This window comes from Sphingobacterium sp. KH_072, assembly GCF_057837975.1.
The window spans coordinates 2,938,847-2,996,517 of sequence record NZ_CM174457.1 but is presented as its reverse complement, the minus strand read 5'-3'; the positions used below and the strand labels follow the sequence as shown (position 1 = coordinate 2,996,517).

Below are 57,671 nucleotides of genomic sequence, written 5' to 3'. Positions count from 1 at the left end.
GTCGGTCGGAAAATCCGTATGGAAATGCATCATTGCAACGCACGTTAGGATCTACTACCTTGATGGAAGCAAGTACTGTTTGGATAGCTCCAACAAACCCTCTACAGTTTTGTCGTGTGGCATTTATCGTAGATACGGCATAAGGCCCTGGTCTATTGTACTGGTCATTTGCCAGTCCAAAAACCGGTTGTGTTTTTATTAAAGGTGAAATAAGGTTTAGGATTTGTGTGGTGAAATCGATCCTAAATAGATCAGCTATCCCTTTGGCTTGGGCTTCGTTGTCTAAGAAATCAGCATCATCCGAAATCGCCGCTTCAAATACTTCATCATTTTTCCTACATGAGGAAAAAGTAAAAAAGAATAATAGTAGCACTACGCTTAAATTTTTCATAATAATTATGTTTAAGTAATAATTAATTACAATTAGGTTTTATTAATTATAACAATTTTACGAAAGATTTTATTTATTTTTAAGAAAAATTTTATAATATTTAAAATTATTTTTAAATATTGCCCAACGGCGCTATCAATTTATTTTTTATTTGTAACAAGACTTAGACCTACACTCAAAAAAGATAAACGCGGCCTATATAATATACACCCATCCCAACTATTTAATGTATTTGTTCATAGTGTTTTATCTCTATTTACATTTGCTTGGTTGTGTATTTTTTTTGTACTTTGAAGTGATATTTATAATAATGCTTCGTACTATTTATAATAATTTAGCACTCTGTAACAAGGCATTCAAAGCCGCGCTATTTTTTATTTAAAAATTACAATCTATTTATAGGTTTAAACATTCATTTTGTGAGTTTATTTGAAGATACTTATCATACGATAGGTCGACCATACGAAGGCATATTTAGAGACAAGGGGAGTAAGTTTGTCGCTTACGTTTATCCCTTTGAAGATGAAGTTCAGTTGAAAGATATTATTGCCGAGCTGAAGCTTCTGCATCCAAAAGCGCGGCATCATTGCTACGCGTACCGGCTCACGCCAGATCGCTCGATCTTTCGTGTTAATGATGACGGTGAGCCATCAGGTACTGCGGGTAGGCCGATTCTTAATGTGTTGCTATCGCTGGATTTGACCAATGTATTAGTTGTGGTAGTTCGGTATTTTGGAGGTACTTTGTTGGGCGTGCCTGGTCTTATCAATGCCTATAAAAGAGCGACAAACATCGCTTTGGAGGAAGCGATAATCTTAGAAAGGACCACAGATGATATCTACGAAGTGCAGTTTCCATATTTGCAAATGAATGATATTATGCGTATTATTAAGGAAGAGAATGCTACGGTCTTGGAACAAGAATTTGACAACGATTGCCTGATGCGTATTGCGATTCGAAAGATGCAAGTCAATGCAGTTGTCGGGCGACTGGAGAAAGTGGGCCAAACTAACCTTCGATATCTGAAAACTATATGATCAATGATTCTGAGCTAATACTGAACCAAGATGGTAGCGTTTACCATCTCAATTTACTTCCGGAAGATATTGCCGATACCATCATCTTTGTAGGAGATCAAGAGCGCGTGCCGTTGGTATCGCAACATTTTGATCGTATTGAAATCAAAAAAGGAAAGCGCGAGTTTATCACGCATACTGGGCATTTGCGTGGCAAGCGAATATCGGTGGTCTCCACAGGTATTGGTACAGATAATATTGATATTGTTATCAACGAAATTGATGCGCTGTTCAATGTGGATTTGCAGACCAAGATGCTCAATCCAGAAATCAAATCGGTGGATATCATCCGTATCGGCACCAGTGGTTCTATGCATCCCGATGTGGCTATGGATCAGATTATCGTGAGTGAGTTTGCTGTGGGTTTCGATTCGCTCATGCAGTTCTATAAAAAACAGTATACCCAAGGGGAGGTAGAGATACGGGATATTATCACGGAGGCTTTTTCGGAATTAGGCGTCAGACCATATGTGGGCAAGGCCAATGAAAGCTTGTTGGAAAAATATGCGCATAATTTGTATAAAGGAATAACGGTTACAGCGCCTGGATTCTATGGTCCGCAAGGACGCAAAGTACGTACCCAAGCAGCAGCTCCACAGTTTGTGGAATTGGCGGGAAGTTTGGATCTGGCGGGGCGGCATATTACCAATTTAGAAATGGAAACTGCAGGAATTTATGCGTTGTCCAACATGTTTGGTCATCGAGCCATCTCCATTAATGCTATTGTCGCTAGTCGTGTAGATGCGCGATTTAGTGAGCAGCCGCAGGCCGTCATCGAGCGGGCAATACGTTTGGTGTTGGATCGTTTTTAAAAATAATAAATCGGCCGCTGGCCAAGCAATTCATTTTATGCTTGGTCAATGCGGTCAAAGAAAGTAGGTTTCCTCAATTCCAGCGCAATTGCTTTCGATACAGAAGCTTTAAACAATCTTTCGAAGAATGATTTGCGCGTTTTGGTCACCAAGATAATATCTGGATTGTTTTTCTCAATCAAGCTGTTGACCACCTCTGGTACCGTATCTAGATTCTCATCACTTTTAGAAATAGGGGCACACTCTATGTTGACCTGCTTAATGATGTCCATCTCCCGGATGTTGAATGCCCAAGATTGCAAATGCTCTTGCATCGCGTCAAGATCGCTTTCTTCCCGGTATACATGCGTCAAAGAAAGCTTTTCTGGTTCGCCTATGATTCCGATAAAAGTACGCAATGTCTCCAGCTCTTCCGTCTTGAATTTCGTAAGTAAGCTAATGTGCTGAAAGGCGAAAGAAGGATATCCATCAGGTACTGCTACAACCGGAATAGGCGATTGCGCGGTGATAGCGACGGTTGTACTGCCGTAATAGATTGATTTTTTAGCAGAAGCGCCCGTGGCGCCCATGACAATCAGAACATAGTGATCTTTAGCTGCTTCCTTCGGTAATTTTTCATCAATCAAACCTCTTTCGCACACTGCCTTAATAACTAGTTCAGGGTGCGAAGTAGTCAATTCGGTCTTTAATTCTTGCATCAATACATCCGCTTTCAATAACGAATTATCTTCAGAATCTGTTTGTTGATCCGATTGGCCGGCGAAATTCACCGTATTGCTGGTGTAGTAATGCAGTAAATGCAAATTGTACCCCTTATGTTTTGCAAGCTGACAGGCATATTGCACGGCAGTAAGAGAGTTGGGTGAAAAATCTGTAGGAACCAGAATAGTATTTCGCATAGTGTTGCAGATAGTCGTGTCTTTGTTTCGTTAAATATAGCGAATATATTTGATTTGTTGTCCAAAACCTATGGCATTGCCGCCGTTTCCTCAGCAAATTTAAGTAAATTTGCGATTCAAATTTTAGGCACATTTTTAATGACTAGTAGAGAAATTCGCGAAGCATTCTTAACCTTTTTTCAAGAAAAAGGACACCAAATTGTACCATCGGCACCCGTTGTCGTCAAAAATGATCCCACGTTGATGTTTACCAATGCAGGTATGAATCAGTTTAAGGACCTGTTTTTGGGAGAACGTGTGGCCAGCTATTCCCGCGCAACCGATACGCAGCGCTGTTTGCGCGTGTCGGGTAAGCACAATGACTTAGAAGAAGTAGGTATTGATACCTATCACCATACCTTATTTGAAATGCTGGGCAACTGGTCTTTTGGCGATTATTTTAAGAAAGATGCCATTGCTTGGGCTTGGGAATTATTGACCGAAGTATATAAGCTAGATAAAGATCGCCTGTATGTGACGATCTTTGAAGGCGACGAAAACGACGGCTTAGCTAAAGATGTGGAGGCATACGATTTATGGAAAGCGTTTATTGCCGAAGACCGTATTCTATTAGGTAATAAAAAGGATAATTTCTGGGAAATGGGCGATACCGGGCCCTGCGGTCCGTGTTCCGAAATCCATTACGATATGCGCCCCAATGCGGAGCGCGCAGCGGTAGCTGGTGCCGATTTAGTTAATCACGATGATCCGCAAGTTATCGAGATTTGGAATCTCGTATTCATGCAGTACAATCGCTTGAAATCTGGCGTGCTCGAGTCGCTTCCAGCACAACATGTGGATACCGGTATGGGATTCGAACGTTTGGTTCGTGCCATTCAAGGAAAGGTGTCTAATTATGATACCGATGTCTTTCAACCCTTGATTTCATTTACTTCTCAGCGTTCGGGCATTCCGTATGGCCAAAGCGAGCAAACGGATATTGCGATGCGTGTATTGGCCGATCATGTTCGCGCCGTGAGTTTCACCATTGCGGATGGGCAATTGCCATCAAACAATAAAGCCGGCTACGTAATCCGCCGGATTTTACGTCGTGCCGTGCGTTATGCGTATACCTTTTTAGGTTTCAAAGAGCCTTTCCTCAATGAATTGGTGCCAATATTGGCACAGCAATTCAAAGGCGTGTTTAATGTCTTGTCCGATCAAGAAGGCTTTGTGCAAAAAGTAGTTTTGGAAGAGGAATTATCTTTCTTGCGTACATTGACCACCGGTATACAGCGTTTTGAAAGTTATGACAGTGCTGCTAAGCAGATCGATGGCGATTTTGCCTTTGAGTTGTTTGATACTTTTGGTTTTCCAATTGACTTAACCGAGCTATTGGCACGCGAAAAAGGTCTTACCGTAGATATGGACGGTTTTCAAACCGCCTTGAACCGGCAAAAAGAACGCTCCAGAGCGGCAACGACCTTGGATTTGTCGGATTGGACGATATTGCAGGATGAAGTGCAAACCGAATTTGTAGGTTATGATACGTTGAGTGCACAATCGCAAATCGTAAAATATCGTAAAGTAACGGCAAAAGGAAAAGATCAATATCAATTGATTCTGGACGTGACGCCTTTCTATCCAGAAGGAGGTGGTCAATTAGGCGATGTGGGTACGCTGATTAATAAGGCTACCCAAGAAAAGATACAAATCGTCGCGACGAAAAAAGAAAATGCGTTGATTGTGCATTTTGTTGATCAATTACCAGCTTCTTTGGAGGGAGAATTTGCAGCAACGGTAGATGCTGAAAAACGTGCCGATTCAGAAGCCAATCACTCCGCTACGCACCTATTGCATGCCGCGCTGCGGGATGTGTTGGGTACCCATGTTCAACAGAAGGGATCTTTAGTATCTCCAGATGTTTTGCGTTTTGATATTACACATTTCTCGAAAGTGACGGATGAAGAGCTCAAACAGGTAGAAGATATTGTCAATACTAAAATCCGCGCAAACATTGCCCTAAAAGAAGAGCGTAAGACGCCGTATCAAGAGGCTCTAGCGTCTGGCGTAACGGCCTTGTTTGGCGAGAAGTATGGTGAGTACGTGCGCGTCATTACTTTCGATGATCATTTCTCCAAAGAGCTCTGTGGCGGTACGCATGTATCTGCCACGGGTAAAATTGGTTTCTTTAAGATTGTGAGCGAATCTGCTGTAGCGGCTGGTGTACGTCGTATTGAAGCGGTGACTGGTAGTCGTTCCGCTACGTTGATTCGCGAGCAATTTGAGATCGTGAATAACATCAAAGAATTACTACATAATCCGAAAGACTTCGTCGGTGCTTTGTCAAAGATGCTCGAGGAAAATGGCGCCTTGAAGAAAGAAGTACAACAAGCGATCACCGCACGTTCCTTAGCGTTGAAGACCGAGCTGTTGGATAAAGTAGAGACCGTTGGCGGTGCAAAATACTTGGCAGCCCGGGTCGATATTCCAAACGCCGATGCGGTGAAAGGCTTAGCTTACGCGCTGCGCGATTCGGTTCCGAATTTATTTTTGGTATTAGCAACAGTGATGGACGATAAACCGTTCTTATTGGTGATGATTACCGAAGATCTGGCGAAGGCCAAAGGTTGGAATGCAGGAGCTATTATCCGCGAATTGGCCAAAGAGGTGCAAGGCGGTGGCGGAGGTCAGCCATTTTTTGCGACAGCTGGCGGTAAAGATGTTAATGGAATTGAACGCGCCTTGGAGCGTGCTCGTGAATTTGTGGTGTAATATGAAAATAATTAAAATCTGCTATTGGATAGGTATCGTGGCTTTGTCGTTTATGGCATTGCAGGCCTGCGATTCGAAAGAGAATATTGCGATCACTGGAACCATTGAAAATCCGGGCAACGTCAAAGTGGTTTCCTTCTTCGAAGGGGAGCGCAAGTTGGACTCAGTGTTTATTGCGGATGGCAATCGCTTTCGATTTGAGCGTGGTAGTACGCAACCGCGCTTGCTAACCTTAGTGGTTGGCAATAATCGGTATCCCATTATATTGGAACCAGGGCAGCCCGTGAAGTTTGAGACCGATCTACAGCAGCCTGAGCAATACCAATTAGCCGGATCTGAGCTTTCGGAAATCCTCAAAGCATTTGCGCCAGCAAAAAATCGCATTGAATTCGTACAAGACTCACTTCAAAAGATATTTACCAAAGCAACCATCGATAAATCTTCTGAGCAGATTCAAAATCTGCGCAGTGAGATGTTGCAAAGTTTTGAGCCGCACATGCAGCGCTATATACAACAGGCGGTTGCTTTTGCGAACGAACAACCCAATCTGGCTGGTTTCTATGCCATGAGTACGCTAGAACCAGAGATGGCAGAGGTTGAATTAATTGCCTATGGCGATCAAATTAAAGATCAATTTACCGATAATCGGTACGTTACCGAATTCAAAGCTGAGGTCGATAAGCTGCGCGCGTTGGCCATCGGACAAGAAGCGCCTTTCTTCGAGGCGTATACGCCACAGAATAAGCTCGTGAAGCTCACAGATTTTAAAGGTAAATATACTTTAGTTGACTTTTGGGCTTCTTGGTGCATGCCTTGTCGCGAAGAGAACCCGAATATCGTAAAGCAATACGCTGCCTTTAAAGACAAAGGCTTTGAAGTACTGGGTGTGTCGTTGGATGACAATCCCGGCTCGTGGATTAGGGCGATGGAAGATGATGGCTTGACGTGGACTAATATCTCAGATTTGAAAGCCTGGAGCTCGCATCTGATCATAGATTACCGTATCCGCGCGATTCCCACTTCGTACCTGCTAGATCCTTCTGGAAAGATCATTGCGAAAAACCTACGCGGTAAAGCGCTTGAAGATTTCCTTAAGAAAACTTTAAATTAATATTGATGGGATGTTATTACATCTTGCACGGGTTAACAATATCATAACATTTGTGTAACTTTAGCTTACCATTAAGTACATACTTTAGTAGAAAAAATGAGTATGAGCAATCCCAAACCAAAAATATTGGTTGTAGATGATGAGCAAGATATTGTAGACATCATATCGTACAACCTCAGCAAAGAAGGCTTTCAAGTGTCTACAGCTAACAACGGCAAAGAAGCTATTCGGGTGGCCAAAGAAGTCAATCCAGATTTAATCATTTTGGATGTGATGATGCCCGAGATGGATGGGATCGAAGCTTGTAGACTCATGCGGTCGATGCCAGAATTCAAAAATACCTTTGTCATATTCCTTACTGCACGTAGCGAAGAATATTCAGAGATTGCTGGCTTCCACGTGGGTGCAGACGATTATATTGCCAAACCGATCAAACCTCGGGCGTTGATTAGTCGTATTAATGCCATTCTGCGGCGCAATGCGAATGATTCTAGCGATGACCATGTCGATAAACTAGAGATCATGGATTTGGTGATTGATCGGGATTCCTTTTTAGTGTTTAGAGGTGATGAGAAATTTGTACTAGCGAAGAAGGAGTTCGAGCTCCTATATTTACTGGCTTCTAAGCCTAACAAGGTGTTTACACGCGAGCAAATCTTGAAAGCGATATGGGAAGATTCGGTCGTTGTGACAAACCGTACCATCGATGTACATATTCGTAAATTGCGTGAAAAGATTGGTGAACTCTATGTCACTACGGTAAAAGGTGTAGGTTACAAATTCGAATTGAACTAATACGTTTTAGTATTCATAGTTATTGTGTACAGCGCCTGCTTCTTTTGAGAAGCAGGCGCTGTTCTTTTTCGCATTAGGAAAAAACGGTGCAGATGCAGAGTGATTGTCTATGATAATTGATATATTCGAACGGATTTTAACCCTTTTAGGAATATAAATTAAATTATACGAGTTTTATATATGTGCGGAATAGTTGGTTACACAGGAGGCAAACAGGCTTATCCCATTCTAATTGATGGTCTGAAAAAATTAGAATACCGAGGTTACGATAGTTCCGGTGTTGCTTTGTTGCAAGATCGTGGTGTTACGGTATTTAAGAAAGAGGGAAAGGTTGCAAAACTAGAGGCGCATGTAGGCGTGAGCGATGTGGCTTCGCATACCGGTATTGGGCATACCCGTTGGGCTACGCACGGCGAGCCTTGTGATCGCAATGCACATCCGCATTTGTCGCGATCTGGCCGTATTGCTATGATTCATAATGGTATTATAGAGAATTATGCGCAACTCAAGACGGAGTTACTAAAAGAGGGGTATGTTTTTCATAGCGATACCGATTCGGAAGTATTATTAAACTTCATCGAAGATATCCAAATCAAAAACGAGTGTTCACTCGAAGAAGCCATTCGTATCGCTTTGAAGCGTGTGACGGGTGCCTATGTTATTTTATTGATCGATCAGGCATATCCTGATACGATTATCGCGGCGCGGAAGGGAAGTCCACTGGTGATTGGTATCGGTCAGAATGAGCATTTCCTAGGTTCCGATGCTTCGCCTATGTTGGCTTACACTAAAGAGGTCGTATACATCAATGACTATGAGTTAGCCATTGTAAAGCCAGATGAACTGATTTTGAAAAACTTGGGCAACGAGATCATCACACCATACGTGCAGAAGTTGGATATGGAATTGGCCGCTATCGAAAAGAATGGCTACGACCACTTCATGCTGAAAGAGATCTTTGAACAACCGCAAACGATTTTTGATTCGCTTCGCGGACGCATGGATGCACAAAAAAATCAAATCACGCTGAGCGGTATCGATGCGATTGCGGATAAGATTATGGCGGCACGCCGGATCATCATCGTTGCTTGTGGTACCAGTTGGCACTCGGCTTTGGTCGCCGAATATGTGATCGAAGAATTGTGTCGCATCAATGTAGAAGTAGAATACGCGTCTGAATTCCGATACCGGAATCCAATTATATCGAGCGAAGATGTGATCATTGCGATCTCGCAAAGTGGCGAAACTGCAGATACCTTGGTGGCTTTGGAAAATGCCAAAGAGCAAGGTGCCACTATCTACGGATTGGTGAACGTAGTGGGCTCGTCTATCGCTCGCTTATCTAATGCCGGATCGTACACGCATGCTGGCCCAGAGATTGGCGTAGCCAGCACCAAAGCGTATACCGCACAATTAGCCGTATTGCAGTTGATTGCTTTGAAAATTGCCAAATTAAAAGGTACAATCGACGATCAGAAATTTACTTATTTCATTCAGCAATTGGATGCGGTGCCAGAGAAAGTGCAGTGGATTCTGGACAATCAGGTCGAAGAGATTCAACGCATCGCGAAGAAATATAGCGACGCCAACGACGTGCTATACTTAGGTCGTGGATACAACTTTCCAACCGCACTAGAAGGCGCTTTGAAGTTGAAGGAAATCTCCTATATCCATGCCGAAGGGTATCCAGCCGCCGAGATGAAGCATGGACCTATTGCTTTGGTCGATGAAACATTGCCTGTGATTTTTGTCGCTACAAAAGATAGTTACCACGAGAAAATCGTGAGCAACATACAAGAGATTAAAGCCCGAAAAGGAAAAATTATTGCGATAGTCAGTGAGGGAGATAATAGAGTGGAAGAATTGGCAGATGATATTATGGTAGTGCCTAATTGTGATGAAATTATTGCGCCATTATTGGCGGCCATTCCACTGCAGTTATTGGCGTACTATATTGGAGTAGAACGTGGATTGGATGTAGATCAGCCGCGTAACCTAGCCAAATCAGTGACCGTCGAATAAGCGCTTATGGCCTATATAAACAAGAGACCACTTCGTTCTTTGGGTTACGATTTCGTGCCCAAAGAATACCTGCCCGCAGGGCAAGATGAATATTACCTGCGATTTCAGCAAAATCCGATCGCGTCGGATCAGTTTCGTTCCCTAACATCCGAGGAAATCGATCAACTGACGGCGCAGGGCAATGAGTCGTCCAACTGGAGCGATGTATTCGTCAGCAAAGCAGGATTTATTCCCGATCAGATTCGTCATTCCAAATTTTATGGTTTGGTGCGCATCGGTAAGATGGACGAAATCTATGTAGAATACCGCGATCTTCGCTTGGCGTCTGGTATTTATCATTCGCAGATCATCAGTTCGGATATTGGCGATTATTGTGCCATACATCACGTGCGCTATATGGCGCATTATATTGTGGGCAAGGAAGTCATCCTCACGAATATCGACGAGATGGAAACCAGTTCCAATGCAAAATTTGGAAATGGTGTACTCAAAGATGGAGACGATCCAGAAAGTCGTATTTACCTCGAGTTGTGCAATGAAAATGGCGGCCGTTCGGTATTGCCTTTCAATGGCATGCAGGCTGGCGATGTTTATCTCTGGACGCGCCACCGCGATGATGCTGATTTTCAGCGACGCTTACACGAAATTACCGATCTGCAGTTTTCGTCCAAACGTGGTTACTATAGCATGATTGGTGAGCGCACAGTCATCAAAAATTGCCATACCATCAAAAACGTGCAGATTGGCTCCGACGCCTATATCAAAGGCGTTAATAAAATCAAAAACGTCACCGTCAACTCCATTTCCTCTGCGTATACACAGATTGGCGAAGGTTGTGAGTTGGTGAATGGCATTGTGGGCTACGGTTGTCGCATATTTTATGGCGTGAAAGCAGTGCGGTTTATTTTGTCTTCTTTCTCGCAATTGAAATACGGCGCACGACTGATTAACTCGTTTCTCGGCGACAATTCTACCATATCGTGTTGTGAAGTATTGAATTCCTTGCTATTTCCAGCGCATGAACAGCATCATAATAACTCCTTCCTTTGTGCTTCCTTGATCATGGGGCAAAGCAATATGGCGGCTGGGGCGACTGTGGGATCTAACCATAATTCCCGCGCAGCGGATGGTGAGTTAATGGCGGGTCGTGGCTTCTGGCCAGGCTTGTGTGTGAGCTTGAAGCACAATTCGCGCTTTGCTTCGTATTCGCTCATCGTCAAAGGCGATTTTCTTCACGAATTGGATATCCGAATTCCGTTTTCGCTGATTAGCAATGATGTGCAAAATGATCGTTTGGTCATCGTGCCGGGGTATTGGTTTATGTACAATATGTACGCGCTGATGCGCAACACCAGTAAATTTACTGCACGGGATAACCGCAAGCTGAAAAACCAATATTTCGAATACGATGTGATCGCACCCGATACGGTCAATGAGATGTTCAATACCTTTTCGGAGATCGAGACGGCGGTGGCCTTGTTAGGTAGTGAGGCACTACGCACTTTGAAAGATCCGGTTGGCGTGTTCCAGCACGAAGTATTGCTTTCAAACGTCGAAAACTCGCGTCGTAAAGTGGTGTTGAAAAAGCCGAAAGAGGTTTACCATCTGTTCCAGCGTATGATTCGCTATTATGCGGCCACGCAAATGTTGGCTTATACAGAAACGAACTCGGTGGATGATCTTTGGCAATTAGTGCAAAATCAGCCTTTTGAACGAAAAGCATTTACTAATGTGGGCAGTCAGCTCATACCAAATTCCGATCTGCAACAGCTCATTGCCGATGTGAAATCAGTTGAGCTCAACTCTTGGTTGGAAATTCATCGACGCTATCATCAATTGAGTAGCGATTACCTGCGCGAAAAACTAGCGCATAGCATCGCTTCATTGCAAGAGCTAACTGGTGTGTCGGCCGCCACATGGGATGTGGCATTTCTGCAAGGTTTGATGCAAGAAGCGCTGGAAACAAAACGCTGGATTCGTGATGAGATCGAACGGACAAGAGCCAAAGATTACGAAAGTGAATTCCGCAAAATGTTGTACAATTCAGACGAAGAAATGGAATTAGTGGTCGGAAAATTGTCTGACAATAGTTTTATCCTTTCGCAGAATAAGGAATTAGCCGAGTTTGAATCTCGTATCGAAAATATAATGCAGTTACTACCTTCTAGAAGTTAAGAGCGGAGAAAATCAAACTTAGCATAGCTAACGATGACCATCATAATTAAAGACAGGTATATAGGTGATCGTACGAAATAAAATAGGAGTTGATTTTGGAAAGGTAATTGCATAAATCCGCAAACCAGATCGGTTACACCAACAACGATGGGTATTTAGTTAATTATTAACACCAGTGATTACGAAAATCTTAGCGAAGTGACTGCAGAAGTTTGTGCTGATATTAACTTTCAGGAAATTGAAGAGTACTGTATTTACTCCGCTAAACCCCTTTCTCAAGTAAATAGCTTGGCATCTTGGGTTTACATAAGAAAAGAAGAAAAGTAGCTCTTGTCGGGAATAGATTGATTAAGCTCGACGATTCAACACGTCGGGCTTCTTAGTTTAAAATGCGGCGATGCTCCTGAATTTGGTAGCGTTACAATTTTGAACCTTTAACATTTTTACAAAAATAAATAAAACTCAACTTTTAAAAGTGCTTGATGCTGCGGGTATCAAGTTAAACACCTTAAAAAGTGTTTATCGTATAAATTAGCAAAAAGCCTCTGTTTCAAGAACGAAACAGAGGCTTTTTGCAAAATACCAAGCTTACAGCGCTGTCGCGGTAAAGCCTGCTTTTTGTACTGCAGTAAGTACTTCATCTGCCGTAGCGCTGGCGCTTTGCACCGTCAGGATTTTGTCGGGGTTGTTGGTGTCTACTTCCCATTGGCTGATGCCAGATATGTTTTCTAAAAATGGCGTCACCGCTTTGATGCAGCTGCCGCAATTGATGCTGGTTTTAAATGTCAATACGTTATTTTCCATGATCTAATTTTATAAGAAATACTAAACTAATTTAATGTCATTATTATGCTGTCGTGCCTATATCTCTCCATTTCAGACGCAAGCTGTTGGATACGACCGATACGCTACTCAAGGCCATTGCGGCACTCGCAATCATCGGACTCAACAAGAATCCAAAACTAGGATACAAAATACCTGCCGCAATTGGAATGCCTACCAAGTTGTAAATAAATGCCCAGAAAAGATTCTGACGAATCGTTTTCACCGTTAATTGCGACAGCTTAATAGCCACCTGCACTTTCTGTAAGTCCGATGAAATGATGGTCATCTTGGCTACATCCATCGCAATATCACTTCCTTTGCCCATCGCAATACTAACATCTGCTTGTGCTAATGCCGCGCTATCGTTGATGCCATCACCGACCATACCCACCACGTTGCCTTTCGCTTGCAATTTTTGGATGTATTTTGCTTTATCTTCTGGTGACATTTCTGATTCAAAATATTGGATGCCGGCTTGGCGCGCAATCGCTGCGGCGGTCGCTTCATTATCACCTGTTAGCATGTAGGTTTTGATGCCAGCTTGGTGCAAAGCAGCAATCGCGGATGGAGTAGTTTCCTTGATCGGATCGGAAATGGCGAGCAGGGCCAGCACGCGTTGCGTATCCGCAAACCAAACTACGGTTCGGCCAGATTGCGCGTATTCTGCGGCTTTTTCTAAAAGCACATCCGAAATCGGCACTTCCTTACTCATCATCAATTTCTGATTTCCGGAGAGGTAAGATGTGCCTTTGTAAGTTGCCACAATGCCTTTGCCAGTTATACTTTCGAAATCCTCTAGATCTAGCGAGGGCGATTCGTCCCAAGCGCTTGCGATGGCATCTGCTAGTGGATGCTCTGAAAGGCGTTCCATTGCCACCAACACGGGTCGATGCGATTCATTTTCCTCCAACCAGTATTGATCGGTAATCTGTGGGCGACCCATCGTCAGTGTGCCGGTTTTGTCAAATACCAGCACATCCAAATCTTTCGCTCGCTCTATACTTTCGGCATCTTTAATCAAGATGCCTGCCGATGCTGCGCGACCTACGCCCACCATAATGGCAGTCGGCGTAGCCAAACCCAGCGCGCAAGGACAAGCGATCACCAGCACCGTCACAAATGCCATAATGCCTTGCGTCAGCCAATGATCGCCGCTAAATACAAACCAGATCAGCATGCTCAATAGCGCAATGGCGATAACGATAGGAACAAAAATACTCGCAATTTTGTCTACTAGTTTTTGCACGGGTGCTTTGCTTCCCTGCGCATTGCGAACAAGTGCAATGATTTGTGCCAACACCGTATCTTCGCCCACTTTTTGAGCGCGAAATCGAAAACTGCCGCGCTGGTTGACCGTACCGGCATACACTGATTCACCTTTATTTTTCAATACTGGGACGGATTCGCCGCTCAGCATGCTTTCGTCTACGTATGATTCACCCAGTTCCACGCGTCCGTCTACTGGAATCTTTTCACCCGGGCGCACCAATAGCAGGTCTTCCAATAGCACATTCGCGATCTCTATTTCTTCCTGTATGCCTTGTGTATCGAGTCGAATGACCGTTTTAGGCTGCATGCCCATCATTTTTTTTATCGCATCCGACGTATGACTTTTTGCGCGTGCTTCTAGTAATTTGCCGAGTAGGACAAAAGCGATAATGACAGCAGCAGCTTCAAAGTAAACGTGTGCTTCCAGACCACTTTTTAACCAGAATTCTGGAAAATATAAGGTAAAGACACTAAATACATAAGCCGTTCCTGTGCTTAACGCGACCAGTGTATCCATGTTGACCGCACGATGCTTAGCTTGTTTCCAAGCGTGTACAAAAAAGTCGCTTCCTACCCAAAATACCAATGGCGTCGTACACACAAACATGATCCAATTCGCGTACGGTGCATGCATGAAAAACATGCCATATACAAATACCGGCAAGGCCAATACAAGCGCAAAGAAGGTTTTGCGTTTCAATTTCTCGTAGTTTTCCTGCTGTATGGTCGCCTTTTTTTCGTCGCGAGAAGCTGCTGGTTCTAGTAATAGATCAAAACCTATGGCGCGTACTACTTTTTGGAGATCTTGTTCTTGAATCAGATTAGGCAGGTATTCTACCTGCGCACTGGTATTGGCAAAATTGACGCTGGCTTGCAATACGCCCGATTGTGCCAATAGCATACTTTGAATGCTGCTGGCGCAGGAAGCACAGCTCATATCTAATACTGGGATTTCCTGTTTTTGCGTAAGTGGAGCATAGCCTTGCTGTTGTAGTAAGGAAACAATGCGAACCACTAGATCACGATCAACACTACTTACGATCAGATTTTGTTTATCCAAGTTGATAGGCACGGTGATTTCGACGCGCGCCAGCGCTTGTTGTATATTTTTCTCAGCCGCTTGGGTAAGATGTTTTTTATCCAAGGGAATAATGGTGCTCGATGTGTTGCTTTCTTCTATCATGTTAGCTAACGCTGGTTGCTTACACAAAGATCGGAAACAGCTGGGCAGGAAAGTTTGCGTTTTGTTGCTTTTTACTTGTAAGATTTCACTGCGTCCAGCGGCAGCCTGGTGTTCTCGGCCGATTGCTTGTACTGGGAAGGAGATAGGCCAGTCACTTTTTTGAATTGATTACTTAAGTAAGCTACGCTGGAATAATGTAATTGATCGGCAATTTGCGATAAGGTGAGTTCCTCATAGTGCAGTAATTCTTTGACACGCTCAATCTTTTGGGCAATGAAGAACTTCTCTATGGTGGTCGATTCACTTTCTGAAAACCAAGCCGACAAATGCGCGTAATCCTGATTCAAATCTTGCTCTAGCCAAGTCGAAAGGTTAAGCTTTTGCCCAAGGTGTTTATGATAAATCAAGGCAATGATCGCCGTCTTAATGCGCTCTACAGTTTGTTGTCGCTTATCATCGATCAGTTCGAAGCCCAATACGTCCAATTCTTTTCGAATGGTGTCCAATAAGCTTGGCGAGATGGTAGCTGGCGTGGTGACTTCGCCAAGCGCTATGTGCGAAACAGGCAGTTTCCACTTATTCATGTGCTCTTCTACGACCATGATGCAGCGGTTGCATACCATATTTTTAATGTACAGGGTCGTATCCATAGCTTTGTTCAGATCTTGATCTGTACGAAATTAGGAAAAGCCCATGGTATAATACATGGGCTTTTCTCAATTTGTTGTCAAAATTAAAACTGCGGTGACTCAGGTTCATCTGTGTGATGCGTTGGTTCTGCAGGATTGGTGGGCTCAGAAGGAGCAGATGCCGCAGGCTCTTCTTTAGTCGTGTCGGTACGTTCTACCACGATCTTGCATTCCGTCAGGATCGCCGCCAAAGCGCCAACTGCGGCAAATATCGGTGCTAAAACAATTCCTACTACACCGATGGTTACCGGAAAGCTGATGATCTCTTTGTTGTTTTTATCAGCAATAGAGATCTTGCGTACATTACCTTCTGCAATTAGATCTTTGATCTTTTTTAATAGATTCTCACCGTTGATGCTAAATGTTTCTTTAATAGACATGATCGTATTTTTTTAAATGGTTGACTTATTTGTTATAATCAAAAGTACTAGTACCGCCTTATGTTTGATAGTTCTTTTAGGTGAATGGCTGCCGATTGTCGGTAAAAACTCGCTGAAAGTCGGTTTATGTCCAGTTTATAGCGATAAGTAATTTAATTTTTTTTTAGCATTTTGGCACGATCTAAGTATCTACATTCGTATCATGTCATTTAATACCATACTAATATGAAAAAACAAAGGATATGGCCTTACGCATTGGTAATTATCGGAACGATGCTTTTCAGTGCTTGTGGAGTCAGTAAAAAAGTGCATCAGGCATTAGAAGCCGAGCATCGTACGTTAGGGGAACGTTATCAGCAGAGTCAGGTTGAATTAGCCGAATCACGTGCGCGTGTCAAAAGTTTGGAAGATCAATTGGAATCTGAGCGACGTAATAATACTTCGCTGAAAGAAGCACTAGCTAGATTGCAAGGAACGTTGGATAATAGTATTAGCCAAAACACGCAAGGTAATGTGAATATTTCGAAATTGGTCGATGAGATCAATGCTTCTAATCGATACATTCAACATTTAGTGAATACCAAAAATAAGAGCGACTCGCTTAACATGGTGTTGACTAATAATTTGACGCGTTCATTGAGCAGAGAAGAGTTGAAGGATGTGGATGTGCAGGTGCTAAAAGGGGTGGTATACATTTCCCTAGCAGACAATATGCTGTATCGTTCGGGTAGTTACGAGATCTCGGATCAAGCAGGTGCTACACTAAGCAAGATTGCCAAAATTATTCAGGACTATAGAGATTATGATGTATTGATAGAAGGTAATACGGATCCGGATCCGATCACGCAGAAAAATATCCGAAATAATTGGGATCTGAGTACATTGCGTGCATCATCGGTGGTGCAAGCTTTGCAAAATACATACGGTGTAGATCCTAAACGTATGACGGCTGGTGGTCGTGGTGAATACAACCCAATCGCCGACAATGCTACTGCACAAGGTAAGGCACGTAATCGCCGTACGCAGATTATCATCACGCCAAAGCTGGATCAGTTTATGGAGCTAATTGATAAGGCACCAGCAACGGATGGTATGGAAGAGGAATAAGAGAGATTTCAAGATCATATTGGAAAAACCCATCTTCGAGCCAAAGTCGGCAAGAAGATGGGTTTTTTGTTATCCAGACTGGGATTCCTATTTTTGCAGGATGAAGGACAGGATTGAACAATTTTTGGCTGACGAACAGGTCAATACACAAATCTACAATACGACGTACCAGCAGCTAGCGCAATTGCAGCTCAATAGCCAACTCACGCATATTATTACGACGGCCGCGCTATTGATCGCGATGACGATGGTGTTATTTGTAGTAGACTATTTAGTACGTAATGTATTCATAGGAGTTTTCTCGAAGATGATGCGACGTACACAACAAATGGCGTATGAACGATTTGTTGAAAATAAGTTTTTCTCCAGTCTGAGTTTATTGATTTTATTAATCATTACACAGGCTTTTCTTCCTTTGGTATTTCGCGGATTTCCAGCGACACTTTCCTTTTTAGAAGCTTCTTTAAACCTGATTATTGCATTTGTGGCGCTGCGACTAATCAACTCGGTATTCAAAACAGGAAGAGATATTTTTAAAGACAAACCCGGCTTTGTAGACAAGCCTTTAGATAGTTATTTACAGGTTTTGCAGATTGTCCTATACTTTATTGGGGGTACGATCTTGTTCACCGTAATAACGGGAAATTCCCCAGGACAGTTCTTGATTTCGATGGGTGCTGCTTCGGCCATTCTGATGTTGGTATTTAAGGATACGATACTTGGATTCGTAGCGAGTATTCAGGTTTCTGCCAATGATTCGGTACGGGTAGGAGATTGGATCGAGATGAAGAAATACAATGCAGATGGCGATGTCTTGCAGATCAATCTTAACAATATCCGCATCCGCAATTTTGACCGCACGATTGTGACTATTCCTACCCATACGTTGCTTACCGAATCATTCACCAATTATCGTGGGATGCAGCAATCGGGTGGTCGTCGGATTAAGCGTGCGGTGAATGTCAAGATTTCGTCGATCCGCTATATGAGTGATGAAGAAATTGCAAAATTGCGACAAATTCGCTTGTTGCAAGATTTTATCGACCAACGATTGGGAGAAATCCAAGCGTACAATGATGAGTTTCTACCGGACGAAACTATGCCTGTTAATGGTCGTCGAATGACGAACATCGGTTTGTTTCGTGCTTACCTTTCTGCTTATGCGAAAGCGCATCCTCGTATTCAGCAAAGTTCGATGGTCATGGTGCGTCAGTTGGCACCTACCGAGCATGGCTTGCCATTGGAACTGTATATGTTTACCGATGGCACGAGCTGGGCTTTTTACGAAGAAGCACTAGCGGATATCTTCGATCACTTGTTTGCAGCGATCAAGTTTTTCGATTTGGAAGTGTTTGAAGCACCTGCATCTGATGACTTGCGTCAATTAAAACGATCTTTTTCTAAAGACACGCTTTCCAATTAAACGTTGGGTGATATTCTGTGTTAAGTAGCCGTTTAGATACCAAGCTCTACTTGAAATGTACCGCCCCAAGTTCCTTTGCGATTGCTGTTGTTGAACACACCATCGCGAAACAGGTAGGAGGCATTTGCCTGAAATTTTAATCGGTGCGCCTTGAAGTATTTGGTTAGACCTAGTTCAATCACTTCGGTCTGTAATTCTACAGCTTGGATATCACGATGTGGCTTTACATAGGTGTAGCGGCTGGCAATTTCATAACCATCCTGTAGCAAGTAGGATAGTTGCTGATTGACACCCCAACCTTTGTATGCGTGCACTGCTTGTAGAGGATCACTTTCTAAATAATTCAGCGGATCATCGACATCGCGACGCATGTATTCGGCCATATAAGCCCAACCTGTGTATTTGAAAATCATATCGGCATAACCGGTTTTTAGCGTCATCGGGTTAGCAACAATCTTTCCCGTTTGTCCGCCAGATCTGGTGGTTCGATCGTTGTAGCTATACCCTGCCGCAAGCGATAATTTGGGCGTGGGTTCACGTTCTAAATCACCTTCAGAATAGTCGCCGTCGTTGGTGAAATCTCCCAACGGCAAAAACTCCACTCGACCGGTATACGCCAAGCCATCATCCGTAGTTACAGCCACACGCCCTTCTCCTGTGGATACTGCAAATTTAGCATGTATCGGCATGTTGTTAATCTGCTTGTTGAGGTGCATCGTGAGGTTAAAATCACGATCGATATTGAAAGCGGCATTCACCAGCGAACGCTCTGCGAATTGTAGTTGACCCGACGAATTGACCCTCTGCCGGTTACCGGGTAACTTATTTTGTCCGAATGAAACGTAGAAATCTTCTGAAAAATTATAGAACATCACCGCGTCACGCACAATATTAGGTACTCCAGTATCATCGAAATCTTGATCTCCGCGCGTGAAAGCGAGCTGTACGCTATAAGATATTTTGGGTGTGTAAATGTAGCCATCCATTCGCAATCGCAGCCTGCGCACGCGTGCTTCCCATTCATTATTGCTTTGCTCATCCAATACGTTGGTATACCGTAGCCTATTTTGCATCCGAAAACGGAAGTTAGTGTAAAATAAACTATCTGGACTCATGAATTGGATTCCCTTGAAGTTCCCCAGTGTCGCACGGTCATCTCTTTCTTGTGCGTAAGCAGAGGGTTGTGAGAGAAAATTGAAAAGAAAAATAATAAAAAGAAATACGAGGCGAAGTGTTCGCCCGTGAGAAGAGGTTGCATGGTGCCACATAATTTCCACTAATAGAAGCTGCTAGCTTTTGTAAGTAAAGCGTACAAAACTACAGCTAAATTTTTAATATAGTACCGAATGCTTGTCTTTTAACGCGATAATAATTAAGACGTCCTTACCGGATTTTGCAAAAATTAGTCGACTTAAATATTATTGGCTTTGACCGTGATCTCTGCAATATCCAAGACTTGAATGCTATCTTCTTTTTCTTTGATCTTGACGCCGTCGCGTAGCATTGTCATACAAAATGGACAAGCTGCCGCGACCACATCGGCTTTCGATTCTATCACATCTTCGATGCGCTCTAGGTTGATATCCTTGTTACCCGGTTCGGGCTCTTTAAACATCTGCGCCCCACCAGCTCCACAGCACAGTCCATTGCTGCGACAGCGCTTCAACTCCACTAAATCGGTATCCAACGATTCTAAGACCTTTCTTGGGGCTTCATACACCTCATTGGCTCTACCGAGGTAGCAAGGATCATGGTAAGTAATTCTTTTCCCTTTGAAAGCGTGGCCGTCGTTAGGTTTAAGTTTTCCTTCATTGATGAGCGATTGGATCAACTCGGTATGATGGATGACGTCATAGTGGCCACCTAATTCTGGGTACTCGTTCTTTATCGTGTTGAAACAATGCGGACAAGCAGTCACAATCTTCTTGATCTCGTAGCCATCGAGTACTTGAATATTCATCATGGCTTGCATCTGAAACAAAAACTCATTGCCAGAACGCTTCGCAGGATCGCCTGTGCAGCTTTCTTCAGTGCCCAGTATAGCGTATTTGATACCTACATGTTGTAAGATTTTGCAAATATCCCGCGTGATGCGCTGCGCGCGTTCGTCAAAGCTACCTGCGCAACCTACCCAAAAAAGTAAGTCCGGAGATTCGCCTTTAGCTAGTAATTCTGCTGCGGTAGGGATATGAAGTTGATTTTCCATGTATGCTGTATCGTTAAAAGTGGAATAGCCATCAGGCTGTTTCTGTATTTTATGATTACTATGAATTCCTGTTTTATGAATTAGTCCAGTTGGCGCGGTCAGCTTGTGCATATTTCCAAGGTGCACCATTGTTCTCCAAATTACCCAACATATTATTGATGCTAGCTGGCCCTTTTGATTCTTCCATGATGGCGTATTGGCGCAACCCCATGATGATCTGCAGTGGATCAATATTAACGGGACAAGCTTCTACGCAGGCATTGCAGGTCGTACAAGCCCAGATCTCTTCGCGGCTTATATGTGTGTCAATCAACGATTGCCCGTCGTCTACAAACTCGCCTTTATTAAGATCTATATTTTTGCCAACGACAGTCAGACGATCGCGGGTATCCATCATTATTTTTCGTGGTGAAAGCAGCTTGCCTGTGATGTTTGCCGGGCACGAAGCCGTGCAACGGCCACATTCGGTGCAGGTATAGGCATCGAGCAGATTTTTCCAAGTTAGATCGTGCACATCTTTTACGCCGAATCGAGAGACTTCGCCGTCCGGTGGTGGCAAGGATGGATCCAACATCGCTTTTACCTCCGCGGTCACACTCGGCATATTATCAAACTGTCCTTTATGCTTTAAGTTACTGAAGTACGTATTTGGGAATGCTAACAAGATGTGCAGATGCTTGGAGATGGGCAGATAGTTTAAGAATGCCAATACGCCTAAAATATGAAACCACCAAAAGAAACGCTCTAAGACAATTAGTGTACCTACGTCCGAAGGCAAAATACCCGTAAGATATTGGCTTACTGGAAAGCTTCCTGCCACGATATAATGATCCGCTCCTAAACCCTGTAGTTTAAAATCTGCCGCATTCATCAATAAAAAAGCAGCCATGAGAAGAATTTCGGCCGCCAAGATCAAGTTAGCATCTGTTCTTGGCCAGTTGTTAAGCTCTTTTTGATTCAAGCGTTTTACGCGCAAGATATTACGGCGTATCAAAAATATCAAACATGCCGTTAGAACCGAAAAAGCCAGCCATTCAAAACTATATATTAAAAAGTTGTAGAAGCTACCCATGAAGGCAAAGATCCGGTGTGTGCCGATAACACCATCGATCACTATCTCAAGCATCTCTAGGTTGATAATCACGAAACCAAGATATACAAAAAGGTGCAATAGGGCAGGGATCGGTCTTTTGAACATCTTCTTTTGACCAAAAGCCACCAATAACATAGTCTTTGCTCGTTCTGCTGGTGAATCGAATCGATTGACCGATCGACCTAAACGAATGTTACGGTATATCTTCGAAGCATTTTTGTAGAATAACCATCCCGCAAAAACTAACAATATCGCAAATAGGAGTTGAGCTATCATCGTTTTATAATCAGTATAACACAAATATATTAAATACTATAATACTATGCGTGCATAATATTCTATTTAGAAGAAATAAAAATTGCTGGGATAGATAACAAAGAAAAAGCCGCTACATCAACTGTAGCGGCTTTCTAAAAGTTTAAGTGGAGAACTAGATGCCCAACTTCGATTTTACATCTGGTGTCAAATCGTCACCTCCATCGAAGTAAAATACGCTTCCGCTAGCTAAGTCTAATACATAAGCATAGCCTTTATCTTTAGCTACTGTATTGATCGCGTTGATTACTTTCGTTTCGATTGGGTTCATCAACTCTTGGTATTTCTTTTGCAATTCTTCCTGAGCCTGACCGTTAGTTGCTTGAATGCGCTCTTCCATCTGACGCATTTCTGCTACAAGCCCTTGGATTTCCGTGTCTAGCGTAGTTTTGTTCGCTTCGCTGCGGTTCATTGCTTTTTCGTTAGCTTCTGTTTGTTTTTTCTGGTACAACTCCAACATTCCTTGATACTCTTTTTCTTTAGTTTCTCTCAAGGTTTGGATTTGAGTTTGCGCAGTTTTAAATTCTGGCGTAGCTTGCATCAACTCCTGCGAGTTAATGTGTCCAATTTTTTGTTGAGCATTAGTCACCTGTGTAGCTACGAACAAACTCGCTGCTACAGCTACACCTTTCCATACATTTTTCATCCTTTTCATGTTAATCTTAAATCTTATACTGCGATAAGTTTGTTGTTTGTTATGTTAATCTTATTAGTTTGCGCAATTATACTAAAAATATCTTAATTCGCTAGCTTAGGATCTGGCTTCAAGCCTAGCTTCGTGATCACAGCATTACTTTTATCTAATGCAGGGTTAGCGAACAAAAATGTGGTCTCCGTGCTCCTGTCTAAGATCAAGTCCAGACTTTCTGCTGCCGCAATATCTTGGATCGCTTTGGTCAAACGTTGTTGAATTGGTTGGATCAACTGTGTACGTTGCTTAAACAATTCACCTTCGAAGCCAAAACGTTGGCGTTGTAAGTCTTTGACCTCACGTTCTTTGTTTACGATCTCGTCTTCACGACGTCTACGCATGTCATCGTTCAATAGTGTTTGATCGTTTTGATACGTTTTATACAATCGCTCAATTTCGGCATATTTTCCATCTACCTCTTCTTGCCACTTAGTTGAGAGATCATCTAATTGCTTTTGAGCAGCTGCGTATTCTGGAATGTGTTTTAAAACATATTCCGAATTTACATAAGCTAGTTTCTGTTGTGCAAAACCTACGCTAAGTGTTAGCACCAGAACTGCCGTAATCATAAGAATCTTTTTCATCGATATATGCTTTAATTTTTTCCCGTTTATAATTCTTCTGACAATTGAAACTTCAAAAAGTTTAAATTATCGAAATTTCAAAAAGTGTCAATTATTTTTGACTAAACATGTCACGTCGCAAAGTAACAAAAAATAATCATGCTTAAAAGGTACTGTCGTCCATTTTTAACTTAAATTTAACGGACAACACAGTCAAGAAATGAAACGTATCTGTTGGATACACTGCTACATTCGTACGTCATGTATAAAAAACAAAGAAGGTTATCTCGTAAGAGATAACCTTCTTTGTTTTTTTCTTGATCGTTGTTCTTAGAAACCACCCATATTCTGGATGATACTGAAGGTAAAGTTTTGTCTCCAACGACTTTCTGGCATACCTGGAATAGGATCGAATGCGTGTCCGTAATCAATACCCAACATACCAAAGATCGGTAAGAAGATACGCGCACCAATACCCATCGTACGGCGTACTTTGAATGGGTTAAATTCGCGGAAACTATTCCATGTATTACCCGCTTCTGCAAAGGCAAGGGCAAATACGGTAGCTTGCTCATTCAACATGATCGGATGGCGTAGCTCTAACTGATATCTTGCATAGATAGGAGAACCAGAACGTACAGCAATATTTTGTGCGCTTCCGCCTCCAGTTGATTCTGGGATTACAGTACCATTCGCGTAACCGCGCATAGCAATAATCTCTGTACCTTGTAAGAAGTCAAATCCTTGCATACCATCACCACCCAATACGAAACGCTCGAATGGTGAAATAGGCGCATCGCCACCATACATTCCCAGATAACCAAACTGCGCTTGTGATTTCAATACTAATTTACCGGCAATGGTCGTATACCATTGCGAGTCAAACTTCCACTTGTGGTATTCGACAAATTTGTATACTTCATTAGCTGGCGCTGTAGCGTAATCTACATTATTCCACAACGAGTATGGCGGCGTCAATTGAACGCTCAACTTGATATTCGAACCAGAAGTAGGATAGATGGGCGCATCTACCGTATTGCGGCTAATCTCTTGTGTAAAGTTGATGTTGTAAGAATCTCCATCGGCAAATAAGAATAATCCTGCATAGTTATTCAATACATAACGCTGGAAGGACAGTGAGCTATTGATTTGGAAATAGCGGTCTGGCCATTGCAAGCGCTTACCCAACGTAGCTGTTACACCATGCATGTTGATGAAAGGCGCATTCTCTCTTTCTACCCATTGCGATCCTTGGAAAAACATTTCCCGCATGTTGGATACATATGCATTCAAACCAAAGTAAATAGGCTTCTTACCACCTAACCAAGGCTCTGAGAAGGAGAAGTTGTACGACTGGTATCTTCTACCAGAAGTTTGTCCACGGATACTGAATTTCTGTCCATCACCACGAGGAAGAGGCTTCCACGAATCTTTCTTAAAGAAATTACTCGTCGAGAAGTTGTTGAAATTTAGCCCCAAGGTACCGATGACTTGTCCAGCACCATAACCACCAGATAACTCCACCTGATCAGAAGCCTTTTCTACCACCGTAAATTCTAGATCGGTCGTACCTTCTTCCATGTTCAAGTTCTTACCAGGGTTTGGCGTGATTTTTTGTTCGTCAAACATACCGAGCTGCGAAATCTCTCGAATACTACTCACCAAGGCTTCTCTAGAATATTTCATCCCCGGTTTGAGGAATATGGAGCGTAACACGACGCGATCATTCGTGACATCATTACCCTTCAAGATCACGTTGTTGATGGTGTACTGCTTCCCTTCGAACATCTGGATTTCCAGATCAATGGTGTCTTTAGAGATGCGTTTGATGATGGGCTCGATTGAGAACGTGAGATAACCGTCATTCTGATACAAAGCCGCAATATCATCGCTTGCACGTGTAGGTCCCTCCAGTCTAGCATGGATCTTTTCCTCACTATACACATCACCCTTCTTAATGCCAAATATGAGGTTTAAGATAGAATCTTGATATTTAGAGTTTCCGGTCCAAGTGATATCTCCTACGAAATATTGTGGGCCTTCATACAAGTCGATATCAATATTTATACGTTTGTTATTATAGCGCCATATACTATCCCGCAAGATCTCCGCATCGCGGTAACCTTTATCCTGCATTTTTGCAATGAGGTTTTCTTTGGCCTCTTGGTATTTGTCTTCTTTAAACCGGCCTGGTCCGAATATGCGAAACCATGCACGTGGTTTTACGCCCTTCAAAAACTTCCGCAACTGGCGGTTGGTGAAATTTTCAGCGCCAGTGAAGTTGACATCACGGACTTTGATTTTGTTGTTCTTTTCTACCTTAGCTGTTACCGTTTCGTAGTTGGCTTGGATGGAGTCGGGTGCTGTGGTGATCGTGATATCTGGATACAAGTACGATTTTTCGCGCAGATACTTCTCGATCGTATTACGTGTGGTACGGAGCAAATTTTCGTTTACAATCTTGCCAGAACCGGCATTGAGACGTTTACGGACTTCTTCTGCCTGGCTTTTCTTTAATCCCTCAACAGTAATTCCCGCCAAACGAGGTCTTTCCACCACGCGAATTTCGAGGAAGATATTTTCGCCTTGAATATTCGTCGCATAGAGCTGAACCTCTTCGAAAAGGTTCTGCGCCATAAGGTCTTTAATTACATTTGCGGTTTGCTCACTCGGCACCTCAATGTACTGGCCTACGTTCAATTTCGAAATGGTGATTAGGACATCTTTGTCCAAGTATTCTACTCCTTTTACATCAACTCCGGCAATGATGAAATTTTTCTGATTCAAGTACGAAAGTTCGTCTGGATCGCTAAGATTAATAGGGCGATTTCCAGGTGTTTGAGCCTGGGCAGAATAAAAAACGGAAAGTGCGGAGATTATAAAGGCGAGTTTAACAAATATGTGCTTCATCTACTAATTATTGTCGGTGCTAAAGTACACCAATCTCTTGTTAATTTATGTTAAAAGACCGATCGCAAGCTTTAAGAAGTGTTAAAACGAGGGAAAGGGTCAAAAGTAAACAAATCTTACAATTGTTCACTAATCTTACCGAATCTTCTTTCTCGGTTTTGGTAGTTATATATGCATTCATACAGATTCTCGCGCGTAAATTCGGGCCACATAATCGGTAAAAATGCGAATTCGGTATAGGCCATTTGCCACAACATGAAATTGCTAATACGTTGTTCACCGCTCGTACGTATCATCAAATCAGGATCTGGAAGCCCAGTTGTATATAAATTTTCGGAAAACAATTCTTCGGTAATATCTGTTGTAGCAAGTTCACCATTTTGCACGCGTTGCGCAATCTTTTTGGTCGCTTGCAAAATCTCTGCACGAGAGCCATAGCTCAAGGCTAGCGTTAAAGTGCATACGGCGTGATCTTCGGTCTGGTCAATGGTTTCTTGCAAAGTACGTTGGCAATGCGCGGGCAAATCGTCAATATTACCTACTGCGTGCAACTTCACCCGGTTTTTTTTGAAGGTTTCTACTTCCGTGGAGAGCGAATGCACCAAGATTTCCATTAAAGCCTGCACTTCTTCTTTCGGACGATTCCAGTTCTCGGTAGAGAAAGCGTATAAGGTTACAAAAGGAACGCCAATTTCTACACAGCCTTCGAGCGTTTCGCGAACCGAATTAACACCATTCTGATGGCCAAAAACACGGTCTTCTCCTTTCTCTCTTGCCCAGCGGCCATTGCCATCCATAATGATTGCAATATGCTTAGGTAAAGTATCCTTATTTATTTTGTTTTTGAAATCCATGATTTAATCGTGAAAATACTTCTGGAACCTACGTGCCTTCTATATTATATTGGGCGTAAAGATAGCTTTTTTTCAATGAAGTACCTCCGGCTAATGTAATAGCGGCAATACGTACATCGTTAGATTAATAGTGTGATATAGCGTATTGTATGCTTAGTAATTGCGTACGTCTAATCCCCAAAGGAGTTTCTCGCGCAGAATACTGAAGTATTGATCCTTTTTCAAGCGAATAAGGTTCACTTCAAAATTTGCTTTTCTGATTCGTAAAGTTGTGGTACTCGGTAAAGTTTTGCTCCGGGAGTCACAGCTCAAGATGTATTTTTCGGTACGACTGTCGATCTTTAGTTCCAACTCCGATTCGGCTGAGATCACGATTGGTCTTACATTTAAATTGTGGGGAGATACGGGTGTAATTACAAAATTGCCACTGCCAGGCATAATAATTGGTCCGCCACAGCTCAAAGAATACGCAGTAGAACCCGTTGGCGTAGCGATGATTAATCCATCCGCCCAATAATCATTCAATAGTTGCTGATCCAAATTGGCATGTACCGTAATCATGGCCGATGTATCGTACTTAAATACGGTGATGTCGTTGAGGGCAAAGTTTTCGTCTCCGAATAAGTCATCTCCCGTACTGGAAACTGAAAGCACACATCTGGACTGAATGGTGTACTCGCCATTCAATATTTCTTCTAGCGCCTGTTCGATGTCATTTTTGCCGATATTTGCCAAAAAGCCAAGGCGACCAAAATTGATCCCAACGATTGGGATGCCCGAATCGCGAATTAGTGATACGGCAGAGAGCATTGTGCCATCACCGCCCAACCCTAGCATAAAATCAATAGGCTTAGGAACATCTTTAAGGCTGTTGAAGGTTTTGAAATGTGGCGGACAATATAATTCATCCTTTAGAAAAGCAAAAAATGGATCGTAGATATACACGTCGATATCACGTGCGGCCAGAAAACGAAATAATTCTTCTACGTACGAGTTGACGGAAGGGTTGAATTCGCGTCCATAGATGGCTATGGTAGTTTTCATGTGAGCAAGTAGTTAAAGCGGGCAAATGTCGCAATAATTGTTCATTATAATTCTAGGTAGTTCATCAAAAGATTGTAGCGATCCTGAATATCATTCTTGTCACTGCCATCATTGAAGGTAGCTTTCACAACATAGTCAAAACGCCATAGCGAAGCCACAATTGCTGCAATATTATTTTTATTAACCTTAATGGTCATTTCTATACGATCCGAATCAGGTAATTGGCGCGATGAAATACTCAGAATACGAGTATTCTCCGACTCGATGATATGCGAAACCTGCGATAGCGTGTAATCACGACTATCCATCTCCAGTACAATCACAGCACCCGCTTCGTTATTTGCCAAGGTGTGGTTCAGCGCCATCAAAATATCCTTCTGGGAAATAATGCCTAAATATTTGTGATCCTTGGTAAGTACGGGCAAAATATCGTGATCGTGTATCGCCATAATCTGCAAACCATCAAAAATATGTTGGTAATCATACACATACACCAGTGGTGAGGTGCGTCTGATGTCGGCAATGGCTTTAGATTCGTCCTCTTCGGCCAGCAGATCCTCTTCGCGAACTAAGCCAATAAACTCACCATCCTGTACAATCGGTAGTTGGTGAAAGTGAAATTCATTGATGCGATGCAATACATGATCTACCGTATCTTGCGGATTGACTTCTGCATAAAACTTAGAAATAATTTCGCCTATATACATGCTGTTCCTTGTTCGTTCTTATTCAGTTAGACTATGTTTAGCGCCAACGTTTAATACGTCACATTTTCGTTGTATAGTTTCTTGACTTATGCTAAGTTAATAACATTCAGGGGATCAAGCCTAATCGAGAGCGTTGTGACTACACTTTTTTTTTCAAAGTTATTCATTGATGTCATAAATTATGTATTTTTACAACAAAGGAGTAGGGTATTTAGCACTTTATGAAATCAGTAGAGCAAGAAAAGTTTATAGAGATACGGAGCGTTATTCATAAAAAAAACCCAACACTAGCCAAGTGGATTCCCAAACCTCTCATTAGTTATTTACAGCGTGTGATACACGAGGATGATATCAATTATATCATGCGCGAATATAAGAATGACTATGGATTGGATTTCGTGGATTCACTGCTAAATGAACTTGGCGTAGAGGTTGTTCTGGAGGGTGTGGAGCACATTCCACTGACAGATAGTGTTATATTTGCTTCCAATCATCCGTTAGGCGGTTTGGATGGAGTGGCTTTTATGCAGGCCATTGGGCGATACCGCAAAGATGTTAAATTCTTGGTGAACGATATTCTATTGAATGTACGAAATCTAGAACCCTTATTTATTCCGGTCAACAAGCTCGGTGGCCAAAGTAAAAGTGGCATCGCGGCGATTGAGAATGCATACGCTTCCGATCAAGCATTATTGGTGTTTCCAGCTGGGCTGGTCTCGCGCAAAATAGACGGGAAAATTCAGGATTTGGAATGGAAGAAAAGCTTCATCTCCAAAGCTAAAAAGTATAAAAAAGATATTGTGCCAGTATATATTGATGGAAAGAATTCCAACTTTTTTTATAATCTGGCACGATTAAGACAGCAGTTGGGTATCAAAGCCAATATTGAAATGCTGTATTTGCCCGACGAGATGTTTTCACAGAAAAACAAGCGGGTAAAGATTGTGATTGGGAAGCGTATACCATATACCGACTTTGATGCTTCCAAAAATGAACGTGCATGGGCTGAAGACTTGCGTACATTAGTGTATGACATGGCAAAGGCCAAATAGATAGAGAAGAATAGTAAAGTATGCAAGACATTATTGCACCAGTAGATAGAGCGTTAATAAAAGCTGAACTGACACCAGAGTCCTTTCTGCGTCATACGAATAATGGTAACAATGAGGTATATCTCGTGAATTACCACACAGCACCGCATATCATGCAAGAAATTGGAAGATTGCGAGAGCTGACCTTTCGCGGAGCAGGCGGTGGTACTGGACTACCATTAGATATTGACGAGAATGATACGTGCGAGCACAATTATGATCAATTGATTGCTTGGAGTCCAGAAGATGAGGAGATCACGGCGGGATATCGTGTGATTCGCTGTGATAAAGCCATTGATCGGGAAGGCAATATTCATTTGTCTACAGCACATTATTTCGATATTTCTGAAAAATTTGTGCGTGAATACTTGCCTTACACCATAGAATTGGGCAGATCTTGGGTGCAACCCAAATATCAACCGTCCAGCGAAAACCGTAAAGGGATTTATTCTTTAGACAATCTGTGGGATGGTTTGGGGGCAGTGGTAATTATCAATCCAGAGATCAAGTATCTTTTTGGTAAGGTAACTATGTACCCGCATTATAATGCGGTGGCACGTGATCTCTTGATGTACTTTATGGCATGTTATTTTCCAGATAAAGAACAGCTGGCGAAGCCCGTAGAATCCTTATTCTTAGGTTATAAAACGGATATTTCAGAATTCCAAGGTATATTCGACGGATTGCCGTATAAAGAAGGATACAAGCTGCTAAATGCAAAAGTGCGCGCCTTGGGCGAAAACATACCGCCGCTTATCAATACATACATGAATGTGTCTCCAAGTATGATGACATTTGGGACGGCGCTAAATGATGAATTTGGCGAGGTAGAAGAGACCGGTATTCTGATTACAATCGATGATATTTATCCGACGAAGAAAGAACGTCACATGACGACTTACGAAAGGGATAAAGTACAAGAAAGAATTAAAACAAAAGAGGCTTAATCCTCTTTTGTTTTTTAGTTTAAGCGATTCAGCTTTACGTCATTCGTATCTGGAATATTGAGCGGCACGCGCTCCAAAGTAACGAAGCTACTATCCAAGCCAAAGCTTTTCTCTTCGCTCAGGCTAAAGGTGCGCAGCACTTTATACATTTCCATGATGATTCTGTTGCCCCAAGAAAGGCTAGACGACTTCGAAAATACTTTTTCCAGTACCACAAAGTTGAAATCTCCAGCTATCTGATGTTTTTTCAACGTATCATAGCGGCTGGTGATATCGATTTCGCCTTTGGATACCATGTCTTCTACGACTTTTCGAAATAGCAAACTGATCTTTTGTTCCTCACGAAATCCTAACTTAAAATCGACACGTACCAATTTTCCGAGTATTAATTGTTTGACCGTATAATCGCGTGCGTGCGGCGTATCCATCACGTCTACGTGTACAAACCAATATACATCAGCGCGTTTTGGTTTCTTGTTGATGATGGAGTACACGATCTTGTCTTCAATGTCATGCATGTTATTCGCACTCGTAAGATAGACCAGTTGAGAGGCGAATGGCTGTATGCTCGTATCCGAACTTAAATCGGATAGAATACCATAATATTTCCGAATATCCACGAAGCGGATATAAGCATTCTTGATTTTGCGCGCCATGTACCAGGCGTACATCACAAAGAATATCGCCGATGCCAAAACCAGCGTCAGCCAACCGCCATGCGTAAATTTCACCAAATTCCCCGCTAGGAAAGCCAGTTCAATGACAAAATAAACTACAGCAAACATCGCAATCCAGATTTTTGGTACGCGCTTACGTACCATATAATAACACATCAATGCTGTGGTGGTAATGAAGGTCATATTGATCGCCAAACCATATGCCGCCTCCATATTGCTCGATTTACGAAATACGGCGATAATCAAAATGCAACCAAGGTACAAGATCAGGTTGATGGACGGTACATACAATTGTCCCTTATGATCGCTTGGATAGCGAATAGATACTTTTGGCCAAATATTCAATCGTACTGCTTCCGATATCAATGTATAAGCGCCCGAAATCATGGCTTGACTAGCTACAATCGCGGCAATGGTAGCGATCACGATTCCGGGTACGACAAACCATTCTGGCATAATGCCAAAGAATGGATTGAGATCGCCCAAACGTGCACCTTGGTGTGTGAGCAGCCAAGCACCTTGTCCAAGGTAATTCAACAAAAGCATGCTTTTTACAAAAATCCAGCTGATCCGAATGTTCGACTTGCCACAATGCCCCATATCCGAATATAACGCTTCGGCTCCAGTAGTACATAAGAATATAGCGCCTATAATAAATAGCGAATGTGGGTGTTGTACAATGGTTTGTACGGCGTACCAAGGATTAAATGCTTTCAACACATAAGGCGCTTGATCGATATGTAGTATACCTAATATTCCGATCACCACAAACCAAATTAGCATAATCGGACCAAAAACGCGGCCGACGACCGAAGTGCCAAAGCGCTGGATGACGAATAAGAAGGAAATGATCAAGACCACAATCGGCACGGTTGGTATAGTGGCATTCATCATCGAAAGTCCTTCTACCGCCGACGAAATAGTAATTGCTGGCGTAATCATGCCATCGGCCAACAACGTCGAAGCACCTATGATGGCCGGAATAATCAGCCATTTGCTTTTTCGCCGAACCAAAGAATATAGCGATAAGATACCACCCTCGCCATTATTGTCAGCACGTAGCGTGATAATGACGTATTTGATGGTGGTTTGCAGCGTGAGTGTCCAGAATATACAGGATAGACTTCCTAAAATCAGGCTCTCTTCAATGATCTCCTGATGGAAAATCGCTTTGAAAACGTATAATGGAGATGTACCAATATCTCCAAAAATGATCCCTATACTGATCAGTAAGCCCGCGGCACTAAGCCGGTTTAAATGCGATTTATTGTCCATGAGACAGCGATGTAAATAACGCGGTAAATGTATTAATTTTCTGGATTTAATTACCATGTTTTGACATTTCTGTACTTGATCGAATTTTAGAATGAAATAATCATAGCTAGAATTATCTTTCCCATTTCTGAATTTTCTATTTTATAAAAGTTCGCTCAATTTTTATAGCTTAGTTAAAATTAGTATTTCAGCACCTATGAAGTCTACCAGTTATGAAACCTTGCTTGAAGGCGAGTTAATTCCGTTGTTAACTAATGGGGATAGAAAGGCTTTCAAGGAAATTTTTAATCGCTATAATCATTTTTTGCTGAGTTACGCTGATAGACTGACACGCGATACGCAGGAGAGTGAAGACCTTATTCAAGAGATTTTTGTTCGAGTATGGGAAAATCGTGAACGATTTGATCCTTCCAGAAGCCTTTTCAATTACTTGAAGGTGAGTGTACGAAATGGATTTCTGAATCAGGAAAGATCGAAGAACAATCGTACTGCATTTAAGAAAGAACTCTTACATTATCTTACTCAAGGGTACGATGGAGCGGATCAAAAGCTCTTAGACAAAGAGCTGATCAGCAGATTGGAAAATATTGCTCGATCCCTTCCCGGCAAGATGGGTAAGGTTTTTCTGATGACACACTTTGAAAACTACAGCAACGAGGCGATAGCCGATGCGTTGCAAGTCTCTGATAAAACGGTGAAAAACCTTCTTAGCCAGGCAGTTGTTAATATCCGGTTGCGTTTGGGCTTGTCCGTAGCGTTAGCGATTTTGCTTTCTTAGCAAATAAAAATAAAATAATTCGGGATAAATAGCCAGTACATGTGTACTATATAAAAGGGGGCACACAAAAGCCTTCTCAATAACCATGAAAAATAAACCTTCGCAGGAGTTAATCGAAAAATACTTGGATGGGAATGCTACGCAGGAGGAAATGCGCTTTGTGGAGGCCGCTTTGAATCGGCATATGGATCAAAGCGAAGCGTTGCGCACGTCCAAAGAACTCGTCAAAGCTTCTAAGCGAATAAAGCGAAATCTTTTTGGGAATAGCGGTAAACCTGTGCTGCGTATTAATCGCATGCTTCCTTATGCTGCGGCAGCGACAGTCCTGTTTCTTGGGGTTGTATTTTGGAGATGGCAGATACAAGAAAGAAAGATGGCAATGGATAGCATGGCGAAGCAGCAAATCGTTGATGCTCAGCAGGTGTTGCCCGGAAGCAATAGAGCTACGCTTTCTTTTGATGGCGGCCAAGACGTAACATTAGATGAAAGTCAGCACGGGATCGTAGTGAGCGATCGTGGAATTACATATCGCGACGGGAGTAGTTTGCTTAAGGAGAAATCGGTAAGCCAACCTGTATCTCACGCTACATTGACGACTCCAAAAGGAGGTACGTATCAAATCACCTTACCTGATGGCTCAAAAGTTTGGCTTAATGCTGCATCTAGTCTTAAGTATCCTGTGAAGTTCGATGATCAGCAGCGCATCGTTGAACTCGAAGGAGAAGCCTATTTTGAGGTAAAACAACTACAATCCAAAATGAAAGACAAGCGTGCATCATTTACCCCATTCTTAGTGAAGACCAAACGACAATTAGTCGAAGTATTGGGTACTGGTTTTAATGTTTCTGATTATGAAGATGAGGAAGAAACTAAAACCACCTTGGTAGAAGGAAGTGTGAATATCGTCACTAATAACAATAAGGTATTATTATCGCCAGGGCAACAGGCTGTGGTATCAAGAAATAATACGAACATACGCGACGTCGATGTAGAGCAATTTGTAGCATGGAAGGAAGGGTTTTTCTATTTCGACCGTCTTCCCACTCAAGTTGCGCTAGCTCAACTGGCGAGATGGTATGATATTGATGTGAAATATGAGTCAACAGTACCGAATGCTCCAATTTTTGGAATGATTGATCGTCAAAAGAATTTGGCATCAGTACTGAAATCCCTAGAAATAAGTGGTCTTAAATTCAAATTGGTTGAAGTTAAGGATCGACGTACACTGGTTGTGCTAGGAGAAAAGTAAACTATCAAAGCTGGTGTCAAAAGACTGGCTTGGCGGCATAGACGCACCAATTATAAACATAAATTAGGAGGGCTCGTATGGACACTTCGTAAGGATGCTATTTATTGTAATAGCAATTCTATTCAGAATAGTAACGGATGATGCTGATGACATCATCCGCAAGTTTTGCTTGGAATATATGATAGACTAGTTAGTAATCCCAACTAGTCAACAACCAATTTTACATAACCCAAACGATACAAATCTATGAGTTTTAAATTATTTGTAAAAGCACCTTTTTGGTCTTTTATTGACCGGTGGCTATTTATTATGAAACTAGCATTTTTTCTAACCTTTATTTTTGTTCTTCAGGCCACAGCCGAGGGTGTGGCACAAAAGATCACACTGCACGCCAAGAATAAAAGTCTTCGGTATGTGATGAAAGATATTCAGCAGCAGCGAGGTTATTCATTCTTGTTTCGCGGCGCTCATATTGCGGATACACGCGTCAATGTACAAGTTAAGAATGCAGAATTCGCGGATGCCATGCGCGTTATATTAGACGGGCACAATCTACAATGGTCTCTAGACGATGATATTATCACGATCAGACCAGCAGCTACGCGATCCACTCAGCCTAAGCTTGTACAAGCAACCAATGCTCAACAGCAGCGAGTAATTACGGGTTCCGTAAAAGATAATCTAGGCAATCCTTTAGAAGGTGTAACTATTCGGGTAAAAAATACGGAATCGGCCACTACTACCGCCTCTGACGGAAGCTATCAGATACGCGTGCCGAATGAAAGTACTGTGTTAATCTTTTCGTTGATCGGCTTTGGATCTGTCGAAGAAACTGTGGGCATTCGATCGGTTATTGCAGCCACTTTACAACCTTCGGTCAACGATTTTGAAGAGGTCGTCGTGGTTGGATATGGCACAGTGCGCAAAGCCGATTTGACGGGTGCGGTAGCACAAGTCAAAACCGCACAGCTCGAAGCAGTTCCTGTATATAATATTGAACAAGCCTTAAAAGCAGGAGCTACAGGAGTGCGTGTGGTACAGAACTCAGGATCGCCGGGTGCGCGTATGGAAGTGCGGATTCGCGGTGCCAACTCTATGATTGGCGACAATCAACCGCTCTATGTGGTAGATGGTTTTCCAGTCACCGGCGATATCAGTTACCTCAATCCATCCGATATCGAATCAATGGATATCCTAAAAGATGCATCTGCGACGGCCATCTATGGCGCGAGAGGCGCAAACGGAGTCGTGATTATCACATCGAAAAAAGGAAAAGCGGGTCAGCCTACTCGAATCGATGTACAAAGTCAGTTTGGTATCCAAGAAGATATCAAACGAATGGAAGTATTGGATGCGCGCGAATATGCGATCGTTGCAAACGAATGGTTGAAAAATGCGAATCAGCCGCCGATATTCAATTTGGATGAAATCCAAGGCCCAGGTACAGACTGGCAGCGTCAGATCTTGCGAAAAGCACCGATGCATAACCATACCGTGACGATTTCGGGGAGTTCAGAAAAAACACGGTACTCTCTATCTGGGAATTATTACGATCAAGATGGTATTATCATCAATACCGGCGCCAAACGTGGATCGGTTCGGATGAATATGGATCACCGTCTTTTTGATTGGCTGAGTATGGATTTTAATGTGAACTTGTCTAGAAGAGAACGCTTCCAAGTTCCGGTAGATAATGGGAATGCGGGCAATTCCATGTATTCGGGGGCGATTTCTGCGCCTCCAACGTTACCGGTGTCCGACGAAAATGGCTTGTATACACAATTTCGTCAGATCTACTCATTCGCAGAAGTTTCCAACCCCATGGTATTCCGCGAACCGTATAAAAATCGCAGTCTTACCAATGTGGTCATTGGTAATACTAGCTTTACGGTGAACTTGGCAGAAGGGTTGACCTTCAAAACTTTATTGGGTCTTGAAACGCATCATGGTGCGAGCGAATTGTTTGTTCCCCTAATCTACCCTAATGATAGAGGCGCGGCATCCCAAGGTACGTCATATCGGACTTCATTTTTAAATGAAAACATCTTGAATTACACGAAGTCTTTTGGCACGCAACAGCGATTGGATCTGATGGGAGGATTCACTTATCAGAACGATCTCAATCGCGTGTCCAATATCGGTGTAAGTGGTTTTGCCAATAACAATACCGCAAATTTTAATTTGGGAGCGGCCGAGACCATAAACCCACCTTCGTCCGGAATTTCGCGATGGGCGATGTCTTCGTGGTTGGCCAGAGCCAATTATTCACTGGCAGAAAAGTATTTATTTACCGCAAGTATTCGTGCCGACGGCTCATCGAGATTTGGAGAAGATAACAAATGGGCCACATTTCCATCGGGAGCGGTAGCTTGGCGAGCCAGCAATGAACCATTTCTTCAAGAGGTGGAAGCGATCAATGAATTAAAAGTGAGAGCTTCCATTGGTATGACGGGAAATACGGCACTCTCGCCTTATCAATCCCTAGATCGTATCTCTCCTGTACGATCCATTTATGGAAATAGCACGGAGGTGATTGGATATGTACCATCTGGTATTGCAAATCCTGCATTGCGATGGGAGACCACAACGCAAGCTGACGTCGGTTTTGACATAACATTGTGGAATAATCGAGTGACGGTTACGGCAGATTATTTTACCAAAAGAACCACAGACGTATTAGCATCGGTACCGCTTCCGCCGTCGATTGGTTTCGGTTCCATGTTACAAAATATTGGAGAAATCAGAAATCAAGGATTTGAGGTCAATGTATCATCGGATATCTTGACCAAAGAGTTCAAGTGGAATGCCGGCGTTCGTCTTTCTACCAATAGAAGTGAGATCATTACCCTAGCAGGAGGAAATGATATTTTTAGTAGTTCGCTCGATCTTTTCAGATCCAGTATGAACATCGCTCGAGAAGGGTATCCATTCGGTATGTTTTTCGGTCTGGTAGAAGATGGTTTGGACGATCAGGGTAGGATTAAATACGTGGATCAAAATCAAGATGGTGAGATTAATGCATTGGATCGCGTGATCATCGGTAATCCTTATCCAGATTTTATTTACGGAATCAACAGTGATTTCGCATACAAAGGTTTCGAGTTAAATGTCTTTATAGAGGGCGTGTATGGCAATGATATCTTTTGGGCAACGGCCGGGAATAACCTCAATTCTTTTCAGCGCGGTTCCAATCAATTTCGTGATTTGATAGGCAATTATTGGACAGCAGAAAATCCAAACCCTAATGCCAAATACCCTAGAGTAAGCTCTACATCACCATTGGATGTATCCGACCGCTTTATAGAAGACGGAAGCTACCTACGATTGAAATCTGTACGTCTGGCATACAATATACCTATAGCTAAACTTACGAATTCTAAATTGAAACGCGCACAGGTGTACATATCGGGAGTCAATTTGTTTACGATTACCAATTACCCCGGTATTGATCCCGATGTGAATACCACAGGTACGGATTCGCAAGGTGTAGGCGATCGACTTCGTATGGGAATTGACCAGACCGCCTACCCAACAGCCAAGATGTTTTTGGCTGGAATTAATTTTTCATTTTAAAAGATCAGGATCATGAAACATATCATAATCTCATTTATCATACTGGCAGCCACTTGGTGCTCTTCTTGCAGCAATCTTTTGGATGAGATGCCGGAAGATTTTATTAGCAGGGTAAATTTTTATCAAAACGAGACAGACGCACTGGGCGCTATTGCTGGAGCATATTCCTCGTTTGGAATAGATTACTATAACATTAATTATTACCTATTGCTGGAATTGCATGGGGATTATATCGACGGTAGGGGTTCACAAGCACCGATTTCGAATTTTGCTCAAGTATTGGATAATGTGGGTATCGGTCGAGCTGCCACCGGTTGGTCCGTGCTGTACCAGTCGATTAATCGGGCAAACGCCGTACTAGATAATGTGCCCGGCATTGTAAACATGTCGGATAATGTAAAGAAAAGAATTATTGCAGAGGCACGCTTTATTCGCGCGATGGCTTACTATAACTTAGTCAAAGCGTGGGGGCCAGTGCCTATTCGATTACATGAAGCTAGAGATCTCAGTGCATTGTCGGCTCCTCGCGAACCAGAAGAACAAGTGTACGCTTTAATAATGGAAGATCTGGAAGCAGCACAAAATGATTTACCGACCTCAGTAGGAACGGAAACAGGTAAGGCTTCTGTTGGTGCGGCCAAACTTCTGCTTGCTAATGTTTACCTTACCTTGGGCCAGTGGGAGAAGGCAGCTACAAAAGCCGAAGAAGTGATTACGTCCGGGGTTTATAGTTTGGTAGAGGTCGATAAACCCGATGATTTTTACAAAATTTTCGCCACGCAAACCTGTTCCGAAGATGTGTTTTCAGTACATCATTCTGAGAATCGATTTTCTGAAATTCCGCTTTATTTGCATCGCGGCGATACGCCTCCATACAATTATTCGAGCCGCGGATTTTGGGCATGGATTCCAAATACCAATTCATTTATTGGTTCAAGCTGGGACAATAATGATATGAGAAAATCATTCAACCTCTACACCAAACACCTTGATAGAAATGGCAACGAGGTTAATTTGCCTTCCACTTCTCCAATTTTATTCAAAAAATTCATCTCGAACACTGCGGGACTGAATGTATATAGTCTGCCGATCCTGCGCTATGCGGAAGCATTCTTGATCTATGCCGAAGCCGCCGCACTTGCAAATAATGCCGTCACGCCGCTTGCCTTAGAAAGGTTGAATATCATTAAGCGTCGTGCCTACGGATACCCGTTGAACGCCGTTTCTCCGGTAGACTATACGGCTGCTGCAGATGCACGCGCATTTCAAGATGTTGTACTTCTAGAGCGAGGGTATGAGTTTATTCTCGAAGCGAAGCGCTGGTGGGATCTCAAGCGTACCGGAAAAGTCAAATCTGCCTTTCAAGCTGTCGGCAAGACTTATATGGATGAAAGAATGCTTTTTCCTATACCAGAAAACGAAATTAATAGTAATCCTGCACTCAGTCAATCAGACCAAAATCCGGGATATTAAATCATTGAATCGACTATCGAGATGAAATCAAAATTAGTACTGTTACTCACCACTTTTCTAATGAGTACAATCTCTTTTGCTCAATCCCAAATGGTTAGCAAATTAGAAAATGGCATTAGCCAACACATTATCGTGTATGGAACAAGTTTGTCCAGCGGCGGGAATGGACACGCATGGATGCAACCTGTAGCCGCTCACTTAGGAAAACTATATGGTGATAGTTTGATCCGTTATTCCTTAGCAGGAAAAGGAGGGATGTGGTCTTCTTGGGGAGTGAAAAATCTCGAAGATAGCGTGATAGCAAAGAAGCCTGATGCCGTCTTCATCGAATTTGGGATCAATGATGCATTTATAGATTATCATACCCCTGTTGCTGTAGCGCGCTTGAATCTGCAGTATATGATCGATCGTATTAGGCTATATGATGCATCGTGTGAGATTATTTTGCAAGTCATGAATATGCCTATCGGCAAATCGGCCACATTGCGACCTCATCTCGACGACTATTATGCGATGTATCGATCCGTGGCAGTAGAGAAAGGAATCATGCTTATCGATCACTATCCGAACTGGCTGAAGATATTGGAAAAAGGAGAGGAAGAATTTCGAAAGTATGTGCCAGATGGGATTCATCCCAATATGATGGCGAGCGGACAAATAATTGCACCACAGGTTATTAAATCTATTATGGCAAACAGTAAGTGAAGATTGGTTTGATCAAGAAATAAAAAAAACAGTATGCATCAGTCACTTATCCAACTATGTTGGGTAAGTGGCTGTACATACGCGAATTAGTGAATATGAAAAACGTTAATCTATCAAAAATGAAGAACTTATTATTGTGTTTTATCATGCTGGGCATGTTTAGCGCTTGTGAATCGAGCAAATCGAAGAAGCATGAAGCGGATATCATTATTTACGGCGGCACTTCGGCAGCCATTACGGCCGCAGTACAAGCGAAAAAAGCAGGAAAATCGGTGATCGTCGTTTCGCCAGATACACATTTGGGCGGACTCTCATCAGGAGGTTTGGGTTTCACCGACACAGGCGATAAATCGGTGATCGGAGGGCTAGCGCGTGATTTCTATCATCGCGTATATATGCATTATCAGGATAGCGCTTCTTGGAAATGGCAGCGTGCATCCGAATATGGAAATAAAGGCCAAGGTACGCCAGCTATGGATGGCAATGCGAGAACGATGTGGATTTTTGAACCACATGCTGCCGAGCAGGTTTTTGAAGATTATGTGAAAGAGTATGCTATCGATGTAAGACGAGACGAATGGCTTGATCGTGAAAAGGGAATCGTCAAAAGTAATGGTAAAATCGCTTCTTTTACAACTTTAAGTGGCCAAACCTATACCGGTAAAATATTTATTGATGCCACGTACGAAGGCGATCTAATGGCCGCCGCAAATGTGAGCTATCATGTAGGGAGAGAAGCCAATAGCGTATACGGCGAAAAATGGAATGGTATCCAAGTTGGGGTTTTACATCATGGTCATTGGTTTAAAAGTGACATCAGTCCCTACAAAACTTCGGGAGATAGTAACAGCGGACTTTTGTACGGCGTTTCTGCTGACTTCCCGGGTGTGCATGGCGAAGGCGATCACCGCTTGCAGGCGTATTGTTTTCGGATGTGTTTGAGCAATCATCCAGAAAATCGCGTGCCATTTCCGAAGCCAGATGGTTATCAGGCAGATCATTACGAATTGTTAGCCAGAGTATTTGATTCTGGTTGGAGAGAGACTTTTCAGAAATTTGATCCGATTCCCAACCGCAAGACGGATACGAATAACCATGGTCCTTTTAGTACCGATTTTATCGGAATGAATTACGATTACCCAGAGGCAAGTTACGAACGCCGTAAAGAAATCATCCAAGCACATGAAGATTATCAGAAAGGCTTAATGTATTTTTTGAGTAACGATAGCAGAGTCCCTGAAGATGTGCGTCAGCAAATGTCGCAATGGGGATTGGCAAAAGACGAATTTACAGATAACGGACATTGGCCGCACCAATTGTATATTCGAGAAGCTCGTCGCATGATCGGTGAATATGTAATGACAGAGCATGATACATTCAGCGAACGCAAGATTAGTGACCCTGTCGGAATGGGTTCGTACGCATTGGACTCGCATAATGCACAACGCTATGTCAAGCCTGATGGTTACGTGCAAAATGAAGGTGATATCGGAGTGACTCCGAAGCAAGCCTATCAGATATCGTACGGTTCGCTCGTGCCTATGAAAGAAGAATGTACCAACTTAATGGTACCAGTCTGTCTCTCTAGTTCACACATCGCTTTTGGAAGCATTCGAATGGAACCAGTTTTTATGATATTGGGAGAAAGTGCTGCCACCGCTGCGGTACTGGCTATTGATCAGAACATAGCAGTGCAGGATGTCAATTATAGCGAATTGGAGAAGCAATTGCTTGCGCAACACCAAATACTTGCTTTAGGAAGCAAATAAGCGGAGAACAATTAGGATGAAATGGAAAGTACTGATGTAATGAGCCCTAAGTACAAAACCTGTCGGAAATTCCTGATCAAAGATGATCACAACAAATAAACACGAGAGAATGAGTGAAACAATAAATCGTAGATCCGCCTTGCGAACGATGCTGTACATCGCGGGTGGTGCCCTGATTTTGCCCGCATGTTTTCGAGATTCTGGCCGGGCAAGTATTGCATTGGTCAATATCGCTATAGATGAATCGGATGAAATGCTATTGGAATCACTGGTAGAAGCATTGATGCCATCCGACGGTACGCCGGGGGGCAAAGAGTTGAGATTACATCTCTTTGTCTTGAAAATGGTCGATGATTGTCATGACCCAGAGAGTCAACAACAATTTGTAGAAGGCGTAAAGAAATTTGCTGCTTGGTCAGAGGAGGAGCTTTCTAAGCTTTTTATTGATGCCAAAAGTAATGAACAAACCGAGCTACTGACGCGTGTGGAGGAATCGGGAGATGATTCATTACTGTCCTTTTTCAAAACCACCAAAAGACGAACCATCCAAGGCTATATGAACTCGCAGTACGTAATGACTAATCTGGTGAAATATGAAATAGCTCCTGGACGATACAACGGATATTTCCCGATGGAAAATAAATAAATAGGAATTTATGAGATCACACAATTAAATAGATATGGCAAACATCGGAGGAGAAACTATAAAAGAACGTACGTTTGATGCCATTGTCATAGGTTCTGGAGCAAGCGGAGGCTGGGCCGCCAAGGAATTTACAGAGAAGGGATTGAAAACGTTGGTATTGGAGCGCGGTCGAGATGTCGTGCACGTGAAGGACTATCCAACCACCAATTTGTATCCTTATGAATTGGAACATAAAGGAGAGATTACCTATGCGGACAAACAGGAAAATCCGGTGGCCAATCGCTGTTACGCCTATAAAGAAGAGACGAAGCATTTTTTTGCCAGCGATGCAGCACATCCCTATATCCAAGATAAGGAATTCGACTGGATACGAGGTTACCAAGTCGGCGGCAAATCCTTGCTTTGGGCTAGACAAACGCAACGATGGAGCGAGTATGATTTTGAAGGCCCGGCGAGAGATGGATTTGCTGTAGATTGGCCGATCAGATATGCCGATATTGCGCCTTGGTATGATCATGTAGAGCGATTTGTCGGCATAGCTGGAAATAAAGATGGGTTAGATACATTGCCCGATGGAGATTTTCTGCCAGCCTACCCCTTAAATGCGGTAGAAGATTATTTCAAAAAGACAGTTCAACAACATTACGGCAGTACACGACATGTGATCAGTGCAAGATGTGCACATTTATCCGAACCGAAACCTATCCATATAGAACAGGGTCGGGTGAAATGTCAGCATCGGATTTTATGCCAACGAGGTTGTCCGTTTGGTGGCTACTTCAGTAGTAACTCTTCGACTCTGCCATGGGCAATGAAAACCGGAAACCTGACCTTGAGGCCATTTTCGACTGTTCATTCCATTCTATATGATCAAGATCAAGGAAAGGCGGTAGGCGTAAAGGTGATCGATACCGATAGTGGAGCGGAAATTGATTTTTTTGCCAACATTATTTTTGTCAACGCTTCCACATTAAATACCAATCAGATTTTACTGAATTCTATTTCTGCACGATTCCCTAATGGATTAGGTAATGACAATGGCTTATTAGGTCAGTATATCGCTTTTCATAACTACACGGCACGTATTACGGCTAGTTATGACGGGCTGCAAGAATATCGAACAGATGGTCGGAATCCTGCCGGAGGAGGTTACATTCCCAATTTTCGAAATGTACAACGGCAAGAAACTGATTTCTTGAGAGGTTGGGCGGCAACGTTCGGCGCAGGTCGGCAGATCATGCGTAACCATGATGCGGTCGGAGAAGAATTGAAAAGTAATCTCATTGACGGAGAGTGGAGCAATTGGAGAGTACATTCGCATATGATGGCAGAAACCATCCCTAAAAAAGAAAATCGAGTTTGGTTAGATGACCAACAAAAGGATAAATGGGGCATACCGCTGCTCCATATCTCGGTGGATTATGCGGCAGATGATTGGCAACGGCGAAGCGATTATTATAAGCACATGACAGATATGTTTGAAAAAGCCGGATTTCAGGATATTCGCACGCAGGATGATGGTCGCAGACCAGGCAATGATATTCATGAAATGGGTGGCGTGCGTATGGGGCACGACCACAAAACATCTTTGTTAAATAAATGGAATCAGTTGCACCTTTGCAAGAATGTATATGTCACCGATGGAGCGTGTATGACCTCCACCGCGACACAAAACCCAACCCTTACCTATATGGCACTGACTGCGAGAGCGGTTGACCATGCGGTAAGCGAATTAAAAAAAGGAAATCTATAAAATCGATAAGCAAAAGATATGAATAATAATATGAAATTTTTAAACGGTAAAATGGAGGTTTTGATACGACTCCCTCTGTTGTGGTGCGTAGCGCTCCTCATAATATTGAGTAGTTGTGGATACTCCAGCCGAGGGCAGAAAAAACAAAATCGTCATCCAGAACCGAAACTCGGCTGGCAGCTTGGAGCGCAAGCGTACACCTTCAAAAAATTCACTTTTACGGAAGCGGTAACTAAGATTGCGAGCTGCGATCTACAATTTGTAGAAGCGTATCCTCAACAAGAGATAGGAGGAGGGATAAAAGAGAAAATGGACTACCATATGTCTGAGAGCAGCCGTGTATATCTAAAACAGTTATTGAAAGAGAATAAGGTACGTTGGTTGGTGTATGGCGTGATCAAAGCGAAAGATGCACCCGAATGGAGAAAAATTTTCGAATTCGCCAAAGGAATGGGTATCGAAACCATTACCTGTGAACCCGATGTCGCTATGCTTGATGAGATTTCTAAGTTGTGTGAAGAGTTTGATATCCGTGCCGCCATTCATAATCATGCTTCACCATCGTACTATTGGAATCCGGAAACGGTATTAGCTGCCATAGAAGGTCAAAGCAATAAAATAGGAGTAGCTGCCGATATAGGACATTGGGTAAGATCAGGATTAGACCCTGTCGAAAGTCTTAGAAAGCTCGAAGGGAAAGTGTTTCATCTTCATTTTAAAGATCTGAACGAGAAAGCCAGCAAAACAGCACACGATGTTCATTGGGGAGCGGGTGTCAACAATGTTCCTGAGGTAATTGATGAGCTGAAGCGTCAGAAATTTAAAGGTATGATCGCTGCGGAGTACGAATATAATTGGGATAACAACGTAGAGGATGTCCGAATCAGTGTAGAAAACTTTCGAAAAATATTAGCTGAATCAAGAGATTAGCTAATTGTATTCCTTAACTCTTGGGGTCTAATCTGTCTCGTATATCCTGTCTGAGGATGGTTCTATAAACCTGTTTTTCGGTGCTGTGGAAGTTATTTGGTATATTCGTTAATACACTAACACGGAATCACGATCATGGGAAATCATTCAATTTCTATAGACGCATTGACAGAATCATATATTCAGAAAGAAGAACAGTTTGGTGCGCATAATTATCATCCACTACCCGTTGTTTTAAACAGGGGAGAGCGTATCTATGTGTGGGACGTGAATGGAAAGCGCTTTTTCGATTTCTTGTCTGGCTATTCTGCGGTGAATCAAGGACATTGTCACCCCAAGATTGTGGATGTATTTGTCGATCAGGCGCGTACTTTGACGTTGACGTCCCGGGCCTTTCACTCGGAGAAATTTGTGGAATATACCGAATACATTACTTCCCTATTTGGGTTTGACAAAGTGTTGCCCATGAATGGTGGGGTGGAAGCGGTGGAGACAGCTATTAAGCTGGCGCGGCGTTGGGGTTATCAGGTAAAACAGGTGCCCGAAGATCAGGCTAAGGTAATTACCGCCGCAGAAAATTTTCACGGACGAACGTTAAATGTAGTTTCTTTCAGCACCGATCCAGCGGCAAAGGCAGGCTTTGGTCCCTACATGGAAGGTTATATCACGATTCCTTACAATGATTTGGAAGCGCTTAAGCAAGCGGTGCAAGATCCCAATGTGGTGGCTTATCTGGTCGAACCTATTCAGGGCGAAGCGGGAGTTGTCGTACCCGATGAGGGTTATCTAAAAGCCGCTGCACAAATTTGCAAGGACGCGCATGTACTCTTTATAGCAGATGAAATACAAACTGGCTTAGCTCGTACCGGCCGAATGTTGGCCTGCGATCATGAAGAGGTTCGCCCTGATATTCTCATCTTAGGAAAAGCGCTGAGTGGCGGCACCATGCCGATTTCAGCGGTGTTGGCCGATGATGAAATCATGCTAACGATACAACCTGGTGAGCACGGGTCTACCTTTGGAGGAAGTCCGCTGGCTGCCGCTACGGCTATGGCTGCGTTGCAAGTGTTGATTGATGAAAATCTAAGCGAGAATGCAGATCGATTAGGAAACCTGTTTCGGGAAACAATCAGATCTTGGAATCATCCGAATATTGTCGAAGTTCGTGGCAAAGGTTTGTTGAACGCCATTGTCGTGAATCACCCCAACGAAAAAGCAGCGGAATCCTTATGTTATGCTTTATTAGAAAATGGATTGCTTGCCAAACCAACGCATGGCGATAAGATTCGCTTTGCGCCGCCCTTGGTCATTTCCGAATCAGAACTTTTGGAAGCATTGGATATTATCCAAAAAAGTTTTTCAGTCTTGGCTTCGTAAAATACGATAATCCCTAAATGTAAAATCCCCAAAACCTTATCGGTTTTGGGGATTTATTATGTTTGCTTTGGCAGTTGCCAGCGCCGTATTATACTTCTAATAATAAACGAGCTGGGTCTTCCAATAGTTGTTTTACACGTACTAGGAAGCTTACCGACTCGCGACCATCGATGATACGGTGATCGTAAGACAAAGCAATATACATCATCGGGCGAATTACCACTTGACCATTTTCAGCGATCGGACGTTGCACAATGTTGTGCATGCCTAAGATCGCAGATTGTGGTGCGTTGATGATCGGCGTAGACATCATCGATCCAAATACACCACCGTTGGTGATCGTAAATGTACCGCCTGTCATCTCCTCGATTGATAATTTGTTGTCGCGTGCTTTTGTCGCTAGATCGATAACTGATTTTTCGATTTGATATAAGCTCATTGATTCCGCATTGCGAATGATTGGTACAACCAAACCTTTTGGTCCAGATACCGCGATAGATACATCTACGAAATCAGAATATACAATCTCGTTTTCTTCCAAACGCGCATTTACGGCAGGCCATTCTTTCATGGCAGTGGTAACTGCTTTAGTGAAGAAAGACATGAAACCAAGGCCTACACCATGTTTCTCTTTGAATGCATCTTTGTATTTACCACGTAGATCCATGATTGGTTGCATGTTTACCTCATTAAAAGTAGTTAGCATAGCCGTATCATTTTTCACAGAGACCAATCTACGCGCCACTGTTTTACGCAATGAGCTCATGCGTTCGCGTCTTTCGTTGCGTTCGCCTGGTGCGCTAGCTGCAGGAGTTGTTGTTTTAGCAGGCGATGATGTAGCTGGTTTAGATTCAGATTTAGACTTCGCTTGCGCTTTTTCCGCATCCTCTTTGGTGATACGGCCGTCTTTACCTGTTCCTTTTACCGCACTTACATCAATTCCTTTTTCGCGCAAAATCTTTGCAGCAGCAGGAGATGCGGTACCTGCGGCATATGAATCTTCGCTTTCGTCTTCAGAAGCAGATTCTTTTGCTTCTTTAGTATCTTCGCTTTTAGATTCTTCTTTTTTCTCTTCTTTCTTGTCGCTATCACCTCCGTCAGCAGGAGCGTCGCCATCTTCGATGGTACATACTACAGCACCAATCTCCAAGGTGTCGCCTTCCTGAGCGATAATCTTCAAAATACCAGCTTGCTCAGCAGGCAATTCGAAGGTCGCTTTGTCGGACTCCAACTCAGCAATGTTTTCATCCATCTCTACGTAATCGCCATCCTGTTTTAGCCACTGGGCTAACACAACTTCGGTGATGGATTCGCCTACGGTAGGAACTTTTATCTCTAAGCTCATAATGTTATTTTTTTAACCGGTGAAGCGCACGCATGCACTGCCGATCTGCGTTTGTTGTTTATGCAAATGATTTATTAACAATTTCTTCTTGTTGCACTGTGTGCTTTTTCATGTAGCCAGTGGCCGGACTCGCATTTTCCGTTCTTGAAATCACATCGGTAAATTCAATGTCGGATTTGCGGAACTTGCGGCAGTAATAAGGCCATGCACCCATGTTTTCATTCTCTTCCTGCACCCAGATAAATTCTGTTGCTTTTTTGTAGCGTGCGCGAATCTCTTCTAGCTGTACTACTGGCGCTGGATACAATTGCTCGATGCGTACAATAGCAACATCGGTACGTTTGTCGGCTTGTTGTTTTTCCAAAAGATCGAAATACACCTTACCTGAACAGAACAATACGCGCTTCACTGTGGTAGCTTTTGCATATGTATCATCCAATACTGGCTGGAAATCCTTGTCGGTAAAGTCTGCTAATGGTGAAGTGACTTTCGGGTGGCGTAGTAAACTTTTTGGTGTGAATACGACCAATGGTTTTCGGAAATCGCGTACCAGTTGACGACGCAACAAGTGGAAGTAGTTGGCCGGTGAAGTACAATTCGCCAAAATCATATTTCCGTGGGCACATAACTCCAAGAATCGCTCGATACGAGCCGAAGAGTGCTCTGGACCTTGTCCTTCCATACCATGTGGAAGCATCAAGACCATACCGTTAGAGCGTCTCCATTTACTTTCCGCACTCGCCAAATATTGGTCAATGATGATTTGAGCACCATTGTAGAAGTCACCAAACTGTGCTTCCCATACGGTCAGTGCATTTGGATTAGCTAAAGCATATCCATAATCAAAACCAAGTACTGCGTACTCTGAAAGTAGAGAGTTGTAAATATTGAAGCGATCTCCGCCATCTACTTGTGCTAATGGCACATATTTCTCTTCCGAATCTTCTAACGTAAGTACAGCATGGCGGTGTGAGAAAGTACCACGTTGTACATCCTGTCCGGATATACGTACGCGCTTACCATCTGCCAGTAAGCTGGCATATGCCATGAGCTCACCCATTGCCCAATCGTAAGAATCCTTCTCGATCATCTTGCTGCGATCTTCGAACAATTTTGAGATCTTACGGAAGAATTTCTTCTCTTTTGGTAAGTCGGTGATTTGCTTCGCCAACGCTTTGAAAGAATCGCTAGAAATACGAGTTTCAACGGCCTCGTCCAAGTCTACTTTGCGCGCCGGACGAAGACCTTTCCAAGCTCCACCAAACATTGGTGCCTCATCTTCAATATTTTCGATTTTCTTCGAATCGTTTAATTGCGATTGAAGATACGCCTTAAACTCTTTCTCAAGCTCTTTGGCATAATTATCATCGATGCTACCCTCATCTACTAATTTTTTAGCGTAAATGTCTTTCGGGTTTGCATGCTTTTCGATGGCTTTGTACAACAATGGCTGGGTGAATTTTGGTTCATCCGCTTCGTTGTGGCCATAGCGACGGTAGCATAACAAATCAATGTATACATCGGTCTTGTATTTCTGACGGTATGCTACCGCCAAGTTGATCGCATATACAACAGCTTCTGCATCATCTCCATTCACATGGAATACAGGAGAAGAAGATATTTTTGCGACGTCAGTACAATACGTTCCCGAACGGGCATCTTTATAATTGGTGGTAAAACCAACTTGGTTATTGATAACAATATGAATAGTTCCGCCAGTTTTATATCCATCTAATTTGGACATTTGCGTTACCTCATATACCACGCCTTGACCGGCAACAGCCGCATCACCATGAATTAGGATCGGTGCAATCTTGGAAGAATCGCCATCATATTTCATGTCGATCTTCGAGCGAACAATACCTTCTACGATCGGACCCACGGTCTCCAAATGCGAAGGATTAGGCGCTAAGCTCAAGTGTACATCTTTTCCGCTATCGGTTTTAATGTCGGATGAGAAGCCTAAGTGGTATTTTACATCACCGCCAAAAGCCATCTCTGGATCTTCATCTTTATACATCTTACCCTCAAACTCGGAGAAGATAGATTTATAAGATTTGCCCATAATGTTGGCCAACACGTTCAAGCGTCCGCGATGCGCCATACCAATCATGAACTCCTGAATGCCGATGTCCGCACCTTTCTCGATCACCGAGTCCAATGCCGGAATTAAGCTTTCTGCACCTTCCAAAGAGAAACGTTTCTGACCAAGGAATTTTGTGCCTAGGAAGCTTTCGAAAATAACGGCTTTATTTATCTTTTGGAGGATTCTTTTCTTTTGATCGCTGGAATAGTTAGGCGTATTACGCTCTGCTTCCATTTTGTCCTGCAACCATTTTATTTTTTCCGGGTTACGGATATATCTAAATTCTACACCGATAGAGCGGCAATAGGTATCTTCGATGAGTTGACGAATCTCGCGCAACTTCACTGGGCCTAATCCAATCTCGACACCGGCATTGAATACCGTATCCATGTCTTCGTCAGATAGTCCGAAAGTTTCCAGTTCTTTTCCTGGGTAGTACTTACGGCGCTCACGCACTGGGTTAGTATCTGTAAATAAATGCCCACGATCACGGTATCCGTGAATCATGTTCAATACGTTGATCTCTTTGATTGCATGATCAGATACCTGATCAAAGTTCTCGCCCTCAGATCCTTCGGCTGTTTGTCCGAATTCAAATCCTTCAAAAAATTTCTGCCATCCAAAATCAACCGAGCTAGGTTCCTCTTTGTAAGATTGATAGAGTCCTTCGATATAGCTGGTGTCTGCGTTACTCAAATAAGTTAACTTATCCATTTAAATATAAATCATCTTTATAATTACGCAAATTTAGTAATAATAAAAGATTAAAGGCAATTTATTGCCATAATAAATCAAGTAAAACGTCAAAGTTTTTGAAATTTAAGAGGAAATAAATTTTCTATTACACACTATATAAACGCTCTTGTAGAAAAAAAATTACTTTATTTATTAATTTCGGATCATGTTTATGTGTTCTATACCATCCTCATCGTACTTTTCGCCGTGAGGTCGAAAGCCCAAGGATTGATAGAATTTGTCTAAGTAGGTTTGTGCTCCAATTCTAATAGCCAAATTTGGATAATGTTGCTGTACTATCTCAATGCTCTTCTGCATTAAATGCTTTCCGTAAGAATAACCGCGATACGGTGCGGTGGTGAGTACCCTTCCGATAGAAGGTTCCGTAAAAGATATTCCTGGTGGGACAATTCGGGTATATGCGGTAAGTGGGCCGCCTTCTTTTTCTCGGCCAATGAGATGCAGGCAATGCGGATCTTTATCGTCCAAGTCCTGATACACGCAGTTTTGCTCTACCACGAATACCTCCGAGCGGCACCGAAGAATTTCGTATAATTCGATCGTGGAAAGCTCGTGAAACGCTAGGAGAGTCCAGAGAAGTTCTTTTTGGTTTGCCATGCGATTATGTTTTATTTTTGTCTGCTTTGTTTGCGATTCGATTTTAAGGATTTTATCCTAACTTGGCAAGTGTAGCGCGATAAATAATCAGAAGTAATCATGAATAATTACACCTTTAGACAAGCACAGACGCAGGAAGCCAATGCTATTTGGGGTATTTTGCAAGAAGCGGTAGAGCGGCGAAAAGCCGACGGCAGTGCGCAGTGGCAAGATGGTTATCCCAACCTGCAGGTAGTAGAGAAAGATATAAGTCGTGGAGCAGGCTATGTATTAGTGGATGGAGATCATTTGGTCGCGTATTGTGCGATATTGATAGATGACGAGCCTGCCTATCAAGATATTGATGGTGGTTGGCTTACCGATGGTTCCTTTGTGGTATTTCATCGGGTAGCGGTGTCTCAAAACTATATTGGTATGGGTATGGCTCAGCAACTCATGACGCATATCGAAACTTTTGCCAAAAAACATACTATTAATAGTGTGCGTGCCGATACCAACTACGATAATACGGCGATGCTTCGCATTTTCGAAAAGATGAACTATCAATACTGCGGAGAAGTGGTCTTTCGCGGAAGCGCTCGCAAAGCATTCGAAAAATTATTGATTTAATAATCAATTTGTTGTGTTTAAAAATGTGTAGTGTCTTAATTTTAATGTAATAAAAGTTGTTACATTAAAATTCTTGCTCTATCTTTGCTTCATAATGAATAATACACGATTTGCTACTGCGCTACATATTCTTTGCCTGCTGTCTAAAAATACGACGGAATGGATGAGTTCCGATTGGATCGCAGGAAGCATCAATCTGAATGCGGTTGTCGTTCGTAAAGAGTTGGGTGTGTTGCAAGATAAAGGCTGGGTGGTGAGCCGCAAAGGCAAAGAAGGTGGGTCGCGGTTGCAGGTGAATGGCAGTGAAATTCGATTGGGTGATGTATATTTAGCCATCCGAAATACGGATATTTTAGGAAAAAAGAATTTGAAAACTAATCCAAAATGCCCCGTAGGAAAAGAGATTAACAATCAGCTAGATAGCTTGTATTTAGAGACTGATCGTATTGTATTCGCATCCCTAAATGAGCAGACGCTGCAAAATTTTGTCGATCAGTTTTAACTCTTTTTTTTGCCTGATAATGTAACAAAAAATATTACAATATAAATAAAAAACATATGAAAATAGCAATCACAGGAGCTACCGGACAACTAGGTCGTTTGGTGCTGGAAAAATTGAAACAAGCAAATGTAGAAGTAGTGGCTTTGGCACGTAATCCCAAAAAAGCCAATGATCTTGATGCAGAAGTACGCGCATTCGATTACGACCAGCCAGAGCATATGGAAGCTGCCTTAGCAGGAGTTGATCGTTTGTTGCTGATTTCTAGCAATGAAATTGGGAAACGTCTACAACATCATGAATCAGTGATTAAGGCCGCGAAAAAAGTAGGTGTTTCGCAGCTCGTTTTCACTAGTTTAGTGAATGTAGATCATTCTACATTGAGCCTAGCTGGCGAGTACATAGCTAGTGAAGAATCGTTGAAAGCTTCAGGCGTTCCCTTTACGATTTTACGTAATGCTTGGTACACCGAAAATTATACCTCATCGGCAGCGAATGCAGTAGCTGGTGGTGCATTTATTGGTAGTGCTGGTGATGGTAAGATCTCATCTGCGTCGCGCGAAGACTTGGCAGAAGCTGCGGCGGCCGTATTGCGAGGATCAGATCATCTGGGTAAAGTATACGAGCTAGCAGGTGACCAAGCATTTACTTTAACAGATCTTGCGGCAGCTATCTCTGAGGTAACAGGTAAAGATATCCCGTATCGAAACTTGACCGAAACGGAGTACAAAAATGCGTTGGTTTCTCATAACGTGCCGGAAGACTTTGCTGCTATGATCGCGGGCTGGGATGTATCTGCTTCTAAGGGAGATTTATATAGCGAAGATAAGACCTTATCCCAATTAATTGGTCGGCCGACAACACCATTGAAAGATACCGTAAAGGCCGCATTATCCTAAGCAAAATCGTTAGGATGTATGTGATGTTTTAGACATCTTTGTGTAGTACCAAGTCACATCTTGGTGCTACACTTGTTTATGATATACGACTTTGATGAAATCATTGACAGATCTGGGACGAACAGCCTGACTTACGATGGTTGGCGATCGTTTCTGTTTCCAAATGATCCCAATCTTGATATCCCTTATGCCGACCATGAATTGATCCGTTTGTGGGTGGCCGATATGGCTTTTTCTAGTCCGCCACCCGTATTGGATGCCGTTCGTGCTCGTTTGGATCAAAAGATTATCGGTTATTCAAAGATTTACGATCCGCATTATGGCAAAGTACTGCAGGATTGGTTTTTGGAGCATTATGGATGGAGTATTGACATAGAAGAATTGGTTTCGGCACCGGGCATCGTGACGGCACTCAATCGTTTAGTTCCTTTATTGACTGAGTCAGAAGATCAAATCCTCATTACGACGCCTTCGTATGCACCATTTAAAAGAGCCGGCGATCAATGTGGTCGTGGCGTCGTGTTTAGTCCATTGAAAGAAAACAAGGGTAGATACGAAATGGATTTTGCTGATCTCCGCCAAAAGATAGAAAATCCTGCTTATCGCATTCGTGTATTTATATTATGCCATCCACATAATCCTACCGGAAGAGTTTGGACAATATAAGAATTAAAAGAACTCGGTCAGCTCTGTCTGGACAATAATGTTTGGATCATATCGGATGAGGTACACAGCGATCTGTTGCGCGAAGGCAAGTCCCATACGCCGATGGCTGCATTATTTCCTGATTCGGATCGTATAATCACCTGTTCCGCTCCTAGCAAAAGTTTCAATCTGGCTGGGAATATGCTGTCGCATATTTTTATCAAGAATACAGCTATGCTTTCGGAGTGGAAACGATTGTATAGTGATCATCATTCTCCATTGAGCATTGCGGCAACGCAAGCGTCCTACGAACATGGGGGTGAATGGTTGCGGCAGCTGAATCGGTATCTTGATGGCAACGTACATTTTCTAAAAGATTTCCTGACGGAGAATTTGCCAGAGGCGCGCTACGAGATACCTGAAGCAACTTATTTGGCTTGGGTGGATTTGTCGGCTTATTTACCCAAACGCAAAGACACCGATCGTTGGACGGTTTTCTTTGCGCAGAAAGCTGGTGTGCTCATCGAGGGACAAGAAGATTTTGTGGCCAATGCCGAAGGACATATTCGTATAAATATCGCTTGTCCGAAAGAGACATTGCGCACTGCTTTGATCCGTATGGCGGAAGCGCTGAATAGCTAAACGAAGGTGCTGCGATAGGCGAGTGGTGTGGTGCCGGTTATCTTTTTGAATGCTTTGTGAAAGCTGACAAAATTATTGAAACCGGCATCAAAACAGCTTTCTTTGATGGAGGCGCCCGAATCTCGGAGTAGTTTGCAGGCGTGCGCCACACGGAGTGCCGTAATAAAAGCCGTCAATGTTTTCCCAGTGCGTTGCTTGAAATAGCGACAAAAGGAATTGCGCGTCATCCCCGATAAATTAGCCAAGGTAGTCAACTCCAGCTCTGCGCGATAATGCGTATTGATGTAGCTGATGATGGTATTCATGCGCGTCACTTCTTCGTGTTGCTGCTGGATATCGTAGTCCGAACTAATCAAACTCACCTTGGGAACGAATTGCGTAAATTGATGTAGGATATTTAATAGCTGGTAAAGCTGTTGAAAACCGCTGGTTTCCTTGGCGAGATCTTGGAACGATAGCGCTATCGCTACAGGCAATATTTCGATCCACAAACCTTTCTGAGCTAGCTGCAAAGTTCGTCGAACTTCAGCCAATTCTGGCAGTGCCACAAAATCCTTTCCAGCAAAATCTTCCCGAAAGTGAATTACATAGATTTCAGCCTGAGCAACTTGACTATATTCTTCGTCAAAATGCCAATAATGCGGCACGTTTTTGCCAATCAGTACACACGCACCATGTTCAAAGCGCTGGATGCAATCTCCAATAAAAAAAGTGCCCACACCCCGACGGATGTAGATGAGTTCTAGCTCTTCGTGGTAGTGCCAGATCTGGTGGTATTGTGGAATATGATCCTTCCGGATCTGGAAACTTTGAGTTTCCGACTCGTAGCGGTGCAGTTTCTGCATCAGATAATATATTAGATATATTCCCAAAAATAGGTAACATAATTTGTAATGAGGTAATATTGCTTATTATTTGGGTAATAGCATTCATTGAATTGTAGAGGTATCTCCGTTAATTCGTGTAATCAATTATACATCATCTGTGATGACAAATAAAAATCGCTATACCTTTGCGCTGGTGTTGATCACCTCGCTTTTCTTTTTTTGGGGTTTTATACACAACCTCGATCCGATTCTGATTAAGCATTTGCAAAGTGCTTTCAGTCTCTCACACTTTCAGGCATCGTTGATTGATTCCTCTGTTTTCGCTGCTTATTTCTTGTTGGCTATTCCCGCAGGATTAATTATGCAACGCTATGGTTATAAAGCAGGAATTTTGGTCGGATTATGCCTTTTCTCTTTAGGATGTTTTCTGTTTGTGCCTGCGGCCAATGCGGTCAGTTATCCTTTTTTCTTATCGGCTTTGTTTGTCGTATCCTGCGGTCTTACGATTCTGGAAACGGCAGCCAATCCCTATATCACGGTGTTGGGCGATCCGGCACGCGCTACCGAGCGCCTGAACTTTGCACAATCTTTCAATGGTTTAGCAGCTTCACTGGCGCCTCTTGTAGGTGGTTATTTTATTTTGGCCGAGGAGCCTTTAAATACAGAGGAATTAGCACAACTGACTGAATCGGCAAGACTGGCCTATATTCAAGCCGAAACGTCGTTGGTAAAAGGTCCTTACTTGGTGCTGGGTGGAATAATTTTGGCTGTCGCCGTTTTATTTTTCTTCACCAAATTGCCGGAAATCAAGGAAGAAAAAACGTCTGAGAAAGCGTCGGGTTTTATTGGTGTATTGAAACATTCACAGGTAAGATGGGGTGTGGTTGCGCAATTTTTCTATATCGGTGCGCAGGTATACGTGTTTAGTTTTCTGTTGGTATTTGCCAAAGAAATGCTGGGCATGAGCGGACTAGAAAGCAAGTATTATGCGGGCGTGGCTGGCTTCTTATTTATGATCGGTCGTTTCATTGGTTCGTTCTTTATGAAATTTATACAACCGGCTAAGTTATTGGCTGCTTACGGCATTATTGCCTGTATTCTGACTGTAGTGGTGATTTTTGGAAGCGGCATGGTTACTTTATATGCCTTATTGGGGATCACTTTTTTTATGTCCATTATGTTTCCGACAATTTTTGCGATGGGCATTCAAGGTGTGGGGCATGATACCA

46 protein-coding genes and 1 pseudogene (2 of these 47 running past the window's edge) are annotated in these 57,671 nt (G+C 42.8%); 27 read left to right on the top strand and 20 right to left on the bottom strand.

The window, feature by feature from the left end:
• Positions 1-391 carry the start of a poly(ethylene terephthalate) hydrolase family protein gene (locus AC3IRT_RS13480; protein ID WP_489393733.1) on the bottom strand. 743 nt of this gene lie to the left of the window's left edge, so the window shows 391 of its 1,134 coding nt (coding positions 1-391); it begins with the start codon at positions 389-391; its stop codon lies off the left edge, out of view.
• A 419-nt stretch (positions 392-810) separates the two neighbouring features.
• Between AC3IRT_RS13480 and AC3IRT_RS13475 the strand changes: the two genes are divergently transcribed.
• Positions 811-1,428 (top strand): IMPACT family protein, encoded by a 618-nt coding sequence (locus AC3IRT_RS13475; protein ID WP_489393732.1) that lies wholly within the window; start codon positions 811-813, stop codon positions 1,426-1,428.
• Positions 1,425-2,279, top strand: coding sequence for a nucleoside phosphorylase (locus tag AC3IRT_RS13470; RefSeq protein WP_489393731.1), 855 nt, complete (start codon positions 1,425-1,427; stop codon positions 2,277-2,279). Before AC3IRT_RS13475 ends, AC3IRT_RS13470 begins: the two co-directional genes overlap by 4 nt.
• Positions 2,280-2,314: 35 nt before the next feature.
• Here AC3IRT_RS13470 and AC3IRT_RS13465 read toward each other — a convergent pair whose 3' ends face one another.
• Positions 2,315-3,178, bottom strand: a complete 864-nt coding sequence (locus tag AC3IRT_RS13465; RefSeq protein WP_489393730.1) for a universal stress protein — start codon at positions 3,176-3,178, stop codon at positions 2,315-2,317.
• 138 nt (positions 3,179-3,316) lie between these two features.
• Here AC3IRT_RS13465 and alaS point away from each other — a divergent pair, with 138 nt between their 5' ends.
• The 6 genes from alaS (at position 3,317) to AC3IRT_RS13435 (ending at position 12,362) form a co-directional block, all read left to right on the top strand.
• Positions 3,317-5,932, top strand: coding sequence for an alanine--tRNA ligase (alaS, locus tag AC3IRT_RS13460; RefSeq protein ID WP_489393729.1), 2,616 nt, complete (start codon positions 3,317-3,319; stop codon positions 5,930-5,932).
• Between the two features lies 1 nt (position 5,933).
• Positions 5,934-7,043, top strand: a complete 1,110-nt coding sequence (locus tag AC3IRT_RS13455) for a TlpA family protein disulfide reductase (protein ID WP_489393728.1) — start codon at positions 5,934-5,936, stop codon at positions 7,041-7,043.
• Positions 7,044-7,145: 102 nt separating this feature from the next.
• The gene (locus AC3IRT_RS13450; protein WP_489393727.1) at positions 7,146-7,838 is read left to right on the top strand and encodes a response regulator transcription factor; all 693 of its coding nucleotides are present in this window, start codon (positions 7,146-7,148) and stop codon (positions 7,836-7,838) included.
• A gap of 180 nt (positions 7,839-8,018) precedes the next feature.
• Positions 8,019-9,860 carry a glutamine--fructose-6-phosphate transaminase (isomerizing) gene (gene glmS, locus AC3IRT_RS13445; protein ID WP_489393726.1) on the top strand — a complete coding sequence of 614 codons (1,842 nt, stop codon included), beginning with the start codon at positions 8,019-8,021 and terminating at the stop codon, positions 9,858-9,860.
• Between the two features lie 6 nt (positions 9,861-9,866).
• Positions 9,867-12,035, top strand: a complete 2,169-nt coding sequence (locus tag AC3IRT_RS13440; protein ID WP_489393725.1) for a DUF4954 family protein — start codon at positions 9,867-9,869, stop codon at positions 12,033-12,035.
• 162 nt (positions 12,036-12,197) lie between these two features.
• Positions 12,198-12,362, top strand: a complete 165-nt coding sequence (locus AC3IRT_RS13435) for a MafI2 family immunity protein (protein WP_489396134.1) — start codon at positions 12,198-12,200, stop codon at positions 12,360-12,362.
• Positions 12,363-12,623: 261 nt separating this feature from the next.
• On the opposite strand, the gene AC3IRT_RS13430 is transcribed toward AC3IRT_RS13435, so the two are convergent.
• The 4 genes from AC3IRT_RS13430 to AC3IRT_RS13415 all read right to left on the bottom strand — a co-directional run bounded on the left by AC3IRT_RS13430 (position 12,624) and on the right by AC3IRT_RS13415 (position 16,381).
• The gene (locus tag AC3IRT_RS13430) at positions 12,624-12,839 is read right to left on the bottom strand and encodes a heavy-metal-associated domain-containing protein (protein ID WP_489393724.1); all 216 of its coding nucleotides are present in this window, start codon (positions 12,837-12,839) and stop codon (positions 12,624-12,626) included.
• Between the two features lie 43 nt (positions 12,840-12,882).
• A complete protein-coding gene (locus tag AC3IRT_RS13425) occupies positions 12,883-15,312 on the bottom strand; it encodes a heavy metal translocating P-type ATPase (RefSeq protein WP_489393723.1) in 2,430 nt (809 codons plus the stop codon).
• A 71-nt stretch (positions 15,313-15,383) separates the two neighbouring features.
• Positions 15,384-15,962 carry a helix-turn-helix domain-containing protein gene (locus AC3IRT_RS13420; protein WP_489393722.1) on the bottom strand — a complete coding sequence of 193 codons (579 nt, stop codon included), beginning with the start codon at positions 15,960-15,962 and terminating at the stop codon, positions 15,384-15,386.
• An 83-nt stretch (positions 15,963-16,045) separates the two neighbouring features.
• Complete coding sequence (locus AC3IRT_RS13415) at positions 16,046-16,381, bottom strand: DUF4342 domain-containing protein (RefSeq protein ID WP_489393721.1); 336 nt, start codon at positions 16,379-16,381, stop codon at positions 16,046-16,048.
• Positions 16,382-16,606: 225 nt separating this feature from the next.
• Here AC3IRT_RS13415 and AC3IRT_RS13410 point away from each other — a divergent pair, with 225 nt between their 5' ends.
• Positions 16,607-17,488 carry an OmpA/MotB family protein gene (locus AC3IRT_RS13410; RefSeq protein WP_489393720.1) on the top strand — a complete coding sequence of 294 codons (882 nt, stop codon included), beginning with the start codon at positions 16,607-16,609 and terminating at the stop codon, positions 17,486-17,488.
• Positions 17,489-17,588: 100 nt separating this feature from the next.
• Complete coding sequence (locus AC3IRT_RS13405; RefSeq protein WP_489393719.1) at positions 17,589-18,911, top strand: mechanosensitive ion channel family protein; 1,323 nt, start codon at positions 17,589-17,591, stop codon at positions 18,909-18,911.
• 32 nt (positions 18,912-18,943) lie between these two features.
• On the opposite strand, the gene AC3IRT_RS13400 is transcribed toward AC3IRT_RS13405, so the two are convergent.
• The 9 genes from AC3IRT_RS13400 to AC3IRT_RS13360 all read right to left on the bottom strand — a co-directional run bounded on the left by AC3IRT_RS13400 (position 18,944) and on the right by AC3IRT_RS13360 (position 29,294).
• Positions 18,944-20,026, bottom strand: a complete 1,083-nt coding sequence (locus tag AC3IRT_RS13400) for a porin (protein WP_489393718.1) — start codon at positions 20,024-20,026, stop codon at positions 18,944-18,946.
• Between the two features lie 296 nt (positions 20,027-20,322).
• Complete coding sequence (locus AC3IRT_RS13395; protein WP_489396133.1) at positions 20,323-21,117, bottom strand: (Fe-S)-binding protein; 795 nt, start codon at positions 21,115-21,117, stop codon at positions 20,323-20,325.
• Positions 21,118-21,190: 73 nt separating this feature from the next.
• Entirely contained in the window at positions 21,191-22,486 is a 1,296-nt protein-coding gene (locus AC3IRT_RS13390; protein ID WP_489393717.1) for a 4Fe-4S dicluster domain-containing protein, read from the bottom strand.
• Positions 22,487-22,640: 154 nt separating this feature from the next.
• Positions 22,641-23,171, bottom strand: a complete 531-nt coding sequence (locus AC3IRT_RS13385) for an OmpH/Skp family outer membrane protein (protein ID WP_489393716.1) — start codon at positions 23,169-23,171, stop codon at positions 22,641-22,643.
• Between the two features lie 92 nt (positions 23,172-23,263).
• Positions 23,264-23,800, bottom strand: coding sequence for an OmpH/Skp family outer membrane protein (locus tag AC3IRT_RS13380; protein ID WP_489393715.1), 537 nt, complete (start codon positions 23,798-23,800; stop codon positions 23,264-23,266).
• Positions 23,801-24,109: 309 nt separating this feature from the next.
• Complete coding sequence (locus tag AC3IRT_RS13375) at positions 24,110-26,689, bottom strand: BamA/OMP85 family outer membrane protein (protein WP_489393714.1); 2,580 nt, start codon at positions 26,687-26,689, stop codon at positions 24,110-24,112.
• A 116-nt stretch (positions 26,690-26,805) separates the two neighbouring features.
• Positions 26,806-27,543, bottom strand: a complete 738-nt coding sequence (uppS, locus tag AC3IRT_RS13370; protein ID WP_489393713.1) for an undecaprenyl pyrophosphate synthase — start codon at positions 27,541-27,543, stop codon at positions 26,806-26,808.
• A gap of 153 nt (positions 27,544-27,696) precedes the next feature.
• Complete coding sequence (locus AC3IRT_RS13365; protein ID WP_489393712.1) at positions 27,697-28,587, bottom strand: NAD kinase; 891 nt, start codon at positions 28,585-28,587, stop codon at positions 27,697-27,699.
• Between the two features lie 44 nt (positions 28,588-28,631).
• On the bottom strand, positions 28,632-29,294 hold the full coding sequence (locus AC3IRT_RS13360; protein ID WP_489393711.1) for a CBS domain-containing protein: 663 nt from the start codon (positions 29,292-29,294) through the stop codon (positions 28,632-28,634).
• 221 nt (positions 29,295-29,515) lie between these two features.
• On the opposite strand from AC3IRT_RS13360, the gene glsA reads away from it, so the two are divergent.
• Both glsA and glsB read left to right on the top strand, forming a co-directional pair.
• Complete coding sequence (gene glsA, locus AC3IRT_RS13355; protein ID WP_489393710.1) at positions 29,516-30,346, top strand: lyso-glycine lipid O-acyltransferase GlsA; 831 nt, start codon at positions 29,516-29,518, stop codon at positions 30,344-30,346.
• A gap of 20 nt (positions 30,347-30,366) precedes the next feature.
• On the top strand, positions 30,367-31,332 hold the full coding sequence (glsB, locus tag AC3IRT_RS13350) for a glycine N(alpha)-acyltransferase GlsB (RefSeq protein ID WP_489393709.1): 966 nt from the start codon (positions 30,367-30,369) through the stop codon (positions 31,330-31,332).
• Positions 31,333-31,346: 14 nt separating this feature from the next.
• On the opposite strand, the gene AC3IRT_RS13345 is transcribed toward glsB, so the two are convergent.
• Positions 31,347-33,284: a KUP/HAK/KT family potassium transporter gene (locus AC3IRT_RS13345; RefSeq protein WP_489393708.1), complete on the bottom strand. Its 1,938-nt coding sequence runs from the start codon at positions 33,282-33,284 to the stop codon at positions 31,347-31,349.
• A 196-nt stretch (positions 33,285-33,480) separates the two neighbouring features.
• Between AC3IRT_RS13345 and AC3IRT_RS13340 the strand changes: the two genes are divergently transcribed.
• The 10 genes from AC3IRT_RS13340 (at position 33,481) to rocD (ending at position 47,537) form a co-directional block, all read left to right on the top strand.
• On the top strand, positions 33,481-34,062 hold the full coding sequence (locus AC3IRT_RS13340; protein ID WP_489393707.1) for an RNA polymerase sigma factor: 582 nt from the start codon (positions 33,481-33,483) through the stop codon (positions 34,060-34,062).
• A gap of 85 nt (positions 34,063-34,147) precedes the next feature.
• Entirely contained in the window at positions 34,148-35,311 is a 1,164-nt protein-coding gene (locus AC3IRT_RS13335; RefSeq protein WP_489393706.1) for a FecR family protein, read from the top strand.
• A 246-nt stretch (positions 35,312-35,557) separates the two neighbouring features.
• On the top strand, positions 35,558-38,884 hold the full coding sequence (locus AC3IRT_RS13330; protein WP_489393705.1) for a TonB-dependent receptor: 3,327 nt from the start codon (positions 35,558-35,560) through the stop codon (positions 38,882-38,884).
• A 12-nt stretch (positions 38,885-38,896) separates the two neighbouring features.
• The gene (locus tag AC3IRT_RS13325; protein ID WP_489393704.1) at positions 38,897-40,357 is read left to right on the top strand and encodes a RagB/SusD family nutrient uptake outer membrane protein; all 1,461 of its coding nucleotides are present in this window, start codon (positions 38,897-38,899) and stop codon (positions 40,355-40,357) included.
• 60 nt (positions 40,358-40,417) lie between these two features.
• Entirely contained in the window at positions 40,418-41,062 is a 645-nt protein-coding gene (locus AC3IRT_RS13320; RefSeq protein WP_489393703.1) for an SGNH/GDSL hydrolase family protein, read from the top strand.
• A gap of 119 nt (positions 41,063-41,181) precedes the next feature.
• On the top strand, positions 41,182-42,831 hold the full coding sequence (locus AC3IRT_RS13315) for an FAD-dependent oxidoreductase (RefSeq protein ID WP_489393702.1): 1,650 nt from the start codon (positions 41,182-41,184) through the stop codon (positions 42,829-42,831).
• Positions 42,832-42,940: 109 nt separating this feature from the next.
• Positions 42,941-43,477, top strand: coding sequence for a gluconate 2-dehydrogenase subunit 3 family protein (locus AC3IRT_RS13310; RefSeq protein ID WP_489393701.1), 537 nt, complete (start codon positions 42,941-42,943; stop codon positions 43,475-43,477).
• Between the two features lie 34 nt (positions 43,478-43,511).
• Positions 43,512-45,230 (top strand): GMC oxidoreductase, encoded by a 1,719-nt coding sequence (locus tag AC3IRT_RS13305; protein ID WP_489393700.1) that lies wholly within the window; start codon positions 43,512-43,514, stop codon positions 45,228-45,230.
• A 30-nt stretch (positions 45,231-45,260) separates the two neighbouring features.
• On the top strand, positions 45,261-46,160 hold the full coding sequence (locus tag AC3IRT_RS13300) for a sugar phosphate isomerase/epimerase family protein (protein WP_489393699.1): 900 nt from the start codon (positions 45,261-45,263) through the stop codon (positions 46,158-46,160).
• 135 nt (positions 46,161-46,295) lie between these two features.
• Positions 46,296-47,537 (top strand): ornithine--oxo-acid transaminase, encoded by a 1,242-nt coding sequence (gene rocD / locus AC3IRT_RS13295; RefSeq protein WP_489393698.1) that lies wholly within the window; start codon positions 46,296-46,298, stop codon positions 47,535-47,537.
• Positions 47,538-47,625: 88 nt separating this feature from the next.
• Here rocD and odhB read toward each other — a convergent pair whose 3' ends face one another.
• The 3 genes from odhB to AC3IRT_RS13280 all read right to left on the bottom strand — a co-directional run bounded on the left by odhB (position 47,626) and on the right by AC3IRT_RS13280 (position 52,321).
• The gene (gene odhB, locus AC3IRT_RS13290) at positions 47,626-48,882 is read right to left on the bottom strand and encodes a 2-oxoglutarate dehydrogenase complex dihydrolipoyllysine-residue succinyltransferase (RefSeq protein WP_489393697.1); all 1,257 of its coding nucleotides are present in this window, start codon (positions 48,880-48,882) and stop codon (positions 47,626-47,628) included.
• A gap of 58 nt (positions 48,883-48,940) precedes the next feature.
• Complete coding sequence (locus tag AC3IRT_RS13285; RefSeq protein ID WP_489393696.1) at positions 48,941-51,682, bottom strand: 2-oxoglutarate dehydrogenase E1 component; 2,742 nt, start codon at positions 51,680-51,682, stop codon at positions 48,941-48,943.
• Between the two features lie 174 nt (positions 51,683-51,856).
• Entirely contained in the window at positions 51,857-52,321 is a 465-nt protein-coding gene (locus AC3IRT_RS13280) for a GNAT family N-acetyltransferase (protein ID WP_489393695.1), read from the bottom strand.
• Between the two features lie 99 nt (positions 52,322-52,420).
• Between AC3IRT_RS13280 and AC3IRT_RS13275 the strand changes: the two genes are divergently transcribed.
• The 4 genes and pseudogenes from AC3IRT_RS13275 to AC3IRT_RS13260 all read left to right on the top strand — a co-directional run bounded on the left by AC3IRT_RS13275 (position 52,421) and on the right by AC3IRT_RS13260 (position 55,615).
• Entirely contained in the window at positions 52,421-52,930 is a 510-nt protein-coding gene (locus AC3IRT_RS13275; RefSeq protein WP_489393694.1) for a GNAT family N-acetyltransferase, read from the top strand.
• Positions 52,931-53,024: 94 nt separating this feature from the next.
• A complete protein-coding gene (locus AC3IRT_RS13270; RefSeq protein WP_489393693.1) occupies positions 53,025-53,432 on the top strand; it encodes an Rrf2 family transcriptional regulator in 408 nt (135 codons plus the stop codon).
• A gap of 56 nt (positions 53,433-53,488) precedes the next feature.
• On the top strand, positions 53,489-54,328 hold the full coding sequence (locus tag AC3IRT_RS13265) for an SDR family oxidoreductase (protein WP_489393692.1): 840 nt from the start codon (positions 53,489-53,491) through the stop codon (positions 54,326-54,328).
• 78 nt (positions 54,329-54,406) lie between these two features.
• Positions 54,407-55,615, top strand: a pseudogene (locus tag AC3IRT_RS13260) (MalY/PatB family protein).
• Here the strand turns inward: AC3IRT_RS13260 and AC3IRT_RS13255 are convergent.
• A complete protein-coding gene (locus tag AC3IRT_RS13255) occupies positions 55,612-56,460 on the bottom strand; it encodes an AraC family transcriptional regulator (protein WP_489393691.1) in 849 nt (282 codons plus the stop codon). The pseudogene AC3IRT_RS13260 and the gene AC3IRT_RS13255 overlap by 4 nt on opposite strands.
• Positions 56,461-56,602: 142 nt before the next feature.
• On the opposite strand from AC3IRT_RS13255, the gene fucP reads away from it, so the two are divergent.
• Positions 56,603-57,671 carry the 5' portion of an L-fucose:H+ symporter permease gene (fucP, locus tag AC3IRT_RS13250; protein ID WP_489393690.1) on the top strand. It continues 194 nt past the right edge of the window, so the window shows 1,069 of its 1,263 coding nt (coding positions 1-1,069); the start codon lies at positions 56,603-56,605; its stop codon lies off the right edge, out of view.

Bases quoted from the DNA above. Each gene is read 5' to 3' on its own strand.
- AC3IRT_RS13305 (WP_489393700.1), top strand. From the start codon at position 43,512: ATGGCAAACATCGGAGGAGAAACTATAAAAGAACGTACGTTTGATGCC.
- AC3IRT_RS13450 (WP_489393727.1), top strand. From the start codon at position 7,146: ATGAGCAATCCCAAACCAAAAATATTGGTTGTAGATGATGAGCAAGAT.
- AC3IRT_RS13270 (WP_489393693.1), top strand. From the start codon at position 53,025: ATGAATAATACACGATTTGCTACTGCGCTACATATTCTTTGCCTGCTG.
- AC3IRT_RS13390 (WP_489393717.1), bottom strand. From the start codon at position 22,486: ATGATAGCTCAACTCCTATTTGCGATATTGTTAGTTTTTGCGGGATGG.
- AC3IRT_RS13455 (WP_489393728.1), top strand. From the start codon at position 5,934: ATGAAAATAATTAAAATCTGCTATTGGATAGGTATCGTGGCTTTGTCG.
- glsA (WP_489393710.1), top strand. From the start codon at position 29,516: ATGAAATCAGTAGAGCAAGAAAAGTTTATAGAGATACGGAGCGTTATT.
- AC3IRT_RS13395 (WP_489396133.1), bottom strand. From the start codon at position 21,117: ATGGAAAATCAACTTCATATCCCTACCGCAGCAGAATTACTAGCTAAA.
- AC3IRT_RS13440 (WP_489393725.1), top strand. From the start codon at position 9,867: ATGGCCTATATAAACAAGAGACCACTTCGTTCTTTGGGTTACGATTTC.
- AC3IRT_RS13265 (WP_489393692.1), top strand. From the start codon at position 53,489: ATGAAAATAGCAATCACAGGAGCTACCGGACAACTAGGTCGTTTGGTG.
- rocD (WP_489393698.1), top strand. From the start codon at position 46,296: ATGGGAAATCATTCAATTTCTATAGACGCATTGACAGAATCATATATT.
- glsB (WP_489393709.1), top strand. From the start codon at position 30,367: ATGCAAGACATTATTGCACCAGTAGATAGAGCGTTAATAAAAGCTGAA.
- AC3IRT_RS13315 (WP_489393702.1), top strand. From the start codon at position 41,182: ATGAAGAACTTATTATTGTGTTTTATCATGCTGGGCATGTTTAGCGCT.
- AC3IRT_RS13310 (WP_489393701.1), top strand. From the start codon at position 42,941: ATGAGTGAAACAATAAATCGTAGATCCGCCTTGCGAACGATGCTGTAC.
- AC3IRT_RS13430 (WP_489393724.1), bottom strand. From the start codon at position 12,839: ATGGAAAATAACGTATTGACATTTAAAACCAGCATCAATTGCGGCAGC.
- AC3IRT_RS13285 (WP_489393696.1), bottom strand. From the start codon at position 51,682: ATGGATAAGTTAACTTATTTGAGTAACGCAGACACCAGCTATATCGAA.
- AC3IRT_RS13255 (WP_489393691.1), bottom strand. From the start codon at position 56,460: ATGCAGAAACTGCACCGCTACGAGTCGGAAACTCAAAGTTTCCAGATC.
- AC3IRT_RS13340 (WP_489393707.1), top strand. From the start codon at position 33,481: ATGAAGTCTACCAGTTATGAAACCTTGCTTGAAGGCGAGTTAATTCCG.
- AC3IRT_RS13465 (WP_489393730.1), bottom strand. From the start codon at position 3,178: ATGCGAAATACTATTCTGGTTCCTACAGATTTTTCACCCAACTCTCTT.
- AC3IRT_RS13410 (WP_489393720.1), top strand. From the start codon at position 16,607: ATGAAAAAACAAAGGATATGGCCTTACGCATTGGTAATTATCGGAACG.
- AC3IRT_RS13415 (WP_489393721.1), bottom strand. From the start codon at position 16,381: ATGTCTATTAAAGAAACATTTAGCATCAACGGTGAGAATCTATTAAAA.
- odhB (WP_489393697.1), bottom strand. From the start codon at position 48,882: ATGAGCTTAGAGATAAAAGTTCCTACCGTAGGCGAATCCATCACCGAA.
- AC3IRT_RS13420 (WP_489393722.1), bottom strand. From the start codon at position 15,962: ATGGATACGACCCTGTACATTAAAAATATGGTATGCAACCGCTGCATC.
- AC3IRT_RS13325 (WP_489393704.1), top strand. From the start codon at position 38,897: ATGAAACATATCATAATCTCATTTATCATACTGGCAGCCACTTGGTGC.
- AC3IRT_RS13335 (WP_489393706.1), top strand. From the start codon at position 34,148: ATGAAAAATAAACCTTCGCAGGAGTTAATCGAAAAATACTTGGATGGG.
- AC3IRT_RS13300 (WP_489393699.1), top strand. From the start codon at position 45,261: ATGAAATTTTTAAACGGTAAAATGGAGGTTTTGATACGACTCCCTCTG.
- uppS (WP_489393713.1), bottom strand. From the start codon at position 27,543: ATGGATTTCAAAAACAAAATAAATAAGGATACTTTACCTAAGCATATT.
- AC3IRT_RS13425 (WP_489393723.1), bottom strand. From the start codon at position 15,312: ATGATAGAAGAAAGCAACACATCGAGCACCATTATTCCCTTGGATAAA.
- AC3IRT_RS13320 (WP_489393703.1), top strand. From the start codon at position 40,418: ATGAGTACAATCTCTTTTGCTCAATCCCAAATGGTTAGCAAATTAGAA.
- AC3IRT_RS13330 (WP_489393705.1), top strand. From the start codon at position 35,558: ATGAGTTTTAAATTATTTGTAAAAGCACCTTTTTGGTCTTTTATTGAC.
- AC3IRT_RS13380 (WP_489393715.1), bottom strand. From the start codon at position 23,800: ATGAAAAAGATTCTTATGATTACGGCAGTTCTGGTGCTAACACTTAGC.
- AC3IRT_RS13275 (WP_489393694.1), top strand. From the start codon at position 52,421: ATGAATAATTACACCTTTAGACAAGCACAGACGCAGGAAGCCAATGCT.
- AC3IRT_RS13470 (WP_489393731.1), top strand. From the start codon at position 1,425: ATGATCAATGATTCTGAGCTAATACTGAACCAAGATGGTAGCGTTTAC.
- AC3IRT_RS13345 (WP_489393708.1), bottom strand. From the start codon at position 33,284: ATGGACAATAAATCGCATTTAAACCGGCTTAGTGCCGCGGGCTTACTG.
- glmS (WP_489393726.1), top strand. From the start codon at position 8,019: ATGTGCGGAATAGTTGGTTACACAGGAGGCAAACAGGCTTATCCCATT.
- AC3IRT_RS13385 (WP_489393716.1), bottom strand. From the start codon at position 23,171: ATGAAAAATGTATGGAAAGGTGTAGCTGTAGCAGCGAGTTTGTTCGTA.
- AC3IRT_RS13405 (WP_489393719.1), top strand. From the start codon at position 17,589: ATGAAGGACAGGATTGAACAATTTTTGGCTGACGAACAGGTCAATACA.
- AC3IRT_RS13400 (WP_489393718.1), bottom strand. From the start codon at position 20,026: ATGAGTCCAGATAGTTTATTTTACACTAACTTCCGTTTTCGGATGCAA.
- AC3IRT_RS13360 (WP_489393711.1), bottom strand. From the start codon at position 29,294: ATGTATATAGGCGAAATTATTTCTAAGTTTTATGCAGAAGTCAATCCG.
- AC3IRT_RS13375 (WP_489393714.1), bottom strand. From the start codon at position 26,689: ATGAAGCACATATTTGTTAAACTCGCCTTTATAATCTCCGCACTTTCC.
- AC3IRT_RS13365 (WP_489393712.1), bottom strand. From the start codon at position 28,587: ATGAAAACTACCATAGCCATCTATGGACGCGAATTCAACCCTTCCGTC.
- AC3IRT_RS13280 (WP_489393695.1), bottom strand. From the start codon at position 52,321: ATGGCAAACCAAAAAGAACTTCTCTGGACTCTCCTAGCGTTTCACGAG.
- alaS (WP_489393729.1), top strand. From the start codon at position 3,317: ATGACTAGTAGAGAAATTCGCGAAGCATTCTTAACCTTTTTTCAAGAA.